The sequence below is a fragment of the Luteimonas yanweni genome, from assembly GCF_039548475.1.
In the GTDB taxonomy this organism is placed as follows: Bacteria; Pseudomonadota; Gammaproteobacteria; order Xanthomonadales; family Xanthomonadaceae; genus Luteimonas.
The window spans coordinates 169,458-227,128 of sequence record NZ_JBCLVC010000007.1 but is presented as its reverse complement, the minus strand read 5'-3'; the positions used below and the strand labels follow the sequence as shown (position 1 = coordinate 227,128).

Annotated in this window: 44 protein-coding genes, 4 tRNA genes and 1 pseudogene (2 of these 49 cut by a window edge); 23 read left to right on the top strand and 26 right to left on the bottom strand. The window is 69.8% G+C overall.

The window, feature by feature from the left end; genetic code table 11:
* The 3 genes in view from WCE39_RS03975 to WCE39_RS03965 are tightly spaced (each overlapping or abutting the next) and all read left to right on the top strand, a layout consistent with a single transcriptional unit that may run on beyond the window.
* Positions 1 to 675: the 3' portion of an AsmA family protein gene (locus WCE39_RS03975; protein WP_343275407.1), read on the top strand. The gene continues 570 nt to the left of window position 1, outside the view; only the last 675 of its 1,245 coding nucleotides appear in the window; the start codon falls outside the window, past its left edge; the stop codon is at positions 673 to 675.
* Positions 672 to 1,763: an A/G-specific adenine glycosylase gene (gene mutY / locus WCE39_RS03970; RefSeq protein WP_343275406.1), complete on the top strand. Its 1,092-nt coding sequence runs from the start codon at positions 672 to 674 to the stop codon at positions 1,761 to 1,763. Before WCE39_RS03975 ends, mutY begins: the two co-directional genes overlap by 4 nt.
* On the top strand, positions 1,760 to 2,035 hold the full coding sequence (locus WCE39_RS03965) for an oxidative damage protection protein (RefSeq protein ID WP_343275405.1): 276 nt from the start codon (positions 1,760 to 1,762) through the stop codon (positions 2,033 to 2,035). The genes mutY and WCE39_RS03965 overlap by 4 nt, the downstream gene beginning before the upstream one ends.
* Here WCE39_RS03965 and WCE39_RS03960 read toward each other — a convergent pair.
* A complete protein-coding gene (locus WCE39_RS03960) occupies positions 2,011 to 2,460 on the bottom strand; it encodes a DUF6491 family protein (protein ID WP_343275404.1) in 450 nt (149 codons plus the stop codon). The genes WCE39_RS03965 and WCE39_RS03960 overlap by 25 nt on opposite strands.
* A 151-nt stretch (positions 2,461 to 2,611) precedes the next feature.
* On the opposite strand from WCE39_RS03960, the gene WCE39_RS03955 reads away from it, so the two are divergent.
* Positions 2,612 to 2,687, top strand: a tRNA-Phe gene (locus WCE39_RS03955).
* A 64-nt stretch (positions 2,688 to 2,751) separates the two neighbouring features.
* Here the strand turns inward: WCE39_RS03955 and WCE39_RS03950 are convergent.
* Complete coding sequence (locus tag WCE39_RS03950) at positions 2,752 to 3,198, bottom strand: DUF4410 domain-containing protein (protein WP_343275403.1); 447 nt, start codon at positions 3,196 to 3,198, stop codon at positions 2,752 to 2,754.
* Positions 3,199 to 3,298: 100 nt separating this feature from the next.
* On the opposite strand from WCE39_RS03950, the gene WCE39_RS03945 reads away from it, so the two are divergent.
* Positions 3,299 to 4,585, top strand: coding sequence for a DUF445 domain-containing protein (locus WCE39_RS03945; RefSeq protein WP_343275402.1), 1,287 nt, complete (start codon positions 3,299 to 3,301; stop codon positions 4,583 to 4,585).
* 51 nt (positions 4,586 to 4,636) lie between these two features.
* On the opposite strand, the pseudogene WCE39_RS03940 reads toward WCE39_RS03945, so the two are convergent.
* The 3 genes and pseudogenes from WCE39_RS03940 to ku form a co-directional block, all read right to left on the bottom strand.
* A pseudogene (locus WCE39_RS03940) lies at positions 4,637 to 4,807 on the bottom strand (HupB); the annotation flags it as partial.
* A gap of 28 nt (positions 4,808 to 4,835) precedes the next feature.
* Positions 4,836 to 5,870, bottom strand: coding sequence for an SDR family oxidoreductase (locus tag WCE39_RS03935; RefSeq protein ID WP_343275401.1), 1,035 nt, complete (start codon positions 5,868 to 5,870; stop codon positions 4,836 to 4,838).
* A gap of 116 nt (positions 5,871 to 5,986) precedes the next feature.
* Entirely contained in the window at positions 5,987 to 6,985 is a 999-nt protein-coding gene (gene ku / locus WCE39_RS03930; RefSeq protein ID WP_343275400.1) for a non-homologous end joining protein Ku, read from the bottom strand.
* A 174-nt stretch (positions 6,986 to 7,159) separates the two neighbouring features.
* On the opposite strand from ku, the gene WCE39_RS03925 reads away from it, so the two are divergent.
* The gene (locus tag WCE39_RS03925; RefSeq protein ID WP_343275399.1) at positions 7,160 to 7,693 is read left to right on the top strand and encodes a DUF4142 domain-containing protein; all 534 of its coding nucleotides are present in this window, start codon (positions 7,160 to 7,162) and stop codon (positions 7,691 to 7,693) included.
* Positions 7,694 to 7,751: 58 nt separating this feature from the next.
* Positions 7,752 to 7,826, top strand: a tRNA-Val gene (locus tag WCE39_RS03920).
* A 47-nt stretch (positions 7,827 to 7,873) separates the two neighbouring features.
* Here WCE39_RS03920 and WCE39_RS03915 read toward each other — a convergent pair.
* The 5 genes from WCE39_RS03915 to WCE39_RS03895 all read right to left on the bottom strand — a co-directional run bounded on the left by WCE39_RS03915 (position 7,874) and on the right by WCE39_RS03895 (position 16,284).
* Positions 7,874 to 9,103 (bottom strand): EAL domain-containing response regulator, encoded by a 1,230-nt coding sequence (locus WCE39_RS03915; protein WP_343275398.1) that lies wholly within the window; start codon positions 9,101 to 9,103, stop codon positions 7,874 to 7,876.
* Positions 9,100 to 9,927: a response regulator gene (locus WCE39_RS03910; protein ID WP_343275397.1), complete on the bottom strand. Its 828-nt coding sequence runs from the start codon at positions 9,925 to 9,927 to the stop codon at positions 9,100 to 9,102. The genes WCE39_RS03915 and WCE39_RS03910 overlap by 4 nt, the downstream gene beginning before the upstream one ends.
* Positions 9,928 to 10,062: 135 nt before the next feature.
* Positions 10,063 to 11,643, bottom strand: a complete 1,581-nt coding sequence (locus tag WCE39_RS03905) for a serine hydrolase (protein ID WP_343275396.1) — start codon at positions 11,641 to 11,643, stop codon at positions 10,063 to 10,065.
* A gap of 158 nt (positions 11,644 to 11,801) precedes the next feature.
* On the bottom strand, positions 11,802 to 14,816 hold the full coding sequence (locus WCE39_RS03900) for a TonB-dependent receptor (protein WP_343275395.1): 3,015 nt from the start codon (positions 14,814 to 14,816) through the stop codon (positions 11,802 to 11,804).
* A 43-nt stretch (positions 14,817 to 14,859) separates the two neighbouring features.
* Positions 14,860 to 16,284 (bottom strand): transglutaminase-like domain-containing protein, encoded by a 1,425-nt coding sequence (locus WCE39_RS03895; protein WP_343275394.1) that lies wholly within the window; start codon positions 16,282 to 16,284, stop codon positions 14,860 to 14,862.
* Between the two features lie 358 nt (positions 16,285 to 16,642).
* Between WCE39_RS03895 and WCE39_RS03890 the strand changes: the two genes are divergently transcribed.
* Genes WCE39_RS03890 through WCE39_RS03875 form a run of 4 tightly spaced genes read left to right on the top strand, consistent with a single transcriptional unit; the run spans position 16,643 to position 21,304 of the window.
* Positions 16,643 to 18,058 (top strand): C40 family peptidase, encoded by a 1,416-nt coding sequence (locus WCE39_RS03890; RefSeq protein WP_452299560.1) that lies wholly within the window; start codon positions 16,643 to 16,645, stop codon positions 18,056 to 18,058.
* Positions 18,059 to 18,074: 16 nt separating this feature from the next.
* Positions 18,075 to 19,178, top strand: coding sequence for a dipeptide epimerase (locus WCE39_RS03885; protein WP_343275393.1), 1,104 nt, complete (start codon positions 18,075 to 18,077; stop codon positions 19,176 to 19,178).
* Between the two features lie 7 nt (positions 19,179 to 19,185).
* Positions 19,186 to 20,025, top strand: a complete 840-nt coding sequence (locus tag WCE39_RS03880) for a MurR/RpiR family transcriptional regulator (RefSeq protein WP_343275392.1) — start codon at positions 19,186 to 19,188, stop codon at positions 20,023 to 20,025.
* A 31-nt stretch (positions 20,026 to 20,056) separates the two neighbouring features.
* The gene (locus WCE39_RS03875) at positions 20,057 to 21,304 is read left to right on the top strand and encodes a dicarboxylate/amino acid:cation symporter (protein ID WP_343275391.1); all 1,248 of its coding nucleotides are present in this window, start codon (positions 20,057 to 20,059) and stop codon (positions 21,302 to 21,304) included.
* 174 nt (positions 21,305 to 21,478) lie between these two features.
* Here the strand turns inward: WCE39_RS03875 and WCE39_RS03870 are convergent, their stop codons facing one another.
* The 4 genes from WCE39_RS03870 to WCE39_RS03855 form a co-directional block, all read right to left on the bottom strand.
* Entirely contained in the window at positions 21,479 to 23,110 is a 1,632-nt protein-coding gene (locus WCE39_RS03870) for an FMN-binding glutamate synthase family protein (protein WP_343275390.1), read from the bottom strand.
* Positions 23,111 to 23,189: 79 nt separating this feature from the next.
* Positions 23,190 to 23,274, bottom strand: a tRNA-Leu gene (locus WCE39_RS03865).
* A 71-nt stretch (positions 23,275 to 23,345) separates the two neighbouring features.
* Positions 23,346 to 23,433 (bottom strand) — tRNA-Leu (locus WCE39_RS03860).
* Positions 23,434 to 23,460: 27 nt separating this feature from the next.
* A complete protein-coding gene (locus tag WCE39_RS03855; RefSeq protein WP_343275389.1) occupies positions 23,461 to 24,669 on the bottom strand; it encodes an MraY family glycosyltransferase in 1,209 nt (402 codons plus the stop codon).
* Between the two features lie 389 nt (positions 24,670 to 25,058).
* Between WCE39_RS03855 and WCE39_RS03850 the strand changes: the two genes are divergently transcribed.
* From WCE39_RS03850 to WCE39_RS03840, 3 genes are read left to right on the top strand one after another with little or no spacing between them, the layout of a single operon-like run.
* Positions 25,059 to 26,792, top strand: a complete 1,734-nt coding sequence (locus WCE39_RS03850) for a CHASE2 domain-containing protein (RefSeq protein ID WP_343275388.1) — start codon at positions 25,059 to 25,061, stop codon at positions 26,790 to 26,792.
* Positions 26,793 to 26,801: 9 nt separating this feature from the next.
* Positions 26,802 to 27,242, top strand: a complete 441-nt coding sequence (locus tag WCE39_RS03845) for a hypothetical protein (protein ID WP_343275387.1) — start codon at positions 26,802 to 26,804, stop codon at positions 27,240 to 27,242.
* 1 nt (position 27,243) lies between these two features.
* Positions 27,244 to 28,725, top strand: coding sequence for a M48 family metalloprotease (locus WCE39_RS03840; RefSeq protein ID WP_343275386.1), 1,482 nt, complete (start codon positions 27,244 to 27,246; stop codon positions 28,723 to 28,725).
* Here the strand turns inward: WCE39_RS03840 and WCE39_RS03835 are convergent.
* Together WCE39_RS03835 and WCE39_RS03830 are read right to left on the bottom strand one after the other, a co-directional pair.
* Positions 28,719 to 29,723, bottom strand: coding sequence for an NAD-dependent epimerase (locus WCE39_RS03835; RefSeq protein WP_343275385.1), 1,005 nt, complete (start codon positions 29,721 to 29,723; stop codon positions 28,719 to 28,721). The genes WCE39_RS03840 and WCE39_RS03835 overlap by 7 nt on opposite strands.
* 44 nt (positions 29,724 to 29,767) lie before the next feature.
* Complete coding sequence (locus WCE39_RS03830) at positions 29,768 to 30,931, bottom strand: zinc-dependent alcohol dehydrogenase (RefSeq protein WP_343275384.1); 1,164 nt, start codon at positions 30,929 to 30,931, stop codon at positions 29,768 to 29,770.
* A gap of 159 nt (positions 30,932 to 31,090) precedes the next feature.
* Between WCE39_RS03830 and ligD the strand changes: the two genes are divergently transcribed.
* Complete coding sequence (gene ligD / locus WCE39_RS03825; RefSeq protein WP_343275383.1) at positions 31,091 to 33,775, top strand: DNA ligase D; 2,685 nt, start codon at positions 31,091 to 31,093, stop codon at positions 33,773 to 33,775.
* 213 nt (positions 33,776 to 33,988) lie between these two features.
* Here the strand turns inward: ligD and WCE39_RS03820 are convergent, their stop codons facing one another.
* From WCE39_RS03820 to WCE39_RS03790, 7 genes are read right to left on the bottom strand one after another with little or no spacing between them, the layout of a single operon-like run.
* On the bottom strand, positions 33,989 to 35,299 hold the full coding sequence (locus WCE39_RS03820; protein WP_343275382.1) for a sensor histidine kinase: 1,311 nt from the start codon (positions 35,297 to 35,299) through the stop codon (positions 33,989 to 33,991).
* Entirely contained in the window at positions 35,299 to 36,642 is a 1,344-nt protein-coding gene (locus WCE39_RS03815; protein ID WP_343275381.1) for a sigma-54-dependent transcriptional regulator, read from the bottom strand. Before WCE39_RS03815 ends, WCE39_RS03820 begins: the two co-directional genes overlap by 1 nt.
* A gap of 10 nt (positions 36,643 to 36,652) precedes the next feature.
* Positions 36,653 to 37,885, bottom strand: coding sequence for an ABC transporter permease (locus WCE39_RS03810; RefSeq protein ID WP_343275380.1), 1,233 nt, complete (start codon positions 37,883 to 37,885; stop codon positions 36,653 to 36,655).
* A gap of 16 nt (positions 37,886 to 37,901) precedes the next feature.
* On the bottom strand, positions 37,902 to 39,203 hold the full coding sequence (locus WCE39_RS03805) for an ABC transporter permease (protein ID WP_343275379.1): 1,302 nt from the start codon (positions 39,201 to 39,203) through the stop codon (positions 37,902 to 37,904).
* Between the two features lie 10 nt (positions 39,204 to 39,213).
* The gene (locus tag WCE39_RS03800) at positions 39,214 to 39,963 is read right to left on the bottom strand and encodes an ABC transporter ATP-binding protein (RefSeq protein WP_343275378.1); all 750 of its coding nucleotides are present in this window, start codon (positions 39,961 to 39,963) and stop codon (positions 39,214 to 39,216) included.
* 38 nt (positions 39,964 to 40,001) lie between these two features.
* Positions 40,002 to 40,214, bottom strand: a complete 213-nt coding sequence (locus WCE39_RS03795) for a hypothetical protein (RefSeq protein ID WP_343275377.1) — start codon at positions 40,212 to 40,214, stop codon at positions 40,002 to 40,004.
* A 2-nt stretch (positions 40,215 to 40,216) separates the two neighbouring features.
* Positions 40,217 to 41,512, bottom strand: a complete 1,296-nt coding sequence (locus WCE39_RS03790) for an efflux RND transporter periplasmic adaptor subunit (protein WP_343275376.1) — start codon at positions 41,510 to 41,512, stop codon at positions 40,217 to 40,219.
* 308 nt (positions 41,513 to 41,820) lie between these two features.
* Between WCE39_RS03790 and WCE39_RS03785 the strand changes: the two genes are divergently transcribed.
* Positions 41,821 to 44,679, top strand: coding sequence for a TonB-dependent receptor domain-containing protein (locus WCE39_RS03785; protein WP_343275375.1), 2,859 nt, complete (start codon positions 41,821 to 41,823; stop codon positions 44,677 to 44,679).
* A gap of 119 nt (positions 44,680 to 44,798) precedes the next feature.
* Positions 44,799 to 46,385, top strand: coding sequence for a tetratricopeptide repeat-containing sulfotransferase family protein (locus WCE39_RS03780; protein WP_343275374.1), 1,587 nt, complete (start codon positions 44,799 to 44,801; stop codon positions 46,383 to 46,385).
* 9 nt (positions 46,386 to 46,394) lie between these two features.
* Here WCE39_RS03780 and WCE39_RS03775 read toward each other — a convergent pair whose 3' ends face one another.
* A complete protein-coding gene (locus WCE39_RS03775; RefSeq protein WP_343275373.1) occupies positions 46,395 to 48,245 on the bottom strand; it encodes a tetratricopeptide repeat protein in 1,851 nt (616 codons plus the stop codon).
* Between the two features lie 2 nt (positions 48,246 to 48,247).
* A complete protein-coding gene (locus tag WCE39_RS03770) occupies positions 48,248 to 48,727 on the bottom strand; it encodes a hypothetical protein (RefSeq protein ID WP_343275372.1) in 480 nt (159 codons plus the stop codon).
* Positions 48,728 to 48,795: 68 nt separating this feature from the next.
* On the opposite strand from WCE39_RS03770, the gene WCE39_RS03765 reads away from it, so the two are divergent.
* Entirely contained in the window at positions 48,796 to 50,352 is a 1,557-nt protein-coding gene (locus WCE39_RS03765; protein ID WP_343275371.1) for a sulfotransferase family protein, read from the top strand.
* Here WCE39_RS03765 and WCE39_RS03760 read toward each other — a convergent pair.
* Positions 50,328 to 51,599 carry an aspartyl/asparaginyl beta-hydroxylase domain-containing protein gene (locus WCE39_RS03760; protein ID WP_343275370.1) on the bottom strand — a complete coding sequence of 424 codons (1,272 nt, stop codon included), beginning with the start codon at positions 51,597 to 51,599 and terminating at the stop codon, positions 50,328 to 50,330. The genes WCE39_RS03765 and WCE39_RS03760 overlap by 25 nt on opposite strands.
* Positions 51,600 to 51,729: 130 nt before the next feature.
* Here WCE39_RS03760 and glmS point away from each other — a divergent pair, with 130 nt between their 5' ends.
* From glmS to WCE39_RS03735, 5 genes are all read left to right on the top strand, one after another.
* Positions 51,730 to 53,559 (top strand): glutamine--fructose-6-phosphate transaminase (isomerizing), encoded by a 1,830-nt coding sequence (gene glmS, locus WCE39_RS03755; protein WP_343275369.1) that lies wholly within the window; start codon positions 51,730 to 51,732, stop codon positions 53,557 to 53,559.
* A gap of 84 nt (positions 53,560 to 53,643) precedes the next feature.
* The gene (locus WCE39_RS03750) at positions 53,644 to 54,552 is read left to right on the top strand and encodes a DUF3348 family protein (protein WP_343275368.1); all 909 of its coding nucleotides are present in this window, start codon (positions 53,644 to 53,646) and stop codon (positions 54,550 to 54,552) included.
* Entirely contained in the window at positions 54,549 to 56,639 is a 2,091-nt protein-coding gene (locus WCE39_RS03745; RefSeq protein WP_343275367.1) for a DUF802 domain-containing protein, read from the top strand. Before WCE39_RS03750 ends, WCE39_RS03745 begins: the two co-directional genes overlap by 4 nt.
* Positions 56,636 to 57,280 carry an OmpA family protein gene (locus tag WCE39_RS03740; RefSeq protein WP_343275366.1) on the top strand — a complete coding sequence of 215 codons (645 nt, stop codon included), beginning with the start codon at positions 56,636 to 56,638 and terminating at the stop codon, positions 57,278 to 57,280. Before WCE39_RS03745 ends, WCE39_RS03740 begins: the two co-directional genes overlap by 4 nt.
* Positions 57,270 to 57,671: the 5' portion of a DUF2894 domain-containing protein gene (locus tag WCE39_RS03735; protein ID WP_343275365.1), read on the top strand. 78 nt of this gene lie beyond the right edge of the window; only the first 402 of its 480 coding nucleotides appear in the window; the start codon lies at positions 57,270 to 57,272; the stop codon falls past the right edge of the window. The genes WCE39_RS03740 and WCE39_RS03735 overlap by 11 nt, the downstream gene beginning before the upstream one ends.

The following is a 57,671-nucleotide window of genomic DNA, read 5'->3' as shown; positions in this document are numbered from 1 at the left end:
GACCTGCAGCTGGCCGCAAGCAGGCCCGCGAACGGCGCCGGCATCGGTGTGAAGGGCCGGGTGCGCGTGGAGCACGCGGACTGGACGCTGCCCGCATACGTCACAGCTTCCGGGCCGCTGCGGATCGCAGACGGCCGCGTGCACGTCACGCCGCTGCGCTTCGGCGCCCATGCGGAATTCCGCGGTGCCGGTGAACCGCTTGTCTTCGCCCTTGGCGCGCGCGGCCCTCTGCGCCTGCGCAATGGCACCTGGACACTGACTCCAGTCAGCGTTGCCCTGCGTGGCGACGGCGTCGTGCCAGGTTTCGATGCCCATGGTCGCGCCGCGCTCGGACCGGCACTGCTTGTGGAACTCCAAGGTGCGATGGCCGAATGGCCCGAAGCATGGCCGGCCTTGCCGGCGCCGCTGGGCAGGTCCAGCTCACCACTCGCTTTCTCGCTCGATTACGCCGGCGCGATGGACCTGTCCGATCCAGCCAGGCTGCAACTTTCGCGCGACGAGGCACGCGCCGAAATCGACGCACGCGCGTTCGAAGTCCTCGACTGGATGGATGCCGCGGCTGCCGGATCCCCGCTGCCACCGCTCCGTGCCCGCGCCAGCGCGCCGCTGATCGAGGTCCCCGGCGGCACGCTGCACGGCGTTGAAATCAGCATCGATCCGGGGGATGCGCAATGAACGCGCACGCCCGGGCCGATGCCTGCGACGCCTTCGCCGCACCCCTGCTGGAATGGTTCGATGTCCACGGCCGCCATGACCTGCCCTGGCAGCATCCGCGTACGCCCTACCGCGTCTGGCTCTCGGAAATCATGCTGCAGCAGACCCAGGTGCGCGTGGTGCTGCCGTATTTCGAACGCTTCATCGCTGCACTGCCGACGGTGTCGGCACTCGCCGCTGCGCCGCGCGACGACGTACTCGCCCTCTGGTCGGGCCTCGGTTACTACGCACGCGCCCGCAATCTGCATGACGCCGCATGCATCTGTGCCGAACAGCACGGCGGTGAATTGCCGCGCAGCTTCGACGCACTCGTAGCCCTGCCGGGCATCGGCCGCAGCACCGCGGGTGCGATTCTCGCCCAAGCCTGGGGCGACCGTTTCGCCATCCTCGACGGCAACGTCAAGCGCGTCCTTGCCCGCTACCACGGTGTCGACGGCTGGCCGGGCCAAAGTGCCATTGAAAAGCACCTCTGGCAGCTTGCACACGAGCACCTGCCCGACACCCGCCTGGCCGATTACACCCAGGCCCAGATGGATCTGGGCGCCACCCTCTGCACACGCCACTCCCCGGCCTGCGGTGACTGTCCGCTGCGCCCCGGCTGCATCGCGTTCGCGCAGGGACGCACCGACGAGCTGCCCACGCCAAAACCCGGCAAACCCCTGCCCACCCGCGAGGCCCTGCTCCTGCTCCTGCGCGACGACGAAGGTCGCATCCTGCTCCAGCGTCGCCCGCCGGCGGGCGTCTGGGCACAGCTGTGGTCGCTTCCCGAAGCCACGGACGAAGCCGGCGCACACGACTGGCTGCAGGCGAATTTCAACGGCGACCACGGCCGCGGCGAAACCCTGGCCACGATCGCGCACGCTTTCAGCCACTACCACTTCAACATGCATCCGCGCCGCTGGTCCGCGGTCGCCCCGTCAAGCCGGGTGCGCGACAATGAGGACCTGCGCTGGGTGTCCCGCGACGCACTTGCCGGGCTCGGCATCCCGGCACCGGTCAGGACGCTGATCCAGGCGCAGTTCGCCACCGACCAGGAGAATCAACCGTGAGCCGCACCGTTTACTGCGAATACGAGAAGCGAGAGGTCCCGGGCCTTGCCTTCGTGCCATGGCCGGGCGAACTCGGCAAGCGTGTGTTCGCCGGAATCGGCCAGACCGCCTGGGCGGCCTGGCTTGCGCACCAGACGATGCTGATCAACGAAAACCGCCTGTCGCCGATGGACCCCGAGCACCGCGCGTTCCTCGAGCGCGAGATGGAAAAGTTCCTGTTCGGCGGCGGCGCGGAAAAGCCCGCCGGCTACGTGCCAGAAGGCGCGGCCTGAGCCTCGTCCCGCGCAGCCTTCTCGGCGGCCTTGATGCGCGCCGTATCAAGCGGGCGGATCCGGTCGATCCGGCACGGCAGCTGCATCGATGACGAGTTGTGCACGACCACCTTGTCGAAGCCCGCGTAGACGCGCCCGGTCTGGTTGGTGAGGCTGATCGCCGGCGTGTACTCGATGTCGAGGCAGGGGCCGCTGAAAGTGAGCAGCCAGGCTTCCTTCGGCCGCGTCCACACCGCGATATTGCGTTCGTCCAATGGGGTCCAGCCGCTGATGCGGCCGAGGTAGGTGAAGCTTTTCACCGGCTCACCGGCGGCGGCTTCGTAGCTGGCAAGCTTTTCAGCCTCGCTCATTCCCGAACCGGTGGCGCAGCCACCCAGTACCAGCAGTCCAACCACCGCCACCGCCGCGAAGATCCTGCCTTGCATGGTGTCCTCCTGCCGCGGCGCGGCATGTCATTCCCGCTCCGATCATGAGCCCTGCCGGATGTACCCGCCGCCGGAATCGCCAGCTGCGTTCAGCCCCGATATGGCCTTGCCTCACCTGCGGCCGCTGCCGTATCATTCCGGGCTCGCCAGTGGCCGGGTAGCTCAGTTGGTAGAGCAGGGGATTGAAAATCCCCGTGTCGGGGGTTCGATTCCCTCCCCGGCCACCATTGCGAAACCAAGGGCTTGCAGCAGTGCAGGCCCTTTTGCTTTCCGGGCGGAACCAGGCCGCCGCTACTGCAGCCTGTCGACGATCTCGGTGGCGTGGTTTTCCAGCAGCCCGGCCGATGTCAGCCATGCCGAGGCGTTGAAGGTCTTCACGTCGAAATGCCCCAGCACGCGGCCGTCCGGCGAGACAAGGCGGACCGTACTGGCGACCTTGTCGCGCCCTGCCATGATGCCGGCCCAGAGCCGCGCGCCGTCGGAGCGGAGGCGGAAATGCGTGAGGGTCACCTCGACCTTGACGGCGTCGCCGCCATCGGCGAACAGGCCGCGCTCCCTGAGCTTCTGCCCCAGGTGGCGTTCGAGCGTACCCAGGCCCTCCGCGTCCGCATCGCCGTTGTTCCTGATCTGGAATGAATACTTCTGGTTCGCGGCCGCCGTATAGGGCTGGTGCACGACGCTGGTCGTCGAACAGCCGGCCAGCAGGGCGCCGAGAAGGATCGCGTGGAATGCTTTCATGCATGACTCCGACCTGGTTCACGACCACGATATCCCGCGTCGGATCAGGCCCGCAATGCCGGTCGACCCGGGCATGCGCCGCGCGCGCTAACCTGTGCCGATGCCGCCCCGAGTCCCTGACCCCCGCGAAGCCGCGCTGCGCCGGCGCAAGTCCATCGCACTGGGCTTGCTGGTCTTCGCCGGGCTCGCGCTCGCGGTGGTCTCGGTGCTGGAACGCACGCATCCGCACTGGGCTTTCGGCTTCATGGCCGCGGTATTCGAGGCGGCGCTGGTGGGCGGGCTGGCCGACTGGTTCGCCGTGGTCGCGCTGTTCCGCCATCCGCTGGGCATGGGCTGGATCCCGCACACCGCGATCATTCCCTCGAAGAAGGACGCGCTCGGCGCGAGCCTGGCCGATTTCATCAGCGACAACTTCCTCGGCACCCGCCAGGTGGCCGACAAGCTGCAGACGATGGACATCGCGGGCTCCGTCGCGAGCAAGCTCGCCGACTCCGCGTTCTCGCAGACCATGGGCCGTGCGGTGGCCAACGCCCTGCCCCGCATCCTCGACGCCCTCGACAGCGAAGAACTGCACCGCTTCCTGCACCGCATCGCCGATGCCCGCCTGCGCCAGGTCGACCTGTCGGGCGTGGTCGCCGTGGTGCTGCGCCAACTCACCGACGAAGGGCGCCACCAGGCGCTGGTCGATGCGGGCCTCGCATATGCGGGCGAAGTGCTGGCCGCGCCGGGCACCCACGAGCGCATCTCCGCACTGGCCTCGCGCGAACTGTGGAACGTGCTGCGCTACCTGAAGCTCGAAGGCGTGGTGGCCGACAAGGTCGCCGACAAGCTGGTCGCCGGAATGAGCGGGATGCTCAACGACATGGCCACCGATCGCGACCACGAGATGCGCCAGCGCATCGGCGTCGAATTCGAGCGCCTGATCCTGCGCCTGGAGGACGACCCGGGCCTGCAGGAACGCGTGAACGTGTTCCGCGACCAGCTGATCCAGGACTCCGACCTGTCACGCTACCTGCGAAGCCTCTGGACGGACCTGGGCACCTGGATCCGCGAGGACGTGCAGCGCGAGGACTCGGCCATCGCCGCACGCACCGCCGGCGTTGGCGCGGAGATCGGCGCACGGCTCGCTGCCGACGACGACATGCGGGCGTGGATCAACCGCGGCATCGTGGACCTGATCCTGCCCGAGGTGGAACGCTACCGCGAAGGCATCCGCGGCTTCATCGTCGAGCGCGTGCGGCAATGGAGCGCTGACGAACTGACCCGTGAACTGGAGCTCGCCGTAGGCTCGGACCTGCAGTTCATCCGCTACAACGGCACCGCCGTGGGCGCGCTCATCGGCGGCATCCTGTATGTCCTGGTGCACGGCATCCAGCGGCTGGTCTGACTCGCGCCGCCGAGCCGGCCGTCGGCCGGCGCGCTTACCCGACTAGGAGTCCTTGCGACCCGAGCCGGACTTCTTGCCGCCGCCGTCCTGCTTGTTCACCGTGGCCCAGGCGATGCGCTCGGCGTCTTCCTTCGACCGCCCCTGCTCGCGCTCGCTGTCCTCGATGTGTTCGGCCTGGCGCTTCTGCTTGTCGGTGTAGGACGACTTGTCTCCACGACTCATGTCTGGCCTCCTCGGCTGTCGGACGGGTTCATCCGCGCGGTCCGCCCATCACGGGCAGGATCGCGCCGTTCACGTACGAGGACATCACCGGCGAGGCCAGGAACACATAGGCCGGCGACAGCTCTTCCGGCTGTGCGGGGCGACCCATGTCGCTGTCCTTGCCGAAGTCGGCGACGTCCGGCGCCGCCTTGTCGGCGGGATTGAGCGGCGTCCACACCGGGCCAGGCGCAACGCAGTTCACGCGGATGCCGCGGCCCAGCAGATTGCTGGCAAGCGACTTGGTGAAGGCATGGATCGCGCCCTTGGTCGCCGAGTAGTCGAGCAGCTTCGGATTGCCGAAGATGCCGGTTTCCGAGCCGGTGTTGATGATGCTGGCGCCCTCCTCCATGTGCGGCAGGGCGGCGCGCGCCATGTGGACGTAGCCGGCGATGTTGGTCTGCAGGGTTTCCTGGAGGTGCTCGTCGGTGAGGTCTTCCAGCCGCTCCACGTGCTGCTGGAACGCCGCGTTGTTGACCAGCACGTCCAGCCGTCCGAAGGCCTTGGCGACCTGGTCCACCGCGCGCTTGCAGAACTCCGGATCGCGCACGTCACCGGCGATGACCAGGCAGCGCCCACCTTCAGCCTCGACATGGTTTCGGGTCTCTTCCGCATCGGCGTCTTCGGCCAGGTGCAGCACGGCGACGTCGGCGCCTTCGCGCGCGAACAGCACCGCAACCGCGCGGCCGATGCCGGAGTCGCCGCCGGTGACGATCGCGGCCATGCCTTCAAGCTTTCCGCTGCCCGCGTAGTCGGGCGCCAGGAAGCGCGGCTGAAGGTCCAGCGCGTGCTCGTTGCCGGGCTTGGCCAGGTGCTGCGCGGGCATCGGATTGGTGGGCTGGCGCCGGGCGCCTGCCTGGGCCGGCTTCTTCTTCGCCGGTGCCTTCTTCTTCGCGGCGCTGGCGGCCTGGTCGGCCTCCTGCTGGATATCGCGCTGGCGCTCCACGGTGCGCTTCGTACCCTCGCCCTTCGCGGCCTTCTTACCTACCTTCTTCCCTACCTTCTTCGCTGGCTTCTTCGTTGCCATCGGACACTCCGTCGCGGAACCGTGGCCGCCGAAGCTAGCGCCGCCGGCGTTGCCGCGACGTCATCGCCACGTGCAGGCCACGTCACGCCCGCCACGCCGCGCGCACCGCCACCGACTCATCCGGCCTTGCGCGCCGGCTCCTTCGCCGCCTTGCGAGACGTACCACTCTTCGCGGTCTTTTTCTTCGCGGATTTCTTCGTCGTCTTTTTCGTGGCTTTCGCAGCCGACTTCTTCGCGGTCCCGGAGCCCGCCGCGGCGTCCTCCTTGCCGGATCCCTTCTTCGTCCCCTTCGCGGCCTTCTTGGCCGGCGTCCGCCGCTTGCTGCCGATGCTCTTCTCCAGCAGCGCCATGAAATCGACCACGTTGGTGGTCGCATCCTCCGGGACGTCGCGCTCTTCCTCGTCGGTCTTCGCGACCACGCCCTGCGACTTCATGCGGTCGCGGATCACCTTCTCCAGGCGCTCGCGGAACTCGTCCTTGTAGCCGGAGGGATCCCACTCGCCGCTCATCGACTCGATGAGCTGCTTGGCCATTTCCAGCTCCTTGTCGGTGATCCGGTAGTCGCCGGTATTGCCCTCGGGCAGCCGGTGATCGGCAGGGTCGACGATTTCCTGCGGATAGCGCAGCAGCATCAGGATCAGGGCATCGCCCTGCGGCAGCACCGCGCAGAGGTATTCGCGGGTGCGCACCACCACCCGCGCGATCCCGGCCTTGCCGGTGTCGCGCAGGGTCTCGCGCAGCAGCACGTACCCCTTCTCCGCCTTCTTCGCCGGCACCAGGATGTAGGGCTTCTCGAAGAACTGCGGCGGGATGTCCGAGGCGTCTATGAAGTTCTCGACCTCCACCGTCTCGTGGCTCTCCGACGCCGCGGAGCGGATGTCGTCCTTCTCCAGCACCACGTAGCTGCCCTTGTCGTATTCAAAGGCCTTGACCACGTCCTTCCACGGCACTTCCTCGCCGGTTTCGGCGTTGACCCGCTCGTACCGAACCGGGCGGTTGTCACGCGAATCGAGCATGCGGAAGCTGAGGTCCACGCGCCGCTCGCCGGACATCAGCGACACCGGCACGTTCAACAGGCCGAAGCTCAGGGTGCCGGTCCAGATCGGTCGCGCCATGGTGGCCTCGCAGCGGTGGGGGCGGACCGCCGACGTTAGGCGCGATGCAGTGAGTCAGCGGTGAAGCCCGACACCCCGTGCGCCGAGCATCCGCAAGGGCCGCGGTCTTCACGCCTGCCCGACCCGCGGATTGCTGTGCTGCACCAGGTCCACCCCCACACGTAGGAGCTCCCCATGATCTTCAAAGCCATCCGACTCGCCATGCTTGCCGGTGCGGGCGTCGCGGCCTGGAAAGCGTTCAAGAATCGCCAGGGCAGCACGCAGGCATCCGGCTCGTTCTTCGAACGGGCGCTGCAGGGCGGCGTCGCCGACATCGAAGCCGCCCGTTCCGCGCAGCTGCGCGGCGCATCCGCCGAGCTCAGGCGCTTTGCACAGCAGCTCGAGCACGACCATGGCCAGCTCAACCAGCGCCTGGCCGATGCCGGCGGCATCGAACTGCCGGAACCGGACGACCGCCAGCGCAAGGCATTGCACGCGCTGGATGAGCACCAGGGCGCGGCCTACGACCGTGCCTGGCTGCGTCACATGGCACGCGGCCACGCCAGCGCGATCCGCCTGTGCCAACGCAGGGCGGACGCGGGCGGCCCCGGTGCCGGGGTCGCATCCGAAGCGCTGTCCACGCTGCGCGACCATGCCCGTACCCTGGACGAGCTGCGGCGCGCTTCGCCGCGGACCGGCGCAGCGCAGTCGCCCCGGGCGACGGCCTGAACCCGCCCGGCCCTTGCCACATCCCCTGGGCAATACCGTATACTTCGCGCCCTGCTTGGGGCGGTTAGCTCAGCGGTAGAGCATTGCCTTCACACGGCAAGGGTCGCAGGTTCGATCCCTGCACCGCCCACCAGTTGCAACACAATGGCCACCCTCGCGGGTGGCCATTCTGTTTCAAGCCTAGGCAGCCAACAGGCCGTCACGCCGGGCGGGCCAGGCCCTGATCCACGCGGCCACGTCGGACGCGGGCATCGGCTCGCCAAACAGCGCGCCCTGACCCAGCGGACAGCCGAGCGTGCGCAGGCAGTCCAGGTCGTCCCGATTATCCAGGCCCTCGGCCACAGCCTGCACTTCGAGCTCGCGCGCCAGTGCCAGCGCGGCCTGCACGATGGCCCGGCGCGACGCGTCGCCGGCGGCGCCGCGCACGAAGCCGCGGTCGATCTTGAGCTCCGAGAACGGGATCCCGCCCAGCTGCGCGAGGTTGGAGAATCCGGTGCCGAACTCGTCGATCGCCAGGCGCACGCCCTTCAGCCGCAGGCGGGTCATGATGTCCAGCTGCGCCCGTGGATCCACCGGCAGGCGACCCTCGGAGAACTCCAGCACCAGACGCTCCAGCGGGAAGCCTGCGGCATCAGCCAGCCGCGCCACGCGGTCAGGGAATTCCAGGCTGGCCAGCGCCGCCATCGACACGTTCACCGATACGTCCAGGGCACTGCCGGAATCGCTCCAGCGGCGCGCATCATGCAGGGCGTTCGCCAGCACCACCCGCGTCAGCGGCACCACGAAGCCGCCGTCCTCGGCCAGCGGCACCAGCTCCGACGGCATCAGGATGCCGCGCGTGCGGTGCTGCCAGCGCGCCAGCGCCTCCACGCCGGTGATCTCGCCGGTGAGCAGGTCCAGCTTGGGCTGATAGAGGTTGAACAGTTCGCCGGCGGTGATCGCCGCCTCCAGCGCGGCGGCGTCGGCGGCGGTCACCGGGGCCACCGCCGGCGATGGCGCATCGGACACCGGGCCTGCCACGGCTTCGCCGGCCTTCAGCAGCCTGCGCAGCTCGACCGGCGCCACCGGCTTGACCAGGTGCCCCAGCACGTCAAGTCCCTGGTCGCGCGCAAGCTGCCCGACCGCCTGCAGCACGCGCGCGTCGGCGCCGCTGATCAACACCAGCGCCCCCCTGTAGTCCATCGCGGCCAGGTGGCGGACGAATTCCACGCCATCCATGCCCGGCATGCGCAGGTCGCAGAACACCAGCCCGAAGCCCGCGGGGTCGGCCGAGAGCAGCGATAGTGCGTCCTCGCCGCGCGAACACAGTTCGATGCCGGAGTAGCCGCTGTCGCGCAGGCCCATCGCCCGCAGCTGTATGTGCAGCAGGCGGGTGGTGAAATCGTCGTCGTCGACTACCAGGATTTTCAAAGCCAGTTCCTCGCGTTCTGCCATTCCGCGGCGGCGGGCCCCGCGCCGCGCCACCCGCGCATCGCGTGCAGCGCCGCGTCCAATGCGTCCACCACGTCCGCCACCATCGATACCAGGGATCCGGTGCTGCCGGTCGCGGTCGCGCCCTCGTCCTCGAGCACCGCGCACAGCCTGCCCAGCGGCAGCGCACCGACCGACCGCGAAGAGGATTTGAGGCGATGGGCGAGCATGACCGCCTCCGCGGCGTCGCCGCTGGCGGCCGCGCGCAGCAGTTCGGCGCGGATGCCGGTGGCAACCGTGTCGAAGTAGGCGACGATCTCCACCATCACCGAAGGCTCGTCGCCGACGATCTCGCGCAGTGCATGCACGTCGAAGACCGCCTCCGCGCGCGGCATCGCCGCGGCCGCCGGCACCCGGCGCGTTCCCGGGGGTGGCGCCTGCGCCATCCAGCGCCCCAGCACCGCACGCAGCCCTTCCAGCTGCAGGGGCTTGGTCAGGAATGCGTCGAATCCGGCCTCGCGCGCGCGCTCGGCCTGCCCCACGCGCGCATCGGCGCTGAAGGCGAGCACCGGCGTGCGCGGCCCTGCCCCTTCCTCCGCGCGGATCGCGCGCACCAGGGCGAAGCCATCCTTGACCGGCATGTGCAGGTCGCTGAGCACCAGCGCGAAATCCCCTTCGCGCCAGCGCAGCAGGCCGTCATCGCCATCGACCGCCATCTCGGCGGCCACGCCGACCATGGCCAGCTGCCGCGCCAGCACGCTGCGATTGATGGCCTCGTCTTCGACCACCAGAATGTGCCGGTCGGCGCCCGGATCTTTCCTCATGCCTCCCTCCCTGGAAGCAGCGAAACCCAGTATTGCTGCTTTGCAGCATGCTACCGGCCCGGCGCGATGGGCCCCGTGCCCTGCGTCACAGACCGGACAGCGGCTCCGGCGTGGAAGTGCCGGACGCCCGCCGGATCAGGGGCAGGCGCCGATGCGCTCGAAGGCGAGGTCCTCGTAGTCGTAGCTGAAGTCGGCCTCCGGATCGACCTTGGCCATGGCCAGGCGCGGCGGTCCACCTTCCTCGCCAGTCCGGAAGTCCACCCGGGCGTCGGCATCGGGGCCCAGGGTGTCGAAGTCGACCAGCAGGCGCTCCCCCGCCCGCAACACCGGGCCGCCCAGCCGCGGCGACTTCAGCGACTGGAAGCGCACGCCGTCGCCGGCCGGGCAGACCGATGCCTCGCCGAACCAGGGATCGCGGTAACGGCCGAGCCAGTGCGCCAGTTCACCCGTGGACACAGACTGGCGCACGGCAGGTTGCGGCGGCGCCTCATCGGCGCGGCCCGTGGTCGCCGCGGACCGCTCAGCGACCAGCAGTCCCGCGTAATGATCCACCAGGCCCGCACCAGAGACGCCGGAGAGCGCCGGCCCGCAGGAGGCCGCCGCGCAGGTGAAATGCTTCGACAGCGCCTGTTCCAACACCGTCCGCGCCTCGCCCGCGTCGCTGTTGATCAGGATCACGAAGCCGACGCCAAGCTCGGGCAGCAGCGTGACGGCGGAATACATGCCCGACAGCGTGCCGGTGTGCGCCACCTTCTGGGTGCCGTCCACATCACTCAACCGCCAGCCGTGGCCGTAGGCGGAATAGTGGCTGCGGTTCCAGTCGCGCATGCGCTGCGTCAGCGGCATGGACATGTGCGCGGTCCAAGCGGCCTTGCGCTGCTCGCGTGACAGCCACGGGCTGGCCTCGCGCCCGGAGCCGACGCTGCCACCCGCGGTGCCGCCCGCCCGGTCCGGCGTGTCCGGATCCAGCCAGGCACGCGTCCAGCGCAGCATGTCGTCCAGCCCGCAGCGCACGCCGCCGGCCGCCGCCATCGGCATGTCCGCAACCAGTTCGCCATCCGGTCGCGCCACCCACGCGCCATCGCGCCACGCGTGCGGCGCGGCAATGCTGCCCGCCTCGTCCACGCGCCATTCGCCGACTCTGCAGCCGTCCATGCCGAGCGGCCCGAATACTTCGCGCCGCATCAGCACCTCGTAGGGCGCGCCGCCGGCCGCCGCGGCCACTTCCCCGGCCACGATGTACAACGTGTTGTCGTAGGCGTAGCGGGAGCGGAAGCTCCAGCGCGGCTTGAGGTGCGCCAGCCCGGCGATGACCTCGTCGCGGGTGAAGGAGTTGGGTTCCGGCCACAGCATCAGGTCGCCCGCGCCCGGGCCCAGACCGCTGTTGTGGACCAGCAGGTCACGCACCTGGATCTCGCGCGTGACCCAGTCTTCGTGCATGCGGAAGGCCGGAAGGTGCTTCACCACCGGATCGTCCCAGGCCAGCTTGCCGGCATCGACCAGGCGCGCGAGCAGGGCCGCGGTCATGGCCTTGGAGTTGGAGGCGACTTTGAACAGGGTATCGCCGGCAATGGCCTCGCCACCGCCTGCCACGGCATTGCCACGGAGCTCGAGCTGCGGCTCCGCGCCGTCCACGACCACGCCCACCGCGATCCCCGGCAGGTCATAGCGCGCCACGACATCGTCAACCGCTGCCGTGATCGCGTCAGGTCGCACCTCGGCAGCGGGCAACGCGCCCGGCGCAAGAAAAAAAGCGGCTGTGAGTACGTCCGCGACAGGGACTGACATTCGATTGCACACCATCACCCGCTCCTGCTGGAACCGCCGCCGGCGCGTGCCGGCGGCGGTCCATCACCCATGGCTGGATCGCGCCGTCAGAAGTTCCAGGTCACTACCAGCTGTGCGTAGCGCGGCGACTGCCAGCGCGTGCCGGTGCCGAATGTCGAACGGCGCACGCCGGGCTGGCCTTCATAGCGCCCGCGCACGTTGATCACTTCCTGGTCGTTGAGGAGGTTGTAGACCGACAGGCGCGCCTTGAGGTCGACATTGTCTACGGGCAGCGTCCACAACAGGGTTGCACCGACGTTGTAGGTCCAGGGCATCCGGCCGAAGGCGCCACGTTCCGAGCGTTCGTAGACGCGATCCTGCCACGGGTCACCCGAGCCGCAGTTGGCAACGCACAGCCAGCCGGTGCCACCACCGCTGCCTTCACTGGTGGGACTTGCGACCGTGCCGCTCTCGCCCGGCCACGACACGCCGAACGCGCTGATCGGGCCACCCGAGAGAGCGCTCACGGTGCCGCCGATCGACCACATCTCGTTGAACTTGTAGTTGCCGCGGATCTTGATCTGGTGGCGATGGTCGTTGAACAGGTCGCCATACCGGTCGTTGTTCGCCGGGTGGTCCCAGTGCTGGACCATGCCGGTATCGCCGTAGTTGGTGTCGGAGTTGACCGGGCCCTCGTGGTTGCCTTCCAGGCGCGACCACAGGTAGGAGGCGTTGAACGCCCACTTGTCGTCCCAGGCACGGTCGATCTGGAACTCCACCGCCTTGTAGGTCCGCTTCGGATCCGAGTAACCGATGATCTCGTCGCTGCCGGCCTTCATGTACCCCTCTTTCGAGGTATCGATGGTGACCCAGCCATCCTGCGCACAGCCCATGTCAGTCGTGCCCCAGAGGGTCAGCGACTCACCCGGGTTGGCGATTGGCCAGAGGTTGCTGTGGCGCTGGCCGCACAGCGCATTGATACGGACGTCGTCCATCGCGTTGGGCATGCGCCGGTAGGTCGCGTTGACGCCCCACGACCAGGCTTGGTTGATCATCGTCTGGAAGCCAAGGATGGCCTCGTCCTGGTACACCGCGTCCAGACCACGGTCCACCGGTTCGTTGGACAGGTTGAAGCTGTCGTCCACCGGGCCGATCTGGTCGCCGAGGATGGGTGCCATGTAGGGCGCGCCGCTCACGGGATTGATCGAAGGCTGCCAACCGTTGAGCGCGTAATAGGTGTATTCGTCGGTCAGGCCACCAGCAAAGTTGTAGCTGATGATACTGGTCACCGGCATGTAGTAACGGCCGAGGTTGCCGAACAGCTTCGTGCTGCCGTCGCCCTTCATGTCCCACGAAAAGCCGAAGCGCGGCGACACCAGGTTGTCGAGCTTGATGTAGCTGTTTCCGCCCGCGTCGAAGTTCTCGAAGTTGTCCACGCGCAAGCCGAGGTTGAGCAGCAGGTTCTGCGCCACGCTCCATTCGTCTTCGATGTAGAACGCACTTGTGTCGATGTCGAACACGCCGCCATCCGAACGCCGCCGCGCCATCATGAAGGCATCGACCCCCGCCGGCAGCACGGCACCGTTGCCGAGCACATCGCCGGGAGTGCCGCCATACGCCGTGAACAGCTGCCCGGTCGGGCCGGGATAACGCGTGGTGCGGTCGGTGGTCATCAGCTCGTGGTCCCAACCGAAGCGCAGCATGTGATCGCCTAAGACCCACTCGAAATCAAGGCGCTTCACCCGGCGCTCGTCCTCGTGGGCGATCACCGAGCCACCCGGGTGGCAGCCCAGCGTCGGCTCGCCCATCGCCCGGTAGACATCGCCATAGGTCGCGTTGTTGTACGACACCAGGTCGCAGAGCGGATCCGCCGGTGAGCGGTTGAAGCTGCTGCTCTTGTTGACGCCGTACATGCCCTTGGCCGTGAAGTTCTCGCCGAAGCGCCCGGTATAGGTCAACGACCCACTGGTGCCACCGCTGGAGGCCGAGGACCGACTGGGCGCATCGGCGGCGATGGTTCCGGTGTCGAATTCGTACGGGCGCACGGCGGTGTCGGAGTCACCTTCGTCGGAGAACGCAAGCAGCTCCAGCAGATGGTTGTCGGAGATGTTCCAGTCCAACTTGGTGCCCCAGAAGCCGTTTCCGCCGTCGTTGGTGGTCCAACTGCTGCCACTGGAGTTGGTGAAACCGGAGTTGCTTTCGCGCTGCTCGTACATGGCGAACAGGAAGAGCTTGTCGCGCACCAGCGGCCCGGACGCCCAGACGTTGGCCTTGCTGAAGCTGCTGCGATCGTGGCTGCCCCGGACGTTGACGCTGCCATCGTCGTAGTACCGGTCATCGGCTTCGGTCTGCCAGGCACTCGGTTCGAACGTGAGTTCGATCCCACCCTCGAATTCGTTGCCGCCCGAGCGGGTCACAGCGTTGATGACGCCACCCGTGCTGCGGCCGAACTCCGCGGAGTAGCCGCCGGTCTTGACCTGGAACTCCCTGAAGAACGCGAAGGGCGCCGTCGAGAAGCTGTGGCGCCTGTAGAAATCGGTGACGTTCAAGCCGTTGATGAAGACCGAGTTCTCGGCAATCGACGAACCGCCGAACGAAATGCCGCCAAGCGACGAGTTGCCGCCGACCACGCCCGGTGCAAGCTGCGCGACGGATGCCAGACTTTGCGCCACGGGCAGGCGCGAAATCTCCTCACGGGTCACGTTGGTGGCCGATTCGGTGGAGCGTACGTCCACGCGATTGACCACGCGCGAACCGACCACCGTCACCGCGGCCAGGTTGGCCACGCCTCCCTCGGTACCGACGTTGACGGTCGTGGTGCCGCCTAGCGGGACGCTGACCTTGATTGGGTCGCCCACCGTCTGGCCGCCGCGCACGACCTGCAGGTCATAGTCGCCAACCTGCAGCTGGCCGAGCCGGTAGTTTCCGTCCGAGCCCACGGTCACGCTGCGGGTAACGCCGGTGTTGGCATTGGTGATGGTGATCTGGTCACCGGCGTTGGCATAGCCGGCGACCGAACCCGTGGCGCTCTGGGCCATGACGACGGGCGCCATGGTGGACAGGCACGCCCCGAGCGCGATGCAGAGTGCGGCTCGACGGAGCCTGGTATGACTGGCCTTCATTGCGATTTCTCCCCGGAACAGATATTGGCTACGTAGGTTTGGCTCAGGTGTTCTCGTCCATGACCGGTGGCAGCAGCTGCCACTCGAAGTCATAACTCCATTGATCGAAGTACAGGTTCCCCCCGTCCCACTCGGCTTCCCCGCGCTGCAGGTCGACCGTTTCCGAACGTGCATGCTGCTTGGCGGGCACGAACTCGCGCGAGTAGTCGTCATTGAACGCGATGCGGTACGCGTCCAGGCCGCCAAGATAGAAGTCGGCGAGTCCGGCATCGGCGCCCGGCAGGCGGCCGAAGGTGACGTCCATCGGCACCCAGCCGTACGGGGCCAGGTACATCCAGCCCCAGTCGTGCATGTTGTTGTAGCTGTCGTCGGAGAAGATCCAGCCCGACTGCCAGCGCGCGGGAATGCCGTTCATGCGCAGCAGGGTGATCAGCAGCAGGGTCTGCTGGCCGCAGTCGGCGTGGCCCTGCTCCAGCGCGTGCTGGCCGATATTGGTGATCGTGGAATATTCGCGGGCGCCGGCCCAGGGAATCGAATCGACCGACGCGAACAGCTTCTGCGCGATGCGATACGGATTGGTTTCGTCGCCCACCACCTGCGCGGACTTCAGCCGCATGGCGTCCGTGAAGAGCACGTGCGGCGCGCGTTCGGCGACGAAGGGCGCGAGCTCCGGCGTGATCTCGGCGGGCACCACCTTGTCCGGATCGATATCGACGTACTGCGCGTGGACGGTGAGCTCGTAGCTGACCGAGAACCCGGTCGGCTCGCCCGCCACCGCCGGCGCTTCCATGTAGATGGTGCGCTGCAGCGTCGGCTCCGGCGCAAGCCTGTGGCTGGCCGGCGTGGTCGAGACCAGCTCGATGGCCTCCTGCTGCCCTGGTATCGCACGCGGGAACGGCAGCCAGGCGCGCACGGTTTCGCCGGCGGGCACCGCATCGGGCTTGACCGTCAGCGATTGCGTGACCCGCACCCGACGCGGTGCGACCGAGCTGTGGCCGCTGGCCAGTGCGGCATCGCGCACTTCGGCATGGTGCGGGTGCGCGGTTTCCAGCGGGCTGTCGTAGAACGTCAGCGGCGTGGCCCGGCGCTGGCGCGCCTCCTCGCTGAGGCGGAAAAGATTGGACGGCCCGCGGCTGAACCAGCGGCGTTCACCGTCGATCACGCGCGCCTCGACCAGGTTGGCCGCATCCCAGCGCGCGAACTCTTCGTCAGTCATGTCGGGGATATCGCGGCGCAAGCGCGCCTTGGCAGCAGCCTCGTCCAGGCTGAAGTCCATCAGGATGCGGCGCATGCGTTCGCGCTGGAACTCCAGCGCCGTGCGCTGCGTGTGGTCGAGCGAAGCATCGGCAAGCGCAGCGGTGATCGCGGCCTCTGCGCCCTTGAAGTCACCGGAGTCCACCAGCGCCACGATCCGCGGAGGCGCTGCGAGCAGGGCCCCGAGGTCGGGGCCGGCATCAGCCGATTCCAACGCGGGAACTTCCCCGGTCGGGACGGTTGTCGCAGCGATAGCTGCTCCCACAAAAGCGCTCGCCAGGAAAGCTGTGGACACAAAAGCTGTGGATACGACAGCTGTCGCCACAAAACCGGCTCCCACAAAACCGGAGGCCACGGCGTTGGCGCTGGCCGACGTGCGGGCCAGACGTACGCATCGTGTCTCGGGTTTGAACCTGCGTGCCACCTGCACTGAACGCCTCTCCTCGTCCCCTGGGTGCTGCCTTGGCTGTGTAACATGGCGTTCACAGGTCGTCAATAATTTATTCTTTCCGATTGATTTCCTTGAATGATGTATTCCATGATGGATCTTCAACCGGTTCGCCGGAAAGGGGATGATCATGCGCATCACGGCACTGTTCCTGGGCCTGCTGCTCGCCATGCCGGCCACGCTGGCCGCACGCGAGCCGCTGCAAACGCCCGCCCACACGCCCTCGCCTCCGCTCGCCGTTCCCGGCTTGGCCGAAGAGCACCTCTCGCCCGACCACTGGATTTCAGGTCTTGCACAGCCCGACCGGGTGATCCTGACGCCGGCGGAGATCGCGGCGCAGAACGCGCGCATGCAGGCCGAAGACCCGTCGATCCACGACATCGAGGCACTGCCCGCACAACTTGACGACAAACAGGTACGCGGCTGGATCGAAGACCTGTCGGTCCTCCCCGAGCGCGCGCTCTACGACGTGCACGGGCAGCCCGTCGCACCGGGTGACCTCGAACGCATCCAGGCCAACCTGGCGCTGGACGCGGTGCCGGCCAGCCAGGCCACGCGCCACGGCATGGTGGTGCGCCGCGCCGACCTGCGCGCCTTCCCCACCCGCATGCGCGTTTTCAGCAGTGCGGATGACAGCGACATCGACCGTTTCCAGGAAAGCGCGCTGTTCCCCGGCGACCCGGTGGCGATCGTCCACCAGAGCCGCGATGGCAACTGGTACTTCGTGGCCAGCCAACGCTATGCCGCGTGGATCGAGAAGCAGCACGTGGCCGAAGGCGACAGGGCGGCGATCCACGACTGGGGCCGGCGCGCGCCGTTCCTCGTCGTGACCGGCGCCACCGCGCGCACCGCGTACACGCCGGAAAACCCGGGCGTCTCCGACGTGCAGCTCGAGATGGGCGTGCGCGTGCCGGTGCTGGCCGACTGGCCGGGATCCGACGAGGTCAACGGCCAGCTACCGGCCGCGGCGCACGTGATCGAGCTTCCGGTGCGCGGCGAAGACGGCGTGCTTTCGTTCGAGCCCGCCCTGCTGCCGCGCTCGAACGATGTCGCCAGCGACTACCTGCCGCTGACCGAAGCCAACCTCATCCGCCAGTCCTTCAAGTTCCTAGGGGAGCGCTACGGCTGGGGGCATTCCTACAACACCCGCGACTGCAGCGGCTTCGCGTCGGAAATCTACCGCAGCTTCGGCGTGCTGATCCCGCGCAACACCAGCGCGCAGGCGGTGAGCCCCGCGCTCAACCGCCTGCCCTTCACCGCCGAAGACGGCCACGAGGCCCGCGTCGACGCACTGCGCGACGCGCGCCCCGGCGACCTGGTCTACATCCCCGGCCACGTGATGATGGTGATCGGCCACGTCGACGGCGCGCCCTTCGTCATCCACGACACCAGCGGCATGAGCTGGCTGCCCGAAGGCGGCACCGGGCTCACGCGCCTGCACCTCAACGGCGTGGTGGTGACGCCGGTCCTGCCGATGATGTCCAACGCGACCACGCCCACGGTGGACCGCATCACCAGCATCCAGCGCATCAGGCCCTGACGGGAACCACGCACACATGAAGATCACCGACATCCGGCTCGCAATGCTGCGGGTTCCGCTCAAGACCCCGTTCAAGACCGCGCTGCGCACCGTCGACACGGTCGAGGACATCGTGGTCATGATCCACACCGACGACGGCCGCATCGGCTACGGCGAGGCCGCGCCCACCGCGGTGATCACCGGCGATACCCACGGCTCGATCATCGCGGCGATCAACATGGTCATCGGCCCGCGCCTGATCGGCCGCGACGTCGCCGACCTCAACCGCAACGTGCAGCTGGTGCAGGGCGCGATGGAGCGCAACACCAGCGCCAAGGCGGCGGTCGAGATCGCGCTGTACGACCTCTGGGCGCAGCTGTACGGCGCCCCGCTCTACCGCATGCTCGGCGGCGGCGGCGACCCGGTGGTCACCACCGACCTCACCATCAGCGTCGACTACATCGACAAGATGGTCGCCGACTCGCTGGCGGCGGTGGACCGCGGCTTCGAGTCGCTGAAGATCAAGGTCGGCAAGGACATCGGCCTGGACATCGAACGGGTCAAGGCCATCCACGCCGCGGTCGACGGCCGCGCCCTGCTGCGCCTGGACGCCAACCAGGGCTGGACGCCGAAGCAGGCCGTGTTCGCGATCCACGCGCTGGAAGACGCCGGCATCCACCTGGAGCTGCTGGAGCAGCCAGTGCCCGCACGCGACATCGAGGGCCTGAAGTACGTCACCGAGCGCGTGCACACGCCGGTGATGGCCGACGAAAGCGTGTTCGGCCCGTCCGAGGTGATCGACCTGATCCAGCGCCGCGCCGCCGACATCATCAACATCAAGCTGATGAAGACCGGCGGCATCTCCAATGCCATCCGCATCGCCGACATCGCCGAGGGGCACGGCGTGGACTGCATGATCGGCTGCATGATCGAGTCAGCGATCAGCGTGGCCGCCGCGGTGCACCTGGCGGTGGCCAAGGCCGGCGCGATCACCAAGGTCGACCTCGACGGCCCCTCTCTGTGCACCTTCGACCCGGTCGAGGGCGGCGTCGAATTCAACGAGTCCGAGATCGCCATCAGCGACGCGCCGGGCCTGGGCATCCGCTCGGTGCGCGGCCTCGAGCCGCTTGCGGCGGCCTGAGCGCGGAATGGCGCCACTGGCCAGGATCCGGGGCGAGCGCGATCGCATGTCGGCGATCGAGCGCCGCATCGCCGACTACATGATCGACAACGCCCACCTGCTGCGCGACTACTCTTCGCAGCAGCTGGCCAACGCGCTGGGCATCAGCCAGTCCAGCGTGGTGAAGTTCAGCCAGAAGCTCGGTTTCAAGGGCTATCCCGACCTCAAGTTCTCGATCGGGGAATCGCTGGCGCGGCGCGGCGGGCCCAACGGCGCCGACGCCATCGCCGAGCCCGACGATCGCGACGAAGAACCCGGCGCGCTGCTGGCCGAGTCGCTGTGGCGCGCCAAGGCCGAAGCGGTCAACGTCACCCGCGCGCTCAACGCGCACACCGACGTCGCCGCCGTCGCCGAAGCGATCCGCGGCGCCGGCAAGGTCTATTCGATCGGCGTCGGCAACGACGGCCTGTACTCGCGCGCGATCGCCATCAAGCTGGCGCTGATCGGGCGCACCGCCATCCACCTCTTCGATCCGGCGCTGATGGCCATGGGCACCTCGTCGGCCGCCTCCGGCGACGTCCTGCTGGTGCTGTGCGAGCACGGCCAGGAAGCGGCGCTGTGCCACACCGCGCGCCTGTTCCGCCGGCGCGGCGGCAAGGTGGTCACCATCACCCGGCACACCGCCAACGCGCTGCGCGCGCATGCGGACATCGCGCTCCTGGTCAGTGCCCACGACCCCAGGCCGCAGGTCGAGCTGCTGCTGTACCAGGCCGCGTTGCAGCACCTGCTCGACCTGGTGTTCCTGCTGCTGTGCGAAGACGAAGCCCACCTGCGCATGCTGGTGGAAAACGCGGCGCCGATCGAGTGATGATGTAGGGATGAACCGGAACCGACGCGCTATGCCGCGCCTCTCCAACGCCGCGCGCGTCCTGCTCGCCCTCGCCCTCGGCGCCGCCGTCGGCCTGTCCCTTTCATACAGCGACCCGGCCCTCGGCGCCGACGTCGCGGACCTGGTGCAGCCCATCGGCCGCCTTTGGCTCAACGCGCTGCAGATGACCGTGGTGCCGCTGGTCGCGGCGCTGGTGGTACTGGGCGTCAATGCCGCCGCCGACGCAGCGGCCTCGGGTCGCACCGCGCGCCGCGCCATGGCCGTGTTCGCGGTGCTTCTGATCGCATCCGGCACCTATACCGCCTTCATGGCGCCCGGCCTGCTGTCGCTGGTGCCGCGCGACCAGGCCCTGGTCGACGGATTTCGCCTCGCCATCGGCGCCGACGACACCGCGATCGGCCGCGCGCCAGCCTTCGGCGAATGGATCACCACCGTGATCCCGAGCAACGCGCTGGCGGCGGCCGCGGCCAACGCCATGTTGCCGCTGGTGGTGTTCTCGCTGTTCTTCGGCTTCGCCGCCTCGCGCATCGATCCAGACCGCCGGGCGCGCCTGCTGGAGCTGGTGCAGGCGATCGCCGACACCATGATCCAGGTCGTGCGCTGGGTGCTGTGGGCGGCGCCGATCGGCGTATTCGCCCTGGTGCTGGCGGTCTGCGCGCGCGTGGGCCTGGCAGTGCTTGGCGCCCTGGGCTGGTACGTGCTGCTGCTGTGCGTGCTGTACATCAGCGTGACCGTGTTGCTGTATGGCGTGGCGCGCCTGGCCGCCAACGAGCCCGTGCGGCGCTTCATGGTCGGTATCTTCCCGGCGCAGGTGATCGCGGGCAGCACCCAGTCTTCGCTGGCCTCGCTGCCGGCGATGATCGACTGCGCGCGAACCCGCCTCGGCTATCCCCTGCACGTCACTGCCCTGGTGCTGCCGATGGCGGTCTCGCTGTTCCGCATCACCAGCCCCGTGCAGTACATCGGCGTGGTCACGTTCATCGCCTGGATGTACGGCATCGAGCTCGGCGGCGTGCAGGTGGTCACCGCCATCGCCCTGTCGGCGCTGATCAGCATGGGCTCGGTCGGCCTGCCCGGCCAAGTCAGCTTCATGACCAACAACTTGCCCGTGACCCAGGCGATGGGCCTGCCCGTGGAGCCGCTCGGACTGCTGCTGGCGGTAGACAACATCCCCGACATGTTCTCGACCGTCGGCAACGTCAGCGCCGACCTGACCGCCACGGCGATCGTCAACCGGATGGACGGGGACGGTAGCTGACGCCGGATTGTTGGAGAGGCCCACGCGTGTCTGTGGAATCGACTGCAGCCGATCGCCGCTATAGCGGCTCCCACAGGATCAGGGGGATTCTCGGGCTGATGCGGGAGCGGCTACAGCCGCGTGGGAGCGGCTACAGCCGCGATCGCCGCTGTAGCGGCTCCCACATCCGGGGGGTTAGTGGCTTTTTGAGGTGCGCATTTCGAGGACGCGCGGCGGCGGTGCGAAGGTCCCGGCACGCGCCATTTCCCAGAAGTTCTTGAATACCGCGTGCCGCTCCGGCACGCCGGCCAGAAGCTCTCCCGGCTGCAGGAAGTGGTAGATGTTGGCCAGCGAGCTGACGTGCATTTCCGACACGCGGCGCACGATGTGCTCCGGTCCCAGCTCGGCCGGCGACGACAGCCCCGCCGCGCACAGCAGCTCGCGCAGTGCGTTCAGGGTGTTGCGGTGGTAGTGGGCCACGCGGTCGGCCTTGGCCTCTACGTCCAGGTGTGTCCAGCGCCGCGGGTCCTGGGTGGCGATGCCGGTCGGGCACAGGTCGTTGTGGCAGCTGCGCGCCTGGATGCAGCCCAGCGCGAACATGAAGGCACGCCCCGCGTTGCAGAAGTCCGCGCCCAGCGCCAGCGTGCGCGCGATGTCGAACGCGCTGGTGATCTTGCCCGCCGCGCCCACCCGGATGCGGTCGCGCAGGTCCACGCCCACCAGCGTGTTGTGGACCAGCATCAGCGCCTCGTTCATGGGCACGCCGATGTGGTTCATGAATTCCACCGGCGACGCACCCGTTCCACCCTCGGCACCGTCGACCACGATGAAGTCCGGCAGGATCCCCGTCTCGCGCATGGCCTTCGCCACCCCGAACCATTCCCAGGGGTGACCGATCGCCAGCTTGAAGCCCACCGGCTTGCCGCCCGCCAGCTGGCGCAGCCCGGCCACGAACTCCAGCAGCCCGATCGGCGAGCCGAAGGCCGAATGCTGCGCGGGTGAAATGCAGTCCACGCCCACCGGCACCCCGCGCGCCAGCGCGATCTCCGGCGTCACCTTCGCGCCCGGCAGCATGCCGCCGTGGCCGGGCTTCGCGCCCTGCGACAGCTTGATCTCGATCATCTTCACCTGCGGGTCCGCGGCGTTGTCCGCGAAACGCACCGGGTCGAAGCGGCCCTGTTCGTCACGGCAGCCGAAGTAGCCCGAACCGATCTCCCACACCAGGTCGCCGCCATGCTCGCGGTGGTAGCTGGAGATCGAGCCCTCGCCGGTGTCGTGATGGAAGCCGCCGCGCTTCGCGCCCAGGTTGAGCGCACGGATGGCATTGGCCGACAGCGAGCCGAAGCTCATCGCCGAGATATTGAACACGCTCGCGTCGTAGGGCGCATTGCTTTCCTCGCCCATGCGGACCCTGAAATCGTGGTCCGCCAGATGGGTGGGCGCCAGCGAATGGTTGATCCACTCGTAGTCCTTCCCGTAAACATCGTGGATCGTGCCGAAGGGCACCGTGTCCTGCTCGCGCTTGGCGCGCTGGTAGACCAGCGCCCGCTGTTCGCGCGAGAACGGCACCTCCTCGGTATCGCGCTCGATGAAGTACTGCCGGATCTCCGGCCCGATCGACTCCAGCCCGTAGCGGAAGTGCGCCAGCACCGGATACAGCTGGCGCAGCGTGCTGGTTCGCTGCATCACATCGGCCAGCCCGAGCAGCGCCAGCGCCCCGGCCACGGTCACCAGCCACCACCAGTGCGGCGACCAGGTATAGGCCAGGACCAACCCCACGATGGCGAGCGCGATGCAGACGAACCAGGCGGTGTAGCGGTAGGTCATTGGCGACAACGGCTGCGCGCCGGCGCGACGCGGGCCAATCATCACATACAGCGATGTGGGGACATGATTTCGAAAGGTGTGCCCGGGGTGGGAATCGAACCCACATGGCCTTGCGGCCGGAAGATTTTAAGTCTCCTGCGTTTACCTGGTTTCGCCACCCGGGCAGTGGCGGCCGCAGCGATCGCGGCACGCCAACCGAGAAACGCACGAAGGCCGCGGAAGCGGCCTTCGATGATGGTGCCCGGCGTGGGACTCGAACCCACAATGGCCGCAAGGCCCGGGGATTTTAAGTCCCCTGCGTCTACCGATTCCGCCACCCGGGCAGGTGCCGGGGCCGTGTGGCCCCGAAGTCAGGCGGCGTCGCGTAAGCGCTTGCGATCGCGGGCGGCGGCACGCTCTTCGACCTTCGACAAGGCCTCGTCGCCGCGCGGCGCGCTGGTCCCCGGGACCGGTCCGGAAGTTTTCGGTGCGTGCAGCGGTCCGAACACCGGCATCCGGCGGATCGCGCCGAAGAAGCGGAGGGTCCGGGCACGGTTGCTGCTCAGTGCGTACCAGCCCAGGGTCAGGACGAGGAAGCCGGCCAGGATCACCGGGTTGGGCACGTCCAGGCGCATCATCTGGCCGGCCACCAGGCCGGTGACCAGGCTGAACGCCGCCAGGGCCACGGCCGCCTGGGTGGGGCCGAAGCCGGCGTCCTGCATGAAGTGGTGGATATGGTCGCGCCCGGCCGAGAACGGCGAGCGCCCTTCGCGGCTGCGGCGCACGGTCAGCACCAGGCAGTCCATCACCGGGATCGGGATCAGCCACAGCGCCAGCACCGGGTTCACGGGATGGCCGGTGTTCTGCGTCAGGCGGAACACCACCCACGCGACCACCAGCCCAAGCCAGGCGCTGCCGGCGTTGCCCATGAACGTCTTGGCACGCGGCTGCCAGGGAAAGCGCATGTTGTAGACAAGGAAGGCGGACACCACGCCTGCAATCACCAGGGCGATCTGCGCCAGCGCCGGGTTGCCGGCATACATCGCCGCGGCGGCCAGCATCACCAGGCAAACGGCGACCAGGGAACCGGCCAGCCCGTCGGCGCCGTCAACCATGTTGATGGCATTGATGATGCCCACCGTGGCGAACACGGTGAAAGGCACCGAAAGCCAGCCAAGCTCGCCGAAGCCGAAGATGCCGCCGACGTTCTCCACGCGCACGCCGGCGCCGTAGATCATGATCAGCGCGGCCACCACCTGGGCCAGCACGCGCCAGTACCAGCGCAGGTCGAAGCGGTCGTCGTACAGCCCCACGCCCACCATCAGCAGCGAGGCGGCGAAGAACGAGGCGGTCGTCGCGGGGGCGTATCCGGGCAGGAACAGCAGCATCACCACCAGGCAGCCGACCACCATCGCCAGGCCGCCGATGATCGGCGTGGGATGCGCGTGGTCCTTGCGGCCCACGGGGAAATCCAGCAGGTTCAGGCGCGGCGCCAGCGGGTGAAGGAGCTTGAGGACACCCCATGAGATCACGGCTGCAAGCAGTGCATAGCCCAGTCCGATCTCGAACACCCAATTCATCCCTGACTCCATAGATTGATCGACCCTGATCACGCACATGCCGCGCGCCGGCCTGATCACACGCAAGAACCAGGCCAACTGTCCGGGTCTGGTGCGGACCGGAAGGACGCACGGCGCCAGGGAGCCCGCCGAGCATGCCAACCCCGTCATGCACAGGGCGTGATAAAGCGCGCAAGTGCTTCATGTTACAGCCTTGCTGCGTCGCAGCAAAGGCGCCGACGCGAATGGGCAGCCAATGCCGTCAAAGGCCACCGGGGGGCAAAAATCGGCAGGAAGCGCCCTCGCGGCCGCGTTGACCCCCCGCATCGGGGCGCTGCCACGCAAACGCCTTGGCATGCTTCCTGCTGGAATTCCGTTGGGCCAGAGAGGCCAGCCGGGGGATACGGCCGATGTCGAACGGAAGCGACCCATCGCAGGACAGCTCCACAGGGGACGCGCATGATCCGCGCCCGCCGCGCCCGCGGCTGGCCGCATTGCGCCGCCGGCTGGGCGCGCTCGCCCAGCGTTGCGGCCCGCGCGAGCCCGCTCCCGACGGCCTCCGCGGCCTCCCCGAGATGCTCGCCGCGTGGCTTCGCACCCTCGAATCCTGGCTGCAGCGGCTGTCCAGCGACCCGCCTTCGCGCCAGGCAGCCTTGCCGCTCACCCTGTCGCATCCCCAGCGCCCGCGCGGGCCCTTGCACGCCCTCGCCGCGATGCGCCGCAACGTTTCCATCGCGCTCGCCGCGTTCCTGGTGATGTTCGTGGGCGCCGGGATCCTCAACTGGCTGGATCCCTTCGGCCTGGACCGCAATTCCCAGGCCTATTCCGAGCACCTGAATGCGCGCGCGGAGGCGCCGTTCTACGACTCCGCCGCCCAGGGCGACATCGTGGTGGTGCTGATCACCCCGGATACCCTCGAGCAGCGCGACTTCGCCTGGCCGCCGCGCTACGAGTATTACGCCGAGGCCATTGGCCGCATCCTCGCGGACACGCCGCGCGCGCTCTACGTCGACGTGCTCGCCCGCAAGGCCCGCGACTACGACGGCACCCTGGACTACGCGACGCAGGAAATTTCCCGCGCCAGCGACGCCTCCGGCGTGCCCGTGATCTTCGCGACCGAGACGCCCGGTGCACCCTCGCTGTTCTCCAACGACCGCGGCGTGGGCGTGGCGCCGATGGCCTGGCAGGCCGCGGACAGCGATTACCCCCTGCGCCTGCGCCCGGAGAACGTCGTGCCCTGGCGGGACGCCGAGCCCCCGGTGGCCGATGCCTGCGCCTTCGACTCCGTGGCCCTGCGCCTGTACCGCCACGCCTGCCCCGGCCTGCTGCCGGCCACGCACGCCTGCCCGACCCGCGGTTCGCAGGCAGCGCTGCCGCCCCTGCCCGGCTGCAACATCGCCGCGGGCGCCGCCAACCTGCCGGAACCCGTGCCGCACCTGGTCGTGCAGTGGGGCCTGCAACGCCCATGGCACACGCCTGAGCCGGACGGCTGGCGGCCCGCCTGTAACCGTGCGGACGCGGCCCCCGCAGCGGGCTGGCGCATCGGTGCCGCGCTGAAGGCGCTGTACCACAGCCTCCTGTCCGGCCGCGATGGCGAGGCCGTGGCCCGGACGCGCGAACGCTGCCCGTACACGCTCACCATCACCGAGCACGAGCTCGAGTACCTCCCCGAAGGCTTCCTGTCCGACCGCATCGTCATCCTGGGCGTCGACCTGCCCGGCCTGGAGGACAGCGTGGCGACGCCGGTCCACGGCCGCCTTCCCGGCGCCTACCTGCACGCCATGGCCCTGGACAACCTGATGCACCAGGGCGCCGGTTACCGGCACCGGGATGCCCACACCGCCCGCTGGACCAGCATGCTGGCCGGCTTCGCGCTGTGCCTCGCGCTGGCGCTGGTGTTGCGCTCGCGCTTCGGCGCCCGGCCGCTGGCCCGCCGGCTGCTGCTGGCCGGCCTGGCCCTGCTCCTCGCCGTGCTGACCAGCTGGCTGCTGGGCGCCGTGTTCCACCTGCCGGCGCCCAACTGGCTGGCCGGCTTCGCACTCTTCGTACTGGCCGCACACCGGGTGACGAAGACGATGACCTCGCCACCCCCGCCTCCTCCGCCGCCCGCGGCGGAGACGCTTCCATCCCCCACACCACGCTGAGAGGACGCCATGGACACCAGCACATCGAGCCACTTGCCCACCCTGCCGCTGTTCGCCATGGCGCTTGCGCTGCTGCTCGTGGCGCCCGCGCCGGTGCACGGCGCCGATCCACCCGCCACCAACGCAACCGTGCCGGGCACGGCCCCCGAACAGCCCACCCGGGTCATCCGCCTGCGCCGCGCCAAGGCCAGCCGCTTCACCGTCGAAGAAGGCCGTTTCCGGCGTGCCGATGCGCTTGATCCCGCGCAGCTCCCGCTGCCGGCGCGCGTCATCGCCGTGTCGCCGCGCGGCTATGTCCAGGTGGACGGCCCCGCCGGCCCGCTGTGGCTGGACGCCATGGACGTGGTGCAGGACCCGCCGCCGCAGGTGAAGGCGCGCTGCCTGGGCGCGGTGTCCGCGCACCCCACGCGCAAGGTGGCCGGCGTCTCGGGCGCCGGCGAGGACTGCTGACGTGCGCCGGCACAGCGCGCTCGCGCTCGCCCTCGCCGCCTGCCTGCTGCTGCCCCTCGCGGCACAGGCGCAGTGGAAGATCGGCGGCAAGACCGTCACCCGCGACCAGCTGGCCCAGGCCAAGGCGCTGTGGATCACCGGCAGCGAGGTCCTGAACCCGCAGGAGATCCCGGACACCTGGCAGGCGATGCGCCAGACCTACGGCGTGCTCGGCAACGAGCAGCTGGACGCGCAGCTTAACGGCGTCCTCGAGCGCCTGCAGTCGACCTGGCACGAGCCCCCGCCCCCGGCGCGCGTGTACGCCACGCCCGACCCCGCGTTCCGCGCCTTCGCCACCACCGATGGCGGCATCATCGTCGCCGCCGGCATGCTCGCCAGCATGGAGTCGGAGGACGAACTCGCAGCCCTGATCGCGCACGAGTACGCCCACCTGCTGCTCGGCCACAACGCGCCCAGCCTGCTCGAAACCACCGCCCGCAAGTTCGGCGGCGCGGCCGACACCTACCTGGGCATGCGCCACGGCGCGCTGCGCGGCGACCCCAGCCAGGCGCTGGTGCGCGACATGCTGGCAAGGAACCTGGTGGCCGAAGGCATGCAGACCGCGCTGGCGCCCGCGCGCAGCCGCAAGGACGAGACCAGCGCCGATGCCCTGGCCGCCGACCTGCTGCTGGCCGCGGGCTACAGCCCCGTGGGCCTGGCCGACATGCTCGGCCGCATGGAGGCCTGGGAGGCCCGCCTGCAGGCGACCCGCGAGGAGCAGGAACAGCGCCAGACCTCGCTGCAGGTGGTGGTCACCGCGCATGCCACCGACACCCGCATCGGCGGCACCGCCAGCGGCACCCGCAACGAGATGGTCGCGGCCGGGCTGGGCGAGGCGTTCAACCGGCTGGGGCGCGGCATCAAGCGCCTGCGACGCCAGCACGACACGCCGGACGTGCGCCTGGACAAGGTGCTTGCGCACCTGGACAAGGCCCATCCCGACCACGAGCGCCCCGAGCTGCGGCCCCTGCCCTGGGCCGGCAATGCCGGCATCGCCCGCCTGCTGTCAGGCGTCGACGAGGTGCACCAGCTGATGCGGCAGGTCGAGGAAGGCGACACCCCGGCCGCCGCGGCCACCGCCACGCGCGTGCGCAGCGGCCCGGCCGCGCACACGCCCTATGCCCGTTCGGCGCTGCTGTTCCTGCCCGACAACCGCCGGCGCGACTGGGAGGCCGTCGCCGTCACCGAGCTCAAGCGGCCCGACTCCCTGTACCAGACCCATTTCATGGCCCTGGACCGCATGGCCGGGCAGAGCAGCGCGCGCGCGCTCGAGGCGCTCGAGGTCAGCCGCGCCAGCCTGGGCGATACCGACGAACTGCTTCCGCACAGCGTGCGCCTGAACCGCAAGGCCGGCAAGGGCGACGTGGCCGCCGAATACGCGCTGCGCTGCCAGGCCACCGGCGACGAAGCCCTGCAGCGGGCCTGCGCCGACAGTGCTCAGTAGTACTCGCGGTACCAGCGCACGAAGTTGGCCACGCCTTCTTCCACGCTGACCTGCGGCCGGTAGCCCACGCCATCCACCAGGGCCGACACGTCGGCCTCGGTGTCCGGCACGTCGCCGGCCTGCAGCGGCAGCAGCTCCATCACCGCCTTCTTGCCCAGGCAGTCCTCCAGCACCTCGATGTAGCGCAGCAGCTCCACCGGCTGTTCGTTGCCGATGTTGTAGATCCGGTACGGCGCCACGCCGCTGGTGCCCGGGTCGGGTGCATTGCCGTTCCATGCCGGATCGGCCGCGGCCGGGCGGTCCAGCACGCGCACCACGCCTTCCACGATGTCATCGACATAGGTGAAGCTGCGGCGGTGGTGGCCGTGGTTGAAGACCTTGATCGGCTCGCCGGCCAGGATCGCCTTCGTGAACAGGAACAGCGCCATGTCCGGCCGCCCCCAGGGCCCGTACACGGTGAAGAAGCGCAGCCCCGTGCAGGGCACGCCGTACAGGTGCGCATACGAGTGCGCCATCATTTCGTTGGCCTTCTTCGTGGCCGCGTACAGCGTCAGCGGATGCTCGGTGCCCTGGTGCTCGTTGAAGGGCATGTCCAGGTTGGCGCCGTACACCGAGCTCGTGGACGCGAACACCAGGTGCTCCACCCCGTGGTGCCGGCAGCCTTCCAGGATGTGCAGGGTGCCGGTGACGTTGCTGGACACGTACACGTGCGGGTTTTCCGCCGCATAGCGCACGCCGGCCTGCGCCGCCAGGTGCACCACCCGGTCGGGCGTGTGCGTCGCGAAGGCCGCTTCCACCGCCGCTCGGTCGGCCAGGTCGGCCTGGATGTGGGTATAGCGCGGGTGGTCCATGAAGCGCGCCAGGCGCGCCTGCTTCAGGGTGACGTCGTAGTAGTCGTTGAGGTTGTCGAAGCCGATGACCTCGTCGCCGCGCGCCAGCAGGACCTGGGCAACGTGGCTGCCGATGAAGCCGGCGGTGCCGGTGACGAGGACTTTCATGGGGACATACCGGAAAGGAAAGGCGAAATGATACCGGCGGTCGCTCAGGGCGTCAGCACGACCTTCCTGCAGTCGTCTTCCTGGGCCTCGAACATCTCGTAGCCCTGCGCGGCATCGGCAAGCTTCATGCGATGGGAAATGATCACCTCCGGCGCCAGCCGGCCCTCGCCGATCGCGTCCAGCAGTTCGGGCATGAAGCGCTGCATGTGGGTCTGTCCCATCTTGAAGGTCAGGCCTTTTTCGAAGGCGTCACCGAACAGGAAGCCGTGGATGAAGCCGGCATACACGCCCGGCACGCTCACCGTGCCGCCGCGGCGCGTGGCCGCGATGCACTGGCGGATGGCCTTGCCGCTGGAGCCTTCCAGCTTGAGCGTGGTCAGCACGGTTTCGGTCGGGCTGCCCTTGGCCTCGAAGCCGACCGCCTCCACGCTTGCGTCCACGCCGCGGCCGGCGGTGGCCTCCACGATCGCTTCGGCCGGGTCGTCGATGTCATCGAAGTTGATCGGGATCACGCCGTAGGTGTCGCGCGCGAACGCCAGGCGGTGCGCGTTCTCGTCGACCATGAAGATCGTCTCCACGCCCAGCATGCGCGCGCAGGCCGCCGACATCAGGCCGACCGGGCCCGCGCCGAAGATCGCAAGCGTCGAGCCCGCGGCGACGCCGGCATTGAGCACCGCCTGGTAGCCGGTGGGCAGGATGTCGGACAGGAACAGCACCTGCTCGTCCGACAGCACGTCCGGCACCACCAGCGGGCCGACGTTGGCCTTGGGCACGCGCACCAGCTCGGCCTGGCCGCCGGGCACGCCGCCGTACATGTGGCTGTAGCCGAACAGCGCCGCCGGCGGCTTGATCTTCTTCGCGTTCATGATCGCGCCGCGGCCGGGATTGGTGGTCTCGCAGGCGGCATATTCGCTGAGCAGGCAGTGGAAGCAGGTGCCGCAGGCGATCACGAAGGGAATCACCACGCGGTCGCCACGCTTCACCCGGGTCACCGCGGGGCCGGCGTCTTCCACGATGCCCATGAATTCGTGACCCAGGATGTCGCCGTCTTCCATCGCCGGGATCTTGCCGCGGTAGATGTGCAGGTCCGAGCCGCAGATGGCGGTCGCGGTCACGCGCAGGATGATGTCGTCGGGCGCAACCAGCGCGGGATCGGGGACGGTTTCGACGCGGACGTTGCGGGAGCCCTGGTAGGTGAGTGCCTGCATGGGAACGGCCTTTTCGGGGGAAGGAAGGGCCGAGGTTGCGGGATGCTTGGTGATGCGAATTTTTTCTTTTTGAAGCGCGGTCGCAGCTGTAGCTGCTCCTACAGGATGTTCACGGCGCGGGGGCGATGGTTCGGGGACCTTCGGAACCGGCGCACCGGCATGAGCCTGGTCGAGTACCGCCGCAAGCGCAGCTTCGACAAGACCCGCGAACCCGAACCGGGCAAGCCCCTGCCGCGCGGCAAGCGCGCGATCTTCGTGGTGCAGCTGCACCACGCCAGCCGGCGCCACTACGACTTCCGGCTGCAGGTCGGCGACGCGCTGAAAAGCTGGGCGGTGCCGAAGGGCCCGAGCTACGACCCCGCGGTCAAGCGCATGGCAGTGGAGGTGGAAGACCACCCGGTCGACTACGCCGGCTTCGAGGGCGAGATCCCCAAGGGCGAATATGGCGGTGGCCACGTCGCCCGCTTCGACCACGGCGTCTGGTCCACCGAGGGCGATCCCGAAGCGCAGCTCGCCAAGGGCCACCTGCGCTTCGAACTGTTCGGCGACAAGCTCAAGGGCGGCTGGCACCTGGTGCGCTCGGGCAAGCCCGCGCGCCAGCCGCAGTGGCTGCTGTTCAAGGACAAGGACGCCTGGGCCGGCGAGCTTGAAGCCGACGACCTGCTGGCCGACGTCACCGCCGCACCCGCCGCCGACGTCAAGCGCGCCGGCGCTGGCAAGGCCGCGAAAAAGAAGCTCGCCACCGTGCCGGCGGCACGCAAGGGACGCCGCAAGGACTGGGCGAAGAAGGCGCAGGCGCTGACCCAGGCCAAGCGCGGCAAGGTGCCCGATGGCGCCTTCGAACCGCAGCTGGCGAAGCTGCACGAATCACCGCCCGAAGGCGAGCAGTGGATCCACGAAATCAAGTGGGACGGCTATCGCATCCTGGCCACCATCGCCGGCGGCGACGTGCGCCTGTGGTCGCGCAATGCGCTGGAGTGGACGCAGAAGCTGCCCGAGATCCGCGCCGCCATCGAATCGCTGCGCCTGGACTCCGCTGCCCTCGACGGCGAGCTCATCGCCGGCGGTGGCACCAAGGCCGACTTCAACCTGCTGCAGGCCACCCTGTCCGGGGAGCGCCAGGGCAGCCTCGCCTACGTGCTCTTCGACCTGCTGCACCTGGATGGCGTGGATATCGCCGCGGCGCCGCTGGTCGAGCGCAAGGCGCTCCTCAAGGAGCTGCTGCAGGGCGCCACCGGGCACCTCGCCTACAGCTCGCACACCGTGGGCGACGGCCAGCACGCGTTCGAACTTGCCGGCGACAACGACTTCGAAGGCATCATCTCCAAGCGCAGCGACCGCCCCCACCATCCCGGCCGCAGCGACGAGTGGCGCAAGGCCAAGCGCCTGGAAAGCGACGAGTTCGCCGTGGTCGGCTACACCCAGCCCAAGGGCAGCCGGACCGGCTTCGGCTCCCTGTTGCTGGCGAAGCCCGATGCCGAACACGGCTGGCTGTACGTCGGCCGCGTCGGCAGCGGTTTCAACGACGCGTTGATGGCCGAGGTGACCGCCAGGCTGCCCAAGCGCGGCAGCAAGGAACCGACCGCCCACGTAGGCACCACCGACACCGACCTGCGCGGCGCCACCTGGTTTGCCCCACGCTTCGTGGTGGACGTTTTCTACCGCGGCATCGGCCGCCAGCAACTCCTGCGCCAACCCTCGCTCAAGGCGGTTCGCATGGACAAGGACATCGAAGACCTGGCCGACAGTGATCGCAACGCGGCCAAAGACAAGGGCAAGGCCACCAAAGCAGCCAAAGCACCCAAAGCGACCAAAGCGACCAAGGCAACGAAGACCACCAAGACCGCCAAAGCAACAAAAGCCATCAAGCCCAACAAAGTCAGCAAAGCCAGCAAAGCAACCAAAACCACCAAAACCAGGGCCAAAAAATCCCGTGTGGGAGCGGCTACAGCCGCGATCCCCCCACCCCGCAGCCCCCCCACCCTCTCCAGCCCCACCAAGATCCTCTTCTCCGACATCCGCGCCACCAAGCGCGACGTCTGGGACTACTACAACGCCGTGATCGACCACATCCTCCCCGAGGTCGCCGGTCGTCCGGTCTCCGTGATCCGCTGTCCCGCCGGCACCGACAAGACCTGCTTCTTCCAGAAGCACCTCACCGCCGGCCTGGAGCTCGTCTCCACCCAGCGCCTGAAGGAGGAAAGCGGCGCCAACGCCGACTACCTCGTCGTCGAAGACGCCGCCGGCCTGCTGGAGCTCGTGCAGTTCAACGCGATCGAATTCCACCCCTGGGGCGCCTTTGCAGATGCCCCCGACACCGCTGACCGCGTGGTCTTCGACCTCGATCCCGGCCCCGGCGTGTCGTTCGCCGACATCAAATCGGCCGCCACCCACATCCGCAAGCTGCTGCAACAGATGGAGCTCGAGTCCTTCCTGCGCGTGTCCGGCGGCAAGGGCCTGCACGTGGTCGTGCCGCTGAATCCCGGCTGCGACTGGGACCTCACCAAGCGCTTCGCCCAGGGCTTCGCGCAGGCGCTGGCGCAGAGCGAACCCGACCGGTTCGTCGCCACCGCCACCAAGAGCAAGCGCAACAAGCGCATCTTCGTCGACTACCTGCGCAACGGCCGCGGCGCGACCGCCGTCGCTTCCTACTCCCTCCGCGCCCGCCCCCGCGCCCCGGTGGCGATGCCGATCCTGTGGAGCGCCCTGGGCAAGCTCAAGCGACCCGACGCCTTCACCATCCGCGACGTACCCGCGATGCTCAAGCGGCGCCGCAAGGACCCATGGGCCGGGATCGACGCGATCAAGCAGAACCTCGCGCGCTGGAGTGAAAGCGCAGAGTGACGATGAGGTCGCTTCTGTGGGAGCAGCTTCTGTGGAAGCGGCTTCTTTGAAGCAGATTTTTGTGGGAGCGGCTATAGCCGCGATTGGCAGCAGCATCGCGGCTATAGCCGCGATCGGTTGCGCCGGGACTCCACCATCGCGGCTATAGCCGCTCCCACAGGGGGGCTGGTCCGCGAATCGCGGCTGTAGCCGCTCCCACAAGAAAGGACTCAATCAGCCCGGTAGCACCAGGCTTACGCACAGGCCGCCGCCTTCGCGGTTGAGCAGGGAGATGCGGCCGCCGTGCGCCTCGGCGATCTCGCGCGCCAGCGCCAGGCCCAGGCCGGTGCCGTGGCGCTTGGTGGAATAGAACGGCAACAGTGCGTTCGACAGCACCGACTCGTTCATGCCATTGCCGCGGTCCAGCACGTCGATGCGCCAGCCGTCCGGAAGGCGACGCAGCGCCAGCCGCACCCCGCCCGGCGTCGAGCCGGATTCGTGCGCGTTCTTCAGCAGGTTGAGCAGTGCCTGTTCCAGCTGGGCGACATCGGCGCGCGCGCCGCCGTCCACGTGGCCTTCGATGCCGAATTCGACCTGGTTGCGCAGGCGGGCGAGGAACTGCTGCCAGTCGATCGCCTCCAGCCGCGGCGAGGGCAGCTTGGCGAAGCGCGCGTAGTCGCGGAGGAATCCCTCCAGGTGCCGCGCGCGCTCTTCGATCGTCGCCAGCGCCCCCGGCAGGCGCTCGTGCTGGCCGCGCCGCAGCAGCTCCGCGCCCGAGTGCGCGAGCGATGCGATCGGCGCCAGCGAGTTGTTGAGCTCGTGGCTGATCACCCGGATCACCTTCTTCCAGGTCTGCACTTCCTGGCGGCGCAGTTCGGCGGTGAGCTGGCGCAGCAGCACCAGCTCGTGGCGGCGGCCGTTGAGCCGGAACAGGCGGCGCGAGAGGTGGTAGATGTCCTCCTCGTCCTCGCGGCCGACGGTGAACATGCCGTCGCCGCCGCGCGCGAACGCGTCGCGCAGCGCCTCGGGCGCGCCGGCCAGCAGTTCGTCGAAGGCCACGCCCTCGAGCTTGCGGCCGTCGCCGAGCAGCTTGCGCGCGGCGAGGTTGCCGAGCACCACGTGGCCGCCGGGATCCACCAGCAGCATCGCCACCGGCGTGTTCTGGACCATGGTGTCCAGCAGCAGCTCGCGCTGCACCAGGCGCAGGCGCTGGTCGCGCAGCGTGTCGCCAAGCGCGCGGTGGCTGGCCACCAGGCCGCCGAGTTCGCCGCCCCCGTCCCAGGTCACGCCGAAGCTGTAGTCGCCATCGCGGTAGCTGGCCACGCTTCCGGCCAGCGCGCGGAACAGCGAATGCGCCGGCCGCAGCAGGCGGTGCACGTGGTAGAGCAGCAGCGGCAGCGGCAGCGCGACCGCGACCAGCGCCGACAGCCAGCGCGGCTGGATCCACTGCTCCAGCAACAGCACCAGGCCGGCCGCCAGCGTCATGTAGGCCAGCGCCATGCAGGCGAACGCGATGCCCAACGGCAGGCGCCGGCCCCGCGCCATCATTCGCGCCGGATGCCGAGGCGGTCGAGGCGTCGATACAGCGCCTGTCGCGACAGGCCCAGCTCGATGGCAGCCTGCGACAGTACGCCGCCACTGCGCTCCAGCGCGGCTTCGATCGCCGCGCGGTCCAGTTCCTCGCTGCCGGCCGCAGACACTGCGGCGGCCGGCGTTGTCGGCAGGCCCAGCGCCGCCGCGGCCAGCGTATCGCCCGGCGACAGCAAGGCCGCGCGCTGCACCACGTTGCGCAGCTCGCGCACGTTGCCCGGCCAGGGATGGCGGAGCAGGGCGCGCTCGGCGTCGGTGGCCAGGCGCTTTCCGGCGGGCAGGAAATGCAGGGCCAGCGGCAGGATGTCGTCGGGGCGCTCGGCGAGCGGCGGCACGGCCAGCTCGATCGCGTTGAGGCGGTAGTACAGGTCTTCGCGGAAGCGGCCGTCGCGGATCATCGCCGGCAGGTCGGCGTTGGTGGCACTGACCACGCGCACCTTGACCTGGCGCTCGCGGTTGCCGCCCAGGCGCGCGAAGCGGCCGGTCTCGAGCACGCGCAGCAGCTTGACCTGGCCGGCGGCCGGCAGGTTGCCGATCTCGTCGAGGAACAGGGTCCCGCCGTCGGCGGCCTCGAACTTGCCCTCGCGCGCCTTGCCGGCGCCGGTATAGGCCCCGGCCTCGGCGCCGAACAGTTCGGCCTCGATCAGCTCGCCCGGCAGCGCGCCGCAGTTGAGCGCGACCAAGGGCCCGTCCTTGGCCAGCGAATTGGCGTGCACGATCTCGGCGATCTTTTCCTTGCCGGCGCCGTTGGGCCCGGTGACCAGCACCGGCAGCTCCGAGCGCGCCACCTGGCAGGCCAGCGACAGCAACCGCTCGCTGGCGGGGTCGGCATAGACGATGCCGCGCAGGTCGTTGCCATGCGACAGCGCGCTGCGGCGGCGCCGCTCTCCGCTGCGGTGGCGCGCGAGCTCGCGCCGCGCCTCCGACAGCTCCAGCAGGTTGTTGACCGTGGCCAGCAGCTTGCGGTCGTCCCATGGCTTGGCCAGGTAGTCGGCGGCGCCCGCCTTGACCAGGTCGACCGCGGATTCGAGGTGGGTCCATGCGGTCAGCAGGATCACCGGCAGGTCCGGCTCGCGCTCGCGGATGGCGTGGAACAGCGCCAGGCCTTCCTCGCCCGAGGTGGTGTCGGCCTGGAAGTTCATGTCCTGGATCACCAGATCGATGTCGCCCTGGCGCAGCCGTGCCAGCCCCGCGTCAGGCGACTCCGCGCTGGCCGCGTCGATGTCATGCAGCGAGAACAACAGCTCCAGCGCGCTGGCGACGGCGGCGTTGTCGTCGATGATCAGGATGGTCGGCATCGGTCCGGGATCATACGCTCCGGGTGGCCACGGCCGGGGGCACCGAGGCCGCGCGCCGCGCGGGCCCCAGCACTGCGATCTGCCCCAGCAGCCACAGCACGACCGCACCCACCGGCAGGTACACCAGCGGCAGCCGCGGCAGCTCGTAGCGGCCCATCAGCAGCTGGTTGATACCGAAGGCCAGCACCATGCCGACCACGATGCCGATGGTGGCCAGGATGAAGTTCTCGGTCTGGAAGTAGCGCAGGATCTGGCCGCGCGTCGCACCCAGCGCGCGGCGGATGCCGATCTGCTTGCTGCGCTGCTGCACCCAGAAACTGGCGAGTCCGACGATGCCCAGCGCCGTGATCAGCAGCAGTGCGATGCAGACGATGCCGAGCAGCCAGACCATCGAGCGCTGCTGCTGGTAGTACTCGTCGCGCAGCTCCCGGAAGGTCTTGGTGTTCTCCTCCAGGATGATGCGCCTGGGCCCGTTGGCGCGCAGCGCGTCGGCGGCGCTGGCCAGGATCTCCTGCCGCCGCTCGGGGCTCGTGCGGATGACGTACTGGCCGCCGAGGTCGTAGCTGACGCGCACCGGCAGGATCATCGAGTACTGGCTGGCTTCCGGGCCACCGAGGCTGCTGGGGCGGATCAGGTGCGCGACCACGCCGACGATGCGCGCCGGATCGTCGCCGCCGAAGTAGAGCGTCTTGCCCAGCGGGTCCTCGCCGGGGAACAGCCGCTCGGCCAGCGTGCGGGTGACCACGACGCTGGGCAGGCTGACGTCCTGTTCCGGATCGCTGAGGGCGGCGTGCGCGACGAGTTCGTCGGCCGTGAAGTAGCGCCCCGCCACCAGCTCCACGCCGAAGGTGTCGAGGAAGTGTTCGTCGCCCATGTACATGGTGGCGCTGAGCGTTGACTGCTGCTGGTCGGGCGTCAGGTTGACCCCGGAGTTCCAGGACGAGTTCACGAACGGCACCTGGTTGCTGGTGGTGGCGGCCTTGACCCCGGGCATCGCGCGCAGCATCTGCAGGTCCGAGCGGGTCTGCGCGGGGGCATCGGCATCGTTGCCGATCGGGGTGATCTGGATGCGCACCAGCTCGTCGAGGGCAATGCCGCTGGGCCGGTTCATCTCGGTGATGCGCTCCCCCACCAGGAACAGCGCGTTGCAGATGATGGCGCAGGTCAGCGCGATCTCGAGAACGATCAGCGCGGCCGCGGTCTTGTGCCGAAGCAGGGTGGAAAGGATCGGTCGGATGTCCATCAGGCGTTCCCCGGGGCTACTGCGACTTGAGCTGGATGGCGGGCGTGACGTCCATGGCGCGCCACGCGGGAAGGAGGCCGGCGATGATGCTGGCGGCCACGGCAAGCAGGAAGGTGGTCAGCAGCATCGGCAGGTCCAGCTGCGCGAGCTCCGCATAGCTGGAGGGCTGCTGGCGCACGGCCCACAGTCCCAGCAGGGCCAGGCCCAGTCCGAGGATGCCGCCTGCCAGGCCGACCGCGCCGGCCTCCACCAGGCACTGCTTGAAGATTTCGGTGCGGGATGCGCCGAGTGCCCGGCGCACGCCGATCTCGCCGCTGCGGCGCAGGAACTTGGCCAGCAGCAGGCCGACGGTGTTGAGCAGGCAGACCAGCAGGAAGCCGAAGCCGAGCCACAGTTGCATCATCACGTCGCGCGGGACCACGTTGTTGAAGTCCAGCCAGTCCATGACGTTGCGCAGGCGGACGTTGGGTTCGCGTTCGAAGCGGCCTGCTGCCTTCTGCTGTGCCGAGTAGTTGTCGAGGTAGGCCTTGTAGTCCGCCGCCTGCGAGGCGTCCTCGAGTTCGACCCAGTACTGGATCCACACGCAGGGTGCGTTGAGCCCGGTCTCGTCGGGGCTGCCGTCGCCCCAGCAATCCATGCTGCCGTTGCGGCCGAAGTCGAGCGCGCGCGAGGTGGAGAAGGGCAGGAACACGTCCTCCAGTTCACCGTAGCGGTCGCTGTTCATGTCGTAGAAGCGCGGGGTCGGACGCCACTCCTCGAGCACGCCGGCGACGCGGAACTCGTTGCCGCCGATCACCAGCGGCCGGCCCACGCTGTTGGCGCCGCCGAACACGCGGTCGTTGAGCGACTTCGAGATGACCGCCACCCGCGCGCTCGCGTCATCGTCGGCGGGCGTCCAGCCGGTGCCGTGCAGGAAGGGCGCCGCGAACATCGCGAAGAAGTCGGCGCTGGCGTAGCGCGCGTCGGAGAAAAACGGCGGGATATCGGCCTTTTCCGGCGTGATCGAGACCGCGCCGCCGGTCATCATCGCCTGGCGCAGGCCACGGCCTTCGCGCAGCAGGGTCTCGGCGTCGAAGCGCGTGACCTGGGCCGCGGGCTCCTCGCCGGCAACGAAGCCGCGCATCGTGGCCGGATCGAGCTGCACGTAGAACAGGCGGTCGCTCTTCTCCGGGATGGGATCGCCGGACAACACCCGGAACACGGTCAGCGTGGTCATGCAGGCGCCGATGCCGAGTGCGATCGCCAGCACCATCAGCGCGGTCAGCACCTTGTTGCGGCGGAAGCTGCGCAGCGCGAGCTTCGAGTAGTAGCTGAGCATGGCGGGCTCCTCAGGCGTCGGTCGCAGTGGCGCGGGCGCCGGCTTCGGCTTCGATGCGGCCCGCGCGCGCCGCCCGGGTCAGGCCCGGTTCCACCGACAGGTCGGTGGCCATGCCGTCGACGATGTGCACGTTGCGGTGCGCGCGCGCGGCAAGCTCGGGGTCGTGCGTGACCATGACGATGGTGGTGCCCTGCTGGTTGATGTCCTCCAGCAGCTCCAGGACGCTGCGCGCCATCTGCGAGTCGAGGTTGCCGGTGGGTTCGTCGGCCAGCAGCAGGCGCGGGGTGCCGGCGATGGCGCGCGCGATCGCGGCGCGCTGCTGCTGGCCACCCGAGAGTTCCGCCGGGAAGTGCTTCATGCGCGAGCCCAGGCCGACCATGCCCAGGGCGTCCTCGATGCGAAGCTTGCGTTCGTTGGCCGGCATGCCGCGGTAACGCAGCGGCACGTCGACGTTGTCGAAGAGGTTCAGGTCGGGGATCAGGTTGAAGCCCTGGAAGATGAAACCGATCTTCTGGTTGCGCAGGCGGCTGCGCTGGTTGTCGTTGAGGCCGCGCACGTCCTCCCCGTCGAGGTGGAACTCGCCGCCGGTGAAGGTTTCAAGCAGGCCGGCGATGTTGAGGAAGGTGGTCTTGCCCGAGCCCGAGGGCCCCGTGACGGCGACGAACTCGCCTTCGCCCACGTGCAGGTCGAGCGAGCGCAGCGCGTGCGTCTCGACCAGCTCGGTGCGGTAGACCTTGGTGACCTGGCGCATGTCCAGCATGGCGGGGGTTCCTTGTGCGGAGTGTTGGTTGGCGGGCATCAGTTCACCCGGAACATGCCGGGCAGGCTCGATGCCGGCAGGAAATGCTGCGGCGTGCGTGCGTGCGCCTGCGGATGGGCGGCGCCCCGCGGGGGGAGCGCCTGCGTGGCGGCGACAAGGCCGTAGATCTCGCTCAGCCGGCGCGGCACGGCGTCGGCCAGCTCGCTCGAGCTCCAGTGCACGTGGTGGGGGAAGCCGGTGGTTGCGTACATGGTCACTCTCCGGAAATGCGGACGCGGTCCGCCTGCTGGAACTGGTCGCTGCCCGAGACGACGATGCGCTCGCCGGGCTGCAGCCCTGAAACGATTTCGACGGCCGACAGGCTGGACACGCCGGCCTGGATCGCACGCCGCTCGGCGCTGCCGCCGTTCACGACGTAGGCGAAGTTGCCGCCGTCCTGCTCGAGGAAGGGGCCGCGCTCGACCATCAGCACGTCCTCGCGCGTGTCCATCACGATGCGGGCCGAGAGGCGCTGGTTCTGGCGCAGGCCCGGCGGCTGGCCGCCATCGGCGAAGCGCAGGCGGGCGTTGACCTCGCCGTTCACGACTTCGGGCGACACCGCGGAAATCTCCGCCGGCCACAGCTTGCCGACGCTGGTGACCTGGGCCGGCATGCCGATGCCGAGGTCGCGGGCGAAACTCTCGGGCACCTTGATCTCGACCTCGAACTGCGACAGGTCCACCACGCCCAGGATCGGCGCGTTGGCCGCCACGTTCGTACCCTGCGCGATCTGCACCTGGCCGACCTGGCCGTCGAAGGGCGCGCGCAGGGTCAGCGCATCGACCTGGCGGCGCAGCTCGCCGACCACGGCCTGCTGGCGCTCGGCCAGCAGGCGCTTGTTGCCGGCGTCAATGCCGGCGCCCTGGCCCTGCAGCGAGAAATCCTGCTTCGCGGCGGCGACGCCGATCTCCGCCTTCTTCAGGCCGTCGAGCGCGCGGTCGTACTCGTTGCGCGACACGGCGCCGCCCTCGAAGGCGCGCTGGTAGCGCTCGACGTCGCGCTGCGCCGCGACCTGGTCGATCAGCGCCTGGTCGAGCAGCTTCTGCGCGTCGGACCGGGTCAGCCGCGCGTCGAGCACCGCCCGGTTGGCCTCGCCCTGCAGGCTGGCGAGCGTGGACTCCTCCTGCACCAGCTTGCTGCGCAGCTCGGGGCTGTCGATTACCGCCAGTTCCTGGCCCTTCTCCACGGCGTCGCCGGCCACGACCTTGAGCGCCACGGTGCCGCCGGCGATCGCGTACAGCGTCGGGCTGTTGGCGGCGATCACGCGCCCGTCGGCGGAGAGGTCACGGACCAGGTCGCCCCGGACCACTTCGGCGACGCGCAGGCGGGAGGCGTCGTGCGAGCGTCCGCCGCCGCTCCAGCCCACCGCCACCCAGGCCGCCGCGGCGAGAACGGCGAAGCCTGCCAGCGCGGGCCAGGTCCACCGGCGCAGTCGCCGGCCGGAGTTGCCGGAGGACTCGCGGGGAGCGTCCTGGGCGGAGGTATCGCGGATGGGGCGTGGGATGGACATGGGTGCTCCGGGTGGCGTTCACCTCTTGAATACGCAAACCCCGTGCCACCTGGTAAATACTTGATTTAAAAGCGATTTGTCACAAATGGCCGGTGTCCGGGACACCGTTGGCGGACGTCCGCCGGTGTCCGCGCCCGCGGCTATGCGCCGGAAGCCGCTGCATCCATTTCGTTAAACATATGTTCATTTTTGTTGCAAGTGTGCTTAGTATCGAACTGCTCCGCCGTTCAGGTGGAGTCCAGTGGCGGCCACAACGGGGGGCGCAAGCGGTCGCGGCAGGTCCTTGTTCCATCATTCCGGAGAGATAGATGAAGCCGAAAAGCACAAAGCTGCGGGAGGCGATCGTGATCGCGCTCGCCGTGGGCGCAGCAGGCATTGCAGGAAGCAGTACCGCCTTCGCACAGGACCAGGGGAGTACGGACGCGCCGGACAGCGCCACCACGCTGGACGCGGTTCGCGTCACCGGCACCCGCATCCGCAGCCAGACGATGACCGCGTCCAGCCCGGTGACCGAGATTTCGCAGGAGGAGTTCAAGTACGCCGGCGCCACCACGGTGGAGGACCTGGTCAACCAGTACCCGCAGCTGGCACTGGACTTCGACAACTTCCTCAACAACGGGTCCCAGGGCTATGCCACGGTGGACCTGCGCGGCATGGGCCCGAACCGCACGCTCGCGCTGGTCAACGGCCGTCGCATCCCCAAGGGCCTGGGCGAGACGCCCGACATCAGCATCATCCCGGCGGCGCTGCTGCAGCGGGTGGACGTGCTGACCGGTGGCGCGTCGGCCGTCTATGGCTCGGACGCGATCGCCGGCGTGGTGAACTTCATCCTCGACGACAAGTTCGAAGGCGTCAGCGTCAACCTGGGCTACTCGGGTTACCAGCACGACAACGACAACGACTACATGCAGGGGCTGATGGACCAGAGCGACTTCGAATACCCGACCGGGGATTCGGGCCTGGACGGCGTCACGCGCAACATCGACGTGGCCATCGGCGGCGCGTTCGGCGAGGGCGGCCATGCGATGGCGTGGGCGACCTGGCGCAAGGGCAACGCACTGCTGCAGGGCCAGCGTGACTATTCGTCCTGCGCGCTCAATGGCACGGGCACCGCCTGCGGCGGCTCGCCCACCGCCGACCCGGGCAACTTCTACATCGTGGCCCCCGGCTCGGGCCTGTATACCTACGTGGCGCCGTCAGCCTCGGGCTGGACGATCCCGGACGGCCCGAACATCTACAACTACGCGCCGGTCAACTACTACCAGCGTCCGGACACGCGCTTCACCGGGGGCGCCAGCGTCAGCTACGACGTCAACGAGTACTTCAAGCCGTACGTCGAAACCATGTTCGTGAATCGCCGCAGCGGCACGCAGATCGCGCCGTCGGGCGCGTTCTTCACCGACATCGTGGTGAACTGCGATACCGATGTCATCGGGAGCATGTGCGGTGACATCGGCATCACCGACGACGAGTTCGTCGTCTACGTCGCCAAGCGCAACGTGGAAGGCGGGCCGCGGCTTTCAGACGACGAATCGACGAACTACAGCATCGTCACCGGCGCCACCGGCGCGCTGTTCGATTCGGGCTGGACCTGGGATGCCTCGCTGCAGTACGCGCGCACGACGGTGAAGTCGGAGAACCACAACGACTTCGTGACCACGCGGGTGCGCGATGCGCTGCTGGGATGCCCTGCCGGTGCCTTCGATGGCTGCGTCCCCTACGAGGTCTGGACCGACAGCATCACTCCGGAGCAGGCACAGGCGCTGCAGGGCGTGGGCATCGTCAACTACTCGACCGACATGAAGGTGCTCAACGCCTACGCGACCGGTGACCTGGGCTTCGGGTTCGTCGCCGACATGCCGATCAGCGCCGTGCTCGGCTTCGAGAAGCGCAACGAGCGCTTCAAGCGCGTGGCCGACAGCAACATGCAGACCGGCAATTTCACCGGCCTTGGTGGTCCGACCACCAACCTCTCCGGGGGCTACGAGGTCGACGAGGTCTTCATGGAGGCGAACGTGCCGCTGGTCGCCGGTGTCGCGGGCTTCGACAGCGTCGACCTGCAGCTGGGCTACCGCTACACCGACTACAGCACCTCGGGGGCCGTCGATACCTGGAAGGTGGGCCTGGGCGCCAGCTTCGCCGACAACCGCTACCGCTTCCGCGCCGGCTTCAACCGCGCCATCCGCGGCGCCAACGTCAACGAACTGTTCTCGGACCAGCAGATCGCGCTGTGGGTGGGCGACGATCCGTGCGCCGGGCCCACGCCCGAGTTCACGGCCGCGCAGTGCGAGCGCACCGGCGTCAGCGCGGCACAGTACGGGAATGTCGCCGCCAACCCGGCGGGCCAGAACAACCAGTTCATCGGTGGCAATCCCAACCTGCAGCCGGAAATCGCCAACACCTGGACGGTGGGCTTCGCGGCCAGTCCGATCGAGAACCTCGAACTGAGCGTCGACTACTACGACATCGAGCTCGAGAACGTGATCGGCACGATCGGTGCGCGCACCATCATCAACCTCTGTGCCAATGGACAGGACACCATGTGCACCCTGATCCGCCGCAACGCCGTCACCGGCGACCTGTTCCGCGGCAGCGATCCGGACACGTCGGGCCTGGTGGTCAACACCAACGGCAACTTCGGCACGCGCCGCTACCGTGGCATCGACCTCACGGCCGGCTACGGCTTCCAGGCCGGACCCGGGCGGCTCACGACGTCGTTCGTCGGCAGCTACATCCTCGAGCGTTCCTTCCAGCCGGTGCCCGGCGACAGCTCGGCCGATTACAGCTGCGAAGGCCTGATCAACAGCCAGTGCTCGACGCCCGAATGGCGGCACATCGCCAACGTCCGCTATGCCATCGACCGCTACACCGTCGGCCTGCGCTGGCGCTATATCGGCGAAATGGACTACCGCAACACCGATGGCTCGACCCCCGGCACCGACTATTTCCTCAGCGGCCCGGGCAAGCTCAAGGCCTTCAACTACATTGACCTGTCCGGCTCGGTGCAGCTGGGTGAAAACATCACCTGGACGATGGGCGTGAACAACATCGCGGACAAGGAGCCGCCGATGATTGGCGGCAACCTCGGACCGGTCCAGGCCAACTCGCTGTCGGGCTTCGACCAGGCCGGCCGCTACGCGTTCACCAGCGTCACGTTCGACTTCTGACCCGGGATCGACTCGACTCTCATCTCCATCGGCAACATTTGGCGGCGGGCCTGTCCCGCCGCCTTTTTTCCCGTCCGGTGCGGCTAGACTCGGGACAGGCAACGGGTCGGGGGCACGGGATGACAGCGAGTGGAGGCGCCCCGGCCGGGGTGATGCAGGGCTACGCGCTGCTGCGCGAGGGCCGGGTGGAAGAGGCCGTGCGGCATGCCGCCGGCCTGCTGCGGGAGCAGTCCGATCATGTCGACGCGCTGGTACTGGCCGGCGAGGCGGCGGTGGCCGAAGGCGCGCCGGACGAGGCGCTCGGCTACATGCAGCGGGCGATCGACGCCGGTCCCGGCAACGAGGCGCTGCGGCTCAAGCAGGCGGGCCTGCTGCTGCACCTGCGGCGCCGGCGCGAGGCGCTCGACCTGGCCCTGTCGGTGGCCGCGAAGGCGCGCGGGCGCGGTGGTGGCCAGGCGCTGTGGCAGGCCGCCAGCATCGCCGCCAACTGCAACCGGCCGCTTGATGCCGTGCCGCTGTACCAGCAGGCGCTTGGATCGATGGGGCCGCAGCCCGGCCTGCTCTACGACCTGGCCGTCGCGCAATTCTTCACCGGTGACTTCGAAGCGGCCGAGGCGAATCTCGACCGGATGCTCGCGATCGCGCCGCAGGCCGGGCATGCGCTGTACCTGCGCAGCACGCTGCGCCGGCAGTCACCCGGACGCAACCACGTCGACGAACTGAAGCAGCGGATTGCCGCCGGACTCGGCCGTCCGGACCAGGACGCCGCGGCGTGGTATGCGCTGGCCAAGGAGCTGGAAGACCTGGGCGAGCACGCCTCGGCCTTCGATGCCCTCGACACCGGTGCGCGCCTGCGCAGGCAGACGCTCGACCATGACATCGCGGGGGAATGTGAAGCCCAGGCGCGGATCCGCGCCGCCTACGGCCGCGAGGTGATGGCTGCGCCCGCGCGTGGCCATGCCGGCGCGGCGCCGATCTTCATCGTCGGCATGCCGCGCACCGGCACCACCCTGGTCGAGCGCATGCTGGTGCACGGCGGCAGCGTGCGCTCGGCGGGCGAACCGCTGGACCTGGGCAACCTCATCGGCGCCCATGCGCGCGAGGCGCTGCAGGCACGACCGCAGCTGACGCCCGCGGAGGCGTCGCTGCACATCGACTTCGAGGCGCTGGGACGCGACTACGCGCGCGGCGTGTCCGAGGCGGCGGGCGCCGAGCGCTTCATCGACAAGATGCCGGCCAATTACATGTACTGCGGGCTGATCCGCAGGGCGCTGCCTGAGGCGCGCATCATCCACCTGCAGCGCGACCCGCTCGACAGCTGCCATGCCGTCTACAAGACGCTGTTCTTCAGCGCCTACCACTTCTCCTACGACCTCGACGAGCTTGCCCGCTACTACATCGCCTACCGGCAGACCATGGCGCATTGGCACGAGGTGATGCCGGGCACGATCCTGGACGTGCGCTACGAAGACCTCGTGGCCGACCCCGACGGCCAGGCCCGGCGCATCCTCGAATGGTGCGGCCTGCCCTGGGACCCCGAGACCCGATACGGCCAGGCGCCGGCGCGGGCCGCGTTCACCACCGCCAGCGCGGCGCAGGTGCGCGAGCCGGTGCATGCGCGCTCGGTCGGCGGTGCGCAGCGGCACCGGAAGCGGCTGGAACCGCTGGTGCGGAGGCTGGCCGAGGCCGGGATCGCCGTCGACTGATGCCGCCGCTCAGGGCGCGGGCTGCATGTCGAAGGCTACGGTAACGCGCGGCCCGGGATCGTCGAAGGGCACGGTGCCGTGCCAGAGGTAGGACGGAAACACGACCAGGGTGCCGGGGCGCGGCTGCACCAGGCGGCGCGGGCCGAGGTCGAGTCCCAGCGATGCCATCGGCTGTCCCAGCTGCAGCCAGCCGGGGCCGGCGGCGGCCCCGGGTCCGCCCGGATGACGCACCGAAGGCGGCACTGCCACGTAGAACGCCGAGCTGAGCCAGCCTTCGTCGTGGATGTGGTCGGCGTGGTGGCCGGCGCTGCGCAGGCGCACCGACCATGAGCCGATGAAGCGGATGCCGCGCTGGCGGCGCGCAAGGAAGGGGTGCCGCGGATCGTCCGGCAGCCCGGCCAGCCAGGCTTCGACCTCCGCCCGCAGCGCCTCGGCCGTCGCCCGGATCACCGGGTCGTCGCGCCCGAACAGCCGCCCCGGCGTCTGGGTGCCTCCCCGCACGCTCTGCGCGCGCGGCTCGCGCGATGCCAGGTGCAGGCCGGCGAGGGTCGCGTCCAGCGCGTGCAGGAAGCCCGGCACGTCTTCGTGGCCCGGGGGCGGCTGGATGGGGAGTTCGCCGACCAGCCGGTCGTAGCCGAACAGCCACTCCTCGCGCGGATCGCCGGCCAGCCGCCAGGCGGTGCCGAGCAGGCTCCAGGCCTCCTGGTTGCGCGGATCGCGGCGTGTGGCGCGTTCGGCGCAGGCGCGGGCGAGGTCGATCCTGCCGGCGCGGAAGGCGTGGCGGGCGTGCGCGTTGAGGAAATCCGGGCGCAGGTCGCCCAGCTGTGCGGCGACGCGGGCGTAGAGCACGCCGGCCTCGCCGCCGCGGCCGAGGCGGTCGAGCGCGTCGGCGGCCAGCCAGTCGAGCGCGGGCTGTCCCGGCGAGGCACTGCGCAGTGGCTGGAGCCATGCCAGCGCCTCGGCGCTCCGGCCCGCGTCCAGCAGTGCGCGCACGCAGGCCAGCTGCAGCGGGACGTTGGCGCGCTGCGCACGTGCGGCGGAGCACAGCGGCCCCAGCGGATCCTCGCCGGGGGCGAGCGCGTCGCCGTGCTCCCAGAGCAGGTGGGCCAGGGATTCGTGCCCGCCGATGAATCCGGGATCGCGTGCCACCAGCGCGCGCGCCGCGGACAACGCCTGTGCCGGTTGGCCCAGGTCCTGCAGCAGGCCCAGCAGGGCGTTGCGCACCTCGGGTGTGTCGTGGTCGAGCGCCTGGGCGCGCAGCAGGCACGCGCGAGCGTCCTGCAGACGTCCGAGCCGCCGCAGCACGGCGCCGCGGTTGACCCAAGCCGGCGCGGCCTCCGGCGCAAGCGCGATCGCGCGCTGCAGCGCGTCGTCGGCGGCCTCCAGCTCGTCGAGCGCCTGCAGCGCGCTGCCCAGGCCGTGCCAGGCCTGCGCCGTGGCCGGACCGAGCGCAAGGGCGCGCTCGAACGCGGCGCGCGCCTCGCGGGGCTGGCCCAGGCGCAGGTGCAGGCTGCCGGCGTGGAACGCGGTCCGCGTGGTGTCAGGGCAGGCAAGCAGGACGCGCAGCGCCTCGGCGGACTCGCCGATCCGGCCCAGCCACGCGGCGTGGTTCAGCGCGATCACTTCGTTCCCCGGCGCCAGTGCGGCCGCGCGCGTGAACGCAGCGTGGGCGCTGGCGTCGTCGCCGGCGTCGGCCAGGCACATCGCCAGCAGTTGCTGCGCGTCGGCCGCCTGCGGGGCGTCGGCCGCAAGCGTGCGCGCGATGCTCAGAGCGGCCGCGCCGTCGCCTTCGCGCAGCCTTGCCTGTGCGGCGAGGAAGCGCTGTGCCTGCGCGGCATCCAGCGGGCGCGCGACCGGCACGCCTAGCGGACGCGCCGGGCGCGCAGCGACACGCCGCCTCGCGTGCGCAGCATGTGGCCGCCGAGCGCGCCCTTGGTGATCCGGACCACGTCGCCGGGCGCCAGGGCACCGGTGGCGCCTGCGGGTACGGTCCAGCGCTGGCCGTTGTCGAGCGTGAGCCAGCGCCGGCCCCCGGCGCTGTCCACCCGGCTCACGCGGGCCTCGATCCGGTCGGGTTCGACCTCCTGCGCGGGCTGGCCCGGGTTGCGCAGCGGCGTTGCGGACCGGCTTGCCTGCGGCAGGCCGAAGTCCTCCACCGCCCGCGCGGCGGCGGCCTGGCGTACCTCCGGTGGTGGCGGGAAGGCGCGGTCGTAGCAGGCCAGCCGCTCCGCCGGGTCGGAGCTGGACGCACAGGGATGGCCGCTGACAGGCTGCGCCACGGCGGTGGCGGGCAGTGCGGCGGCAAGCAGCAGCGTCAGCAGCGGGAGGTGCGGGCGGGGCATCGCGGTCTCCGGAACGGCCCGCGGGCGGGCGTGCACTAGAGTATGCGTCCACACGCGGGAGGGTGCGGATGCAGGACGCGGACGAAGGGACCGCAGGGCTGCGGCGCGAGGCCGGAGGGCACCTGGCGCGTGGTGACTGGGCGTCGGCGATCATCGGCCTGCGCGCGCTGCTCGCGCAGGCGCCGCGCGATGCCGACGGCTGGTTCAACCTCGGCTACGCGCTGCGGCGTGCCGGCGCCTTCGAAAAGGCGCTCGATGCCTATGCCGAGGCCCTGCGCCAGGGCGTGGCCGACCCGGCGATGGTGCACGTCAACCGCGCCGCGATCCTCGCCGACCACCTGCGCCGCGATGACGACGCGGAGGCGGAGCTGCGGCGCGCGCTGCGGCTGTCGCCCGGGCACCCGGCGGCGCTGCTCAACCTCGGCAACCTGCACGAGGAGCGTGGCCGCCGCGAACAGGCCGGCGAGGCGTACGAGGCGCTGCTCGCGCGCGGCGAGGGCGATGCCGCGGCCGCCGAAGCGCTGGCCCGGCTGGCCCAGCTGAAGCCGCCCGTTGCCGCGGACGATCCGATGCTGGACCGGCTGCGGCGCAGCGCCGGCGCTCCTGCGCTGGCGCCGGCCACGCGCGCGAACCTGTGGCTGGCGCGGGGGCGTGCGCTGGACGCGCTGCGCCTGCCCGCGGACGCGATCGATGCATTCGTCCGCGGCAAGTCGCTGGCCCACGCGGGCCATCCCGCCTACGACCCGGTCGCGGCCGAAGCGCAGGTGCAGGAGGTGCTGGATGCATTCCCGCTGCCGGCCCCGGACGTCGCGTGGGCCGGCGTTGCCGGCGATCCGGGCGCGTCGGCGGCGGCGGAACCCGGACCGCTGTGGATCTGCGGCATGTTCCGCTCCGGCTCGACCCTGCTCGAGCAGGTGCTGGCGGCGCACCCGGACGTCGTGGCCGGTGGCGAACTCGACCTGCTGCCGCGCATGGCCGCCGGCGCGCTGGCACCGTTTCCAGCCACGATGGCAACGCTCGACGGGCAGCAGCTGCAGGCGCTCGCCCAGGCCTACCAGGGTGCGGCCCTCGCGCGCCTGCACCCGGCGCCGGGCGCGCGGATCTTCACCGACAAGCGCCCCGACAACCTGCTGCTCGTGGGGCTGGCGAAGCGACTGTTTCCACGCGCGAAAGTCGTGGTCACGCGCCGCGACCCGCGCGACATCGCGCTGTCGATCCTGATGCAGCACCTGAATCCACGTGCCTTCCCGTGGGCGGCGACGCTCGTCGGGATCGGCCACCACGTCCTGCTGCAGCGCCGGCTGGCGCTGCACTGGCAGGCGCTGTATCCCGGCGACGTGCTGGACTTCGACTACGACGCCTTCGTCGCCGCGCCCGAAGCCCCTCTGCGCACGCTGCTCGATGCCCTGGGCCTGGGCTGGCATCCGGACTGCCTGCGGTTCCACGAGCTCGGCAATACGGTCAAGACCGCCAGCGCCTGGCAGGTGCGCCGGCCGCTGTATGGAGACGCCTCGGGCAGATGGCGGCGGTACCGGAGCCAGCTCGCGCCGCTGGAGGACATGCTGCGCGCTGCCGGCGTGGACCTGGGCACCGGCCCGGATCAGGCGCCGGCGGATGCGCGGTAGTCGCGCATCGCGCTGGCCAGGGCCTGCACCATCGCCCGCTCCTCGAGCGACAGCAGCGGGTTCCATACGTCGAAGATCAGTACCACCCTCAGCTGGTCGCTGTCGTTGCGTGCCTCGTGCTCGAGGGTGTCGTCGAATACGAAGACCTTGCCGGGCTCCCAGCCGCGCCGGTCGTGGCCGACGCGGAAGCTGCAGCCCGGCGGCACCACCAGCGGCAGGTGTGCGACCAGGCGCGCGTTGGTCTCGCCGGTGTGCGGCGGAATGTGCGTCCGCGGCGCCAGCGCGGAGAACATCGCGTTCGGGCACAGGCCGGCGATCTCGACCGCGTCCACCGCGGCCAGCGCGTCAGCCGTGGCGGGGCACTGGGCGATGTTCGCGGGCACCGGCTCGCCGTGCGCCCACAGGGGGAAGGAACTCCAGTCGCGGGAATGGTTGAGGTCCTGCCACTGGTTGACGGGCTGGTCCGGCTGGTAGGCGATGTAGGGCTGGAAGCGGTCGAAGCGGTCAGCGACCAGGGCTTCGAGTTCGGCGAGGATGTCGGGCGTGCGTGCTTCCAGCGCCGGGATCCAGGGAAACAGCGCCGGGTCGTGGAAGGGCAGGGCCGGCAGCCGCGGGACGTAAAGCTGGTTGCATTCGGAATGGTAGGGCCGGGAGCGGCCGGCGAGGATCGACACCGCCTCGTCCCAGCGCCCGGCCACGGCCGGTGCCACGGTCTCTCTCGGCGCAGCCAGGGCCTGTTCCAGGAACGCGGCCAGGGCCTCGCCGTCGCGGGCGACGATGCCGTTCGCGTGCTCCAGTCGACGCTGCAGGGCCGGCGGCCACTGCGGCCGCGGCGGGGCGACCTTCAGCGCGTCGCGGAACACCGCCGCCGCCGCCGGCCCGCGGCCCGCACGCTCGAGGAATTCACCCTTGGCCAGCAGCGCCGGGAGGAAGTAGGCGTCGAGCCCCAGGGCGGCGTGGATCGCATTCCACTCGGCCGCGCCGTCGCCGAGGTCGCGGTGCACCACCGCCAGCGTCAGCACCAGCATCGGATCAGCCGGTGCGGCGGCGCGCGCGGCTTCAAGCAGCTCCAGCGCTCCCCGGGCGTCGCCGCGCTGGTGGGCGTGCACGCCGAGGCTGAAAAGCGCCTGCACGTTGCCGGGATCGAGCGCACGCACCTGCGACCAGAGGCGTTCGGCCTCCTGCCAGCGGCGCGCGTTCGCGGCACTGCCCGCGGCCGCGATCAGGGCCTGTAGACGTTCACTCACCAGGGGATCTCCGGGACGTTGCGATTCGCCTGATTCTAGGCACGGCGCGGGCGGGTTGGACAGGCACCGGACCCTGGGGGGGCAGCCGACCGGTGCCCTACAATGTCCGGCCAGTCCCAGGAGCGTGTCCATGTGCGGAATTGTCGGTGCGATCGCTGATCGCGATGTGGTCCCGGTCCTGATCGAAGGACTCAAGCGCCTCGAGTATCGCGGCTACGATTCCGCCGGCATCGCGGTCGTCGATGGCACCGAGATCCGCCGCGTGCGCCGCACCGGGCGCGTGTCGGAGATGGAAGGCGCCGCCGGCAGCGAAGGCTTCTCGGCCACGCTCGGCATCGGCCATACCCGCTGGGCGACGCATGGCGGGGTCACCGAGTCCAACGCGCATCCGCACGTGAGCCACGGCGTGGCGCTGGTGCATAACGGCATCATCGAGAACCACGAAGAGCAGCGCGAGCGCCTGCGCGGCATGGGCTACGCGTTTGAATCGCAGACCGACACAGAGGTCATCGCGCACCTGATCCACCACTACCTGCAGGACGGCGCCGACCTGCTCGGCGCGCTGCAGCGCACGGTCAAGGAGCTGCACGGTGCCTATGCGCTGGCCGTGGTCAGCCGCAAGGAGCCCGGCCGGATGGTGGTCGCGCGCATGGGCTGCCCGCTGCTGATCGGGCTGGGCGAAGGCGAGAACTTCGTCGCCTCCGATGTCTCCGCGATCCTGCAGGCCACGCGCCGGGTGATCTTCCTTGAAGAAGGCGACACCGCCGAGATCACGCGCGAAGACGTGACCGTGTTCGGCGAGGACGACCAGCCGGTGCTGCGCGAAGAGCACCTGTCCGATGTCTCGCTGGCGTCGCTGGAGCTCGGTCCGTACCGGCACTTCATGCAGAAGGAGATCCACGAGCAGCCGCGCGCGCTGGGCGACACGATGGAAGCGATCATCGACGCCGGCGGCTTCGAGCCGGAGCTGTTCGGCAAGGACGCGGCGGAGGTGCTGGCGCAGGTGGAAGGCGTGCAGATCCTCGCCTGCGGCACCAGCTTCTATTCCGGCTCGGTGGCGCGCTACTGGATCGAGGCGATCAGCGGCCTGCCCTGCAGCGTCGAGATCGCCAGTGAATACCGCTACCGCGACGCGGTCGCGAACCCCAAGCACCTGGTGGTGACGATTTCCCAGTCGGGCGAAACCCTCGACACCATGGAAGCGCTGAAGTACGCCAAGTCGCTGGGCCAGGACCTGACGCTTTCTATCTGCAACGTGCCCGAGAGCGCCATCCCGCGCGCCAGCAGGCTGGTGTTCTACACCCGCGCCGGCGCCGAAATCGGCGTTGCATCGACGAAGGCCTTCACCACCCAGCTGGTGGGCCTGTTCGCGCTGGCGGCCACGCTTGCCAAGATCAACGGCCGCCTGCCGGAAGCAAAGGAAGCCGAGTACATCGAAGCCCTGCGCCACCTGCCCGGCAGCGTGCAGCACGCGCTGAACCTGGAGCCGCAGGTCGCGCTGTGGTCGGAGCACTTCACGCCCAAGGAGCACGCGCTGTTCCTGGGCCGCGGCGTGCACTATCCGATCGCGCTGGAAGGCGCGCTCAAGCTGAAGGAAATCTCGTACATCCACGCCGAAGCCTATCCCGCGGGCGAGCTCAAGCACGGCCCGCTGGCGCTGGTGGACGACGACATGCCGGTGGTGGTGATCGCGCCCAACGACAGCCTGCTGGAGAAGGTGAAATCGAACATGCAGGAAGTGCGCGCGCGCGGCGGCCAGCTGTTCGTGTTCACCGACGCCGACAGCAACTTCAGCGAAAGCGAGGGCGTGCACGTGATCCGCACCGAGCGCCACGTCGGCGTGCTGAGCCCGATCGTGCACACGATCCCGGTGCAGATGCTGGCCTACCACGTGGCGCTCGCGCGCGGGACCGACGTCGACAAGCCGCGCAACCTGGCGAAGAGCGTGACGGTGGAGTAAGCGACGCCCGCCCGGCTCGCGGGCCGCGGCAGCCGGCAGGGCCCGCCGGCAACGCGCTAAAATGGTCGTTTTTTGGCCACCAGCATGCTTGAACACCGCACCCGGGCGCGCGTCCCGGGCGCCGCGCTTCCCAGGCTCCTGGCCCGGCTGGCCGGCGTCGAACCCGGCCAGCAGGCGCGGTCCCCGGCGGAGGTGCTGGGCGACTGGCTGGACTGGCAGCGCGCCGTGGCCCTGTCGCGGGCGCTCGATGACGCGCCCGCGAACCGGGACGTCAGCGAGGACCCTGAGGGCGCCGCAAGCCCCGTTGTGGCGAGTGATGCCCCGGCGGGGCATGTCGCTGCGGGGCACGCCGCTACGGAGCACGCCGCTACGGAGCACGCCGCTACGGGGCACGCCGCTACGGAGCACGCCGCTACGGAGCACGCCGCTACGGAGCACACCCCGGCGGATCGCACCGGCGCCAGGATGGACGAGGTCGCGGCTGTCGCCGCTGAATGCATGCGCGTTCGTGGCGCGCTGGAAGAGGCCATCGCCGACGATGCCCGCGACTGGACGCTGTCGCGGTATCCCCGCGCGGGCGAGGACGGCGCCAGTGCCGCCGCGGGTGCCGCCGCCGTGCAGCACCACTGCCAAGGGCTGCAGCGCGACATGCAGTCGGCGACCGGGCGCCTGCGCGGCGAGCTGCGCGAGTGCCTGGCGCAGTGCGCTGACAGCCCGGCGCGGCTGGCCGCGGTCGATGCGGTGATGGAAGGCCTGCTGGCGCCGCGGGAACACGCGCTGCTGGTGCCGGTCGTCCCTGCGCTGGTCGCGCGCTTCGAGCGGCTGCATGCGCTCGATGCCGATGCCGAGGCGCCGGCGAACATGGATCCCGGCGCCTGGCGCGCCGGCTTCCGCGACGAGGCGCGGCAGGTGCTGACGGCCGAACTCGATCTTCGTTTCCACCCCATCGAAGCCCTGCTTTCCGCGCTTCGCAGCCAACGACCGGACGCATGAAAAAAACTCTCCTCTGCAGCCTCGTCTTCGCCCTCGGCCTGCTGGTCGTGTGCTGGATCGGCGCGGGCTACATCGGCAGCCATGCGCTGGCGTTGGCGGTCACCGCCCTGATCGGCGCGCTGTACCTCATCGGCGGCGTCGAGCTGTACCGCTACCGGCAGGCGACCGGTGGCCTCGTCGCCGCGCTGGACGCGCCGCCCGGACCGGATGGCCTGGCCTCCTGGATGGCGGGCCTGGACCCGACGCTGCGCGGCGCGGTGCGCCAGCGCATCGACAGCGGCCAGGCACCGCTGCCGGCGCCTTCGCTCACGCCCTACCTGGTCGGCCTGCTGGTCCTGCTGGGCATGCTCGGCACCCTGCTGGGCATGCTGGTCACCCTGCGCGGCACCGGCATCGCGCTGCAGTCGGCAAGCGACCTGCAGGCGGTGCGCGATTCACTGGCTGCGCCGGTGGAGGGCCTGGGCGTGGCCTTCGGCACCTCTATCGCGGGCGTGGCCGCCTCGGCCATGCTGGGACTGCTGGCTGCGCTGTGCCGCCGCGAGCGCGCGGACGCGGTGCGCCTGCTCGACGCCGCGAGCGTGGACGGCCTGCGCGTGCATACCCGCGCCCACCAGCGCGATGAATCGCTGCGCCTGATGCAGGCGCAGGCGGAGTCGATGCCGGCCCTGGTCGAGCGCCTGGAATCGATGGCGGCGGCGATGGAGCGGCAGGCCGAGGCCGCGCATGAGCGCCAGGCATCGCAGCAGGACGCGTTCCATGCCGGCAGCACGGCGGCTTGGGAGCGGCTCGCCGGCACGCTGTCGGCGGCGCTGGAACGCGGCGCGGCCGACAGCGCGCGCGCGGCCGCCGAGGCCGTGCGGCCGGCCGTCGCCGCGACGATGGACACGCTCACGCGCGAAGCCGCGCAGCTCAACGCGACGGTTGCCGCTTCGGTAGAGCGCCAGCTGGCCGCGCTCGACGCGGGCTTCGAACGCAGCTCGACCGCCGCCACGACGCTTTGGCAGCAAGCGCTGGCCGAGCAGGCCGGGTCGCAGCAGGTGTTGGCCGAAGCGCTGCGCACGGGCCTGGACGCGGCAGGCGAACGCCTCGTGGAGCGCACCGGTGGCATGGTCGAGGAGGTGGCGTCGCGCCTGGAGGCCACCACGGCCCAGCTCGGCACCGCCTGGGACGCGGCGCTCACGCGCCAGCAGGCCCAGCACGATGCCCTGGTCGAGCGCCACGGGCAGGCGCTGGACGCGGCCGGCGTGGCGTTCGCCGTGCAGTCCGCGACCCTGCTCGAGCAGCTCGAAGGCACGCATGCGCGCCTGCAGTCCGCGCTGTCGGAGCAGGACGGAGAGCGCCTGGCCGCCTGGCAGGATCAGCTCGCGACGATGGCCGCCTCGCTGCGCGAGGGCTGGGCCCGCGCCGGCGAAGAGGCCGCGCAGCGGCACGAGGCCGTGGCCTCGGCCCTGGCCGGTGCCGCCGCCGACATCGGCGCGCAGTCGCAGGCCCACGCGGCGGCGACCATCGCCAAGATCTCCACCCTGGTTGAGGCCGCGTCGGAAGCGCCGCGCGCCGCCGCCGAGATGGTCGCCGAGCTCCGCCAGAAGCTCTCCGACAGCATGGTGCGCGATACCGCGATGCTGGCCGAGCGCACGCAGCTGATGGAGACGCTGTCGACCCTGCTGGAGGCCGTGAACCACGCCTCCACTGAACAGCGCGGTGCGATCGATGCCCTGGTGTCGACCACGTCCACGCTGCTGGAGCAGGCCGGCGGACGCTTCGGCGAGCAGGTCGAGGCCGGCACCGGCGCGATCGACGCCGCGGTGGCGCGCCTGGATGCCGGGGCCTCCGGCGTGGCCGGCCTGGGCGAGGCGCTGGCCGGCGCCGTGCAGCAGTTCGGCGAGCGCAACGCGGAGCTGACCGGACGCCTGGACGGCATCGCCGTCGCGCTTGAGGCCTCCGGCACGCGCAGCGACGAACAGCTGGCCTATTACGTGGCGCAGGCGCGCGAGCTGGTCGACCTGAGCGTGCTCGCGCAGAAGCAGATCATCGCCGAGCTCCGCCAGCTGCCGGGCGCGGTGGCCGGGGCCGGGGCGGCGGCATGAGCCTGGAGGTCGAGGGCGACGTCGATTCCACGGTCCCGGTGTGGGCCGCGTTCGGCGACCTGATGTCGGTGCTGCTGGGCGTGTTCGTGCTGATCCTGGTCGGCGTGATCGGCGTGCAGCTGCACCTCGAGGCGAGGCTCGCCGAAGAGGTCGCGCAGCGCGAGGTCGAACAGCAGCGCCGCCTGACCCTGGAGCAGGCGCTGGCCGCACCGCTGGCCAGTGGCCGCATCACCCTGGTCGACGGCCGCATCGGCATCAGCGGCAGCGTGCTGTTCGCGCTCGGCTCCGACCGCCTGCAGCCCGAGGGCGAAGCGCTGCTGGACAGCCTGGCCGCCCCGCTGGCGGGGTTCCTTGCCGGCCGCGACGAGATCCTGATGGTCAGCGGCTTCACCGACGACCGCCTGGTGCGCGGCGACAGCCAGCGCTATGCCGACAACTGGGAGCTGTCCGCGCAGCGTGCGCTGACCGTGACCCGCGCGCTGGTGGCGCAGGGCGTGCCGGCGTCATCGGTGTTCGCCGCGGCCTTCGGCGCCGAGCAGCCGGTGGACAGCAACGCGCACGCCGAGGGCCGCGCGCGAAATCGCCGCGTCGAGATGGCGCCGGTGCCGCGGCAGGGCGCGCAGGTTGCAGATGGCGGCTGACGGCAGGAGGAAAGGTGCGAGGCGCTCGCCGCTTACCGGGGTGCTCGATGTGCTGGGGCAATGGTCCATCGAGCGAAGGGAGCTGGCCGATCCGACCGACCTGGGCCTCCCCGGCCCTGAGCAATGGCCGGCACTTCCGGCGCTGGATGGCGTTCGCGAGCTGTGGGCAGGGCTGCGCAACCGCGAGCAGGTGCGTCGCGCGCTGGCACCGACGCCCGACGATGCCGGACCGCTCAATTCGGGCGCGCTGGCGGGGCGGATGCTGCGCCTGATGCAGGCGCAGTCGCCGGAGTACCTGCGGCACTTCACCGCTTACATCGACACGCTGGCGGACCTGCAGGAGCTGCACGCCCGCGCCGGGTCGGCCGGCGGGATCTCCGGCCGCGGCGGC

Coding starts and splice junctions, on each gene's coding strand:
- mutY (WP_343275406.1), top strand. CDS start 672: ATGAACGCGCACGCCCGGGCCGATGCCTGCGACGCCTTCGCCGCACCC.
- WCE39_RS03960 (WP_343275404.1), bottom strand. CDS start 2,460: ATGCAAGGCAGGATCTTCGCGGCGGTGGCGGTGGTTGGACTGCTGGTA.
- WCE39_RS03950 (WP_343275403.1), bottom strand. CDS start 3,198: ATGAAAGCATTCCACGCGATCCTTCTCGGCGCCCTGCTGGCCGGCTGT.
- WCE39_RS03945 (WP_343275402.1), top strand. CDS start 3,299: ATGCCGCCCCGAGTCCCTGACCCCCGCGAAGCCGCGCTGCGCCGGCGC.
- WCE39_RS03935 (WP_343275401.1), bottom strand. CDS start 5,870: ATGGCAACGAAGAAGCCAGCGAAGAAGGTAGGGAAGAAGGTAGGTAAG.
- ku (WP_343275400.1), bottom strand. CDS start 6,985: ATGGCGCGACCGATCTGGACCGGCACCCTGAGCTTCGGCCTGTTGAAC.
- WCE39_RS03925 (WP_343275399.1), top strand. CDS start 7,160: ATGATCTTCAAAGCCATCCGACTCGCCATGCTTGCCGGTGCGGGCGTC.
- WCE39_RS03910 (WP_343275397.1), bottom strand. CDS start 9,927: ATGAGGAAAGATCCGGGCGCCGACCGGCACATTCTGGTGGTCGAAGAC.
- WCE39_RS03900 (WP_343275395.1), bottom strand. CDS start 14,816: ATGAAGGCCAGTCATACCAGGCTCCGTCGAGCCGCACTCTGCATCGCG.
- WCE39_RS03890 (WP_452299560.1), top strand. CDS start 16,643: ATGATCATGCGCATCACGGCACTGTTCCTGGGCCTGCTGCTCGCCATG.
- WCE39_RS03885 (WP_343275393.1), top strand. CDS start 18,075: ATGAAGATCACCGACATCCGGCTCGCAATGCTGCGGGTTCCGCTCAAG.
- WCE39_RS03880 (WP_343275392.1), top strand. CDS start 19,186: ATGGCGCCACTGGCCAGGATCCGGGGCGAGCGCGATCGCATGTCGGCG.
- WCE39_RS03875 (WP_343275391.1), top strand. CDS start 20,057: ATGCCGCGCCTCTCCAACGCCGCGCGCGTCCTGCTCGCCCTCGCCCTC.
- WCE39_RS03870 (WP_343275390.1), bottom strand. CDS start 23,110: ATGACCTACCGCTACACCGCCTGGTTCGTCTGCATCGCGCTCGCCATC.
- WCE39_RS03855 (WP_343275389.1), bottom strand. CDS start 24,669: ATGAATTGGGTGTTCGAGATCGGACTGGGCTATGCACTGCTTGCAGCC.
- WCE39_RS03850 (WP_343275388.1), top strand. CDS start 25,059: ATGTCGAACGGAAGCGACCCATCGCAGGACAGCTCCACAGGGGACGCG.
- WCE39_RS03845 (WP_343275387.1), top strand. CDS start 26,802: ATGGACACCAGCACATCGAGCCACTTGCCCACCCTGCCGCTGTTCGCC.
- WCE39_RS03835 (WP_343275385.1), bottom strand. CDS start 29,723: ATGAAAGTCCTCGTCACCGGCACCGCCGGCTTCATCGGCAGCCACGTT.
- WCE39_RS03830 (WP_343275384.1), bottom strand. CDS start 30,931: ATGCAGGCACTCACCTACCAGGGCTCCCGCAACGTCCGCGTCGAAACC.
- ligD (WP_343275383.1), top strand. CDS start 31,091: ATGAGCCTGGTCGAGTACCGCCGCAAGCGCAGCTTCGACAAGACCCGC.
- WCE39_RS03820 (WP_343275382.1), bottom strand. CDS start 35,299: ATGGCGCGGGGCCGGCGCCTGCCGTTGGGCATCGCGTTCGCCTGCATG.
- WCE39_RS03815 (WP_343275381.1), bottom strand. CDS start 36,642: ATGCCGACCATCCTGATCATCGACGACAACGCCGCCGTCGCCAGCGCG.
- WCE39_RS03810 (WP_343275380.1), bottom strand. CDS start 37,885: ATGGACATCCGACCGATCCTTTCCACCCTGCTTCGGCACAAGACCGCG.
- WCE39_RS03805 (WP_343275379.1), bottom strand. CDS start 39,203: ATGCTCAGCTACTACTCGAAGCTCGCGCTGCGCAGCTTCCGCCGCAAC.
- WCE39_RS03800 (WP_343275378.1), bottom strand. CDS start 39,963: ATGCTGGACATGCGCCAGGTCACCAAGGTCTACCGCACCGAGCTGGTC.
- WCE39_RS03795 (WP_343275377.1), bottom strand. CDS start 40,214: ATGTACGCAACCACCGGCTTCCCCCACCACGTGCACTGGAGCTCGAGC.
- WCE39_RS03790 (WP_343275376.1), bottom strand. CDS start 41,512: ATGTCCATCCCACGCCCCATCCGCGATACCTCCGCCCAGGACGCTCCC.
- WCE39_RS03785 (WP_343275375.1), top strand. CDS start 41,821: ATGAAGCCGAAAAGCACAAAGCTGCGGGAGGCGATCGTGATCGCGCTC.
- WCE39_RS03780 (WP_343275374.1), top strand. CDS start 44,799: ATGACAGCGAGTGGAGGCGCCCCGGCCGGGGTGATGCAGGGCTACGCG.
- WCE39_RS03770 (WP_343275372.1), bottom strand. CDS start 48,727: ATGCCCCGCCCGCACCTCCCGCTGCTGACGCTGCTGCTTGCCGCCGCA.
- WCE39_RS03765 (WP_343275371.1), top strand. CDS start 48,796: ATGCAGGACGCGGACGAAGGGACCGCAGGGCTGCGGCGCGAGGCCGGA.
- glmS (WP_343275369.1), top strand. CDS start 51,730: ATGTGCGGAATTGTCGGTGCGATCGCTGATCGCGATGTGGTCCCGGTC.
- WCE39_RS03750 (WP_343275368.1), top strand. CDS start 53,644: ATGCTTGAACACCGCACCCGGGCGCGCGTCCCGGGCGCCGCGCTTCCC.
- WCE39_RS03745 (WP_343275367.1), top strand. CDS start 54,549: ATGAAAAAAACTCTCCTCTGCAGCCTCGTCTTCGCCCTCGGCCTGCTG.
- WCE39_RS03740 (WP_343275366.1), top strand. CDS start 56,636: ATGAGCCTGGAGGTCGAGGGCGACGTCGATTCCACGGTCCCGGTGTGG.